Annotated in this window: 54 protein-coding genes and 1 tRNA gene (1 of these 55 running past the window's edge); 24 read left to right on the top strand and 31 right to left on the bottom strand. The window is 66.4% G+C overall.

The annotated features are described in order from the left end of the window. The first annotated feature begins 346 nt into the window (after nucleotides 1-346). Nucleotides 347-3,415: a type I DNA topoisomerase gene (topA, locus tag ABZW74_RS01565; RefSeq protein ID WP_355273231.1), complete on the top strand. Its 3,069-nt coding sequence runs from the start codon at nucleotides 347-349 to the stop codon at nucleotides 3,413-3,415. A 29-nt stretch (nucleotides 3,416-3,444) separates the two neighbouring features. On the opposite strand, the gene ABZW74_RS01560 is transcribed toward topA, so the two are convergent. Continuing rightward, a complete protein-coding gene (locus ABZW74_RS01560; RefSeq protein WP_355273247.1) occupies nucleotides 3,445-4,905 on the bottom strand; it encodes an adenylate/guanylate cyclase domain-containing protein in 1,461 nt (486 codons plus the stop codon). Between the two features lie 271 nt (nucleotides 4,906-5,176). Between ABZW74_RS01560 and ABZW74_RS01555 the strand changes: the two genes are divergently transcribed. After that, nucleotides 5,177-6,463 carry a DNA polymerase III subunit delta' gene (locus ABZW74_RS01555; RefSeq protein WP_355273228.1) on the top strand — a complete coding sequence of 429 codons (1,287 nt, stop codon included), beginning with the start codon at nucleotides 5,177-5,179 and terminating at the stop codon, nucleotides 6,461-6,463. Here the strand turns inward: ABZW74_RS01555 and ABZW74_RS01550 are convergent. Next, nucleotides 6,460-7,374 carry a LysR family transcriptional regulator gene (locus ABZW74_RS01550; protein WP_355273226.1) on the bottom strand — a complete coding sequence of 305 codons (915 nt, stop codon included), beginning with the start codon at nucleotides 7,372-7,374 and terminating at the stop codon, nucleotides 6,460-6,462. The genes ABZW74_RS01555 and ABZW74_RS01550 overlap by 4 nt on opposite strands. Before the next feature lie 107 nt (nucleotides 7,375-7,481). On the opposite strand from ABZW74_RS01550, the gene ABZW74_RS01545 reads away from it, so the two are divergent. The 3 genes from ABZW74_RS01545 (at nucleotide 7,482) to ABZW74_RS01535 (ending at nucleotide 9,855) form a co-directional block, all read left to right on the top strand. Continuing rightward, entirely contained in the window at nucleotides 7,482-7,793 is a 312-nt protein-coding gene (locus tag ABZW74_RS01545) for a hypothetical protein (RefSeq protein WP_355273249.1), read from the top strand. Nucleotides 7,794-7,890: 97 nt separating this feature from the next. Next, nucleotides 7,891-8,928, top strand: coding sequence for an alcohol dehydrogenase AdhP (gene adhP / locus ABZW74_RS01540; protein WP_355273224.1), 1,038 nt, complete (start codon nucleotides 7,891-7,893; stop codon nucleotides 8,926-8,928). 18 nt (nucleotides 8,929-8,946) lie between these two features. Beyond that, nucleotides 8,947-9,855, top strand: a complete 909-nt coding sequence (locus ABZW74_RS01535; protein WP_355273221.1) for a cation diffusion facilitator family transporter — start codon at nucleotides 8,947-8,949, stop codon at nucleotides 9,853-9,855. A 4-nt stretch (nucleotides 9,856-9,859) separates the two neighbouring features. On the opposite strand, the gene ABZW74_RS01530 is transcribed toward ABZW74_RS01535, so the two are convergent. The 4 genes from ABZW74_RS01530 to ABZW74_RS01515 all read right to left on the bottom strand — a co-directional run bounded on the left by ABZW74_RS01530 (nucleotide 9,860) and on the right by ABZW74_RS01515 (nucleotide 13,372). Continuing rightward, complete coding sequence (locus ABZW74_RS01530; protein WP_240856165.1) at nucleotides 9,860-10,360, bottom strand: hypothetical protein; 501 nt, start codon at nucleotides 10,358-10,360, stop codon at nucleotides 9,860-9,862. A gap of 38 nt (nucleotides 10,361-10,398) precedes the next feature. Continuing rightward, nucleotides 10,399-11,631, bottom strand: a complete 1,233-nt coding sequence (locus tag ABZW74_RS01525) for a multidrug effflux MFS transporter (protein WP_355273217.1) — start codon at nucleotides 11,629-11,631, stop codon at nucleotides 10,399-10,401. Nucleotides 11,632-11,861: 230 nt separating this feature from the next. Then, nucleotides 11,862-12,158 (bottom strand): hypothetical protein, encoded by a 297-nt coding sequence (locus ABZW74_RS01520; RefSeq protein WP_355273215.1) that lies wholly within the window; start codon nucleotides 12,156-12,158, stop codon nucleotides 11,862-11,864. Next, nucleotides 12,158-13,372 carry a site-specific integrase gene (locus ABZW74_RS01515; RefSeq protein ID WP_355273212.1) on the bottom strand — a complete coding sequence of 405 codons (1,215 nt, stop codon included), beginning with the start codon at nucleotides 13,370-13,372 and terminating at the stop codon, nucleotides 12,158-12,160. The genes ABZW74_RS01520 and ABZW74_RS01515 overlap by 1 nt, the downstream gene beginning before the upstream one ends. A gap of 211 nt (nucleotides 13,373-13,583) precedes the next feature. Here ABZW74_RS01515 and ABZW74_RS01510 point away from each other — a divergent pair, with 211 nt between their 5' ends. The 3 genes from ABZW74_RS01510 (at nucleotide 13,584) to ABZW74_RS01500 (ending at nucleotide 15,056) form a co-directional block, all read left to right on the top strand. Then, nucleotides 13,584-13,751, top strand: coding sequence for a helix-turn-helix domain-containing protein (locus ABZW74_RS01510; protein ID WP_355273244.1), 168 nt, complete (start codon nucleotides 13,584-13,586; stop codon nucleotides 13,749-13,751). 70 nt (nucleotides 13,752-13,821) lie between these two features. Continuing rightward, complete coding sequence (locus ABZW74_RS01505; protein ID WP_355273210.1) at nucleotides 13,822-14,256, top strand: DUF2742 domain-containing protein; 435 nt, start codon at nucleotides 13,822-13,824, stop codon at nucleotides 14,254-14,256. After that, entirely contained in the window at nucleotides 14,253-15,056 is an 804-nt protein-coding gene (locus ABZW74_RS01500; protein WP_355273208.1) for an AAA family ATPase, read from the top strand. The genes ABZW74_RS01505 and ABZW74_RS01500 overlap by 4 nt, the downstream gene beginning before the upstream one ends. Before the next feature lie 201 nt (nucleotides 15,057-15,257). Here the strand turns inward: ABZW74_RS01500 and ABZW74_RS01495 are convergent, their stop codons facing one another. From ABZW74_RS01495 to ABZW74_RS01480, 4 genes are all read right to left on the bottom strand, one after another. Continuing rightward, on the bottom strand, nucleotides 15,258-15,701 hold the full coding sequence (locus ABZW74_RS01495) for a hypothetical protein (protein ID WP_355273205.1): 444 nt from the start codon (nucleotides 15,699-15,701) through the stop codon (nucleotides 15,258-15,260). Continuing rightward, the gene (locus ABZW74_RS01490; protein ID WP_355273202.1) at nucleotides 15,698-16,102 is read right to left on the bottom strand and encodes an endonuclease domain-containing protein; all 405 of its coding nucleotides are present in this window, start codon (nucleotides 16,100-16,102) and stop codon (nucleotides 15,698-15,700) included. The genes ABZW74_RS01495 and ABZW74_RS01490 overlap by 4 nt, the downstream gene beginning before the upstream one ends. Beyond that, nucleotides 16,099-16,710, bottom strand: a complete 612-nt coding sequence (locus ABZW74_RS01485) for a hypothetical protein (RefSeq protein ID WP_355273199.1) — start codon at nucleotides 16,708-16,710, stop codon at nucleotides 16,099-16,101. The genes ABZW74_RS01490 and ABZW74_RS01485 overlap by 4 nt, the downstream gene beginning before the upstream one ends. A gap of 139 nt (nucleotides 16,711-16,849) precedes the next feature. Beyond that, nucleotides 16,850-17,299: a hypothetical protein gene (locus ABZW74_RS01480; RefSeq protein ID WP_355273197.1), complete on the bottom strand. Its 450-nt coding sequence runs from the start codon at nucleotides 17,297-17,299 to the stop codon at nucleotides 16,850-16,852. Between the two features lie 190 nt (nucleotides 17,300-17,489). Between ABZW74_RS01480 and ABZW74_RS01475 the strand changes: the two genes are divergently transcribed. Next, a complete protein-coding gene (locus ABZW74_RS01475) occupies nucleotides 17,490-18,299 on the top strand; it encodes a hypothetical protein (RefSeq protein ID WP_355273194.1) in 810 nt (269 codons plus the stop codon). Continuing rightward, entirely contained in the window at nucleotides 18,296-18,469 is a 174-nt protein-coding gene (locus tag ABZW74_RS01470; RefSeq protein ID WP_355273192.1) for a hypothetical protein, read from the top strand. Before ABZW74_RS01475 ends, ABZW74_RS01470 begins: the two co-directional genes overlap by 4 nt. A gap of 13 nt (nucleotides 18,470-18,482) precedes the next feature. Here the strand turns inward: ABZW74_RS01470 and ABZW74_RS01465 are convergent, their stop codons facing one another. The 9 genes from ABZW74_RS01465 to ABZW74_RS01425 form a co-directional block, all read right to left on the bottom strand. Continuing rightward, entirely contained in the window at nucleotides 18,483-19,061 is a 579-nt protein-coding gene (locus tag ABZW74_RS01465; protein WP_355273189.1) for a hypothetical protein, read from the bottom strand. Continuing rightward, nucleotides 19,055-19,453, bottom strand: a complete 399-nt coding sequence (locus tag ABZW74_RS01460; protein ID WP_355273186.1) for a hypothetical protein — start codon at nucleotides 19,451-19,453, stop codon at nucleotides 19,055-19,057. The genes ABZW74_RS01465 and ABZW74_RS01460 overlap by 7 nt, the downstream gene beginning before the upstream one ends. A gap of 28 nt (nucleotides 19,454-19,481) precedes the next feature. Further along, the gene (locus ABZW74_RS01455) at nucleotides 19,482-20,501 is read right to left on the bottom strand and encodes a hypothetical protein (protein WP_355273184.1); all 1,020 of its coding nucleotides are present in this window, start codon (nucleotides 20,499-20,501) and stop codon (nucleotides 19,482-19,484) included. Then, nucleotides 20,476-20,775 carry a hypothetical protein gene (locus tag ABZW74_RS01450; RefSeq protein ID WP_355273181.1) on the bottom strand — a complete coding sequence of 100 codons (300 nt, stop codon included), beginning with the start codon at nucleotides 20,773-20,775 and terminating at the stop codon, nucleotides 20,476-20,478. Before ABZW74_RS01450 ends, ABZW74_RS01455 begins: the two co-directional genes overlap by 26 nt. Nucleotides 20,776-20,805: 30 nt before the next feature. Further along, the gene (locus ABZW74_RS01445) at nucleotides 20,806-21,156 is read right to left on the bottom strand and encodes a hypothetical protein (protein WP_355273178.1); all 351 of its coding nucleotides are present in this window, start codon (nucleotides 21,154-21,156) and stop codon (nucleotides 20,806-20,808) included. Then, nucleotides 21,153-22,859: a tyrosine-type recombinase/integrase gene (locus ABZW74_RS01440; RefSeq protein ID WP_355273175.1), complete on the bottom strand. Its 1,707-nt coding sequence runs from the start codon at nucleotides 22,857-22,859 to the stop codon at nucleotides 21,153-21,155. The genes ABZW74_RS01445 and ABZW74_RS01440 overlap by 4 nt, the downstream gene beginning before the upstream one ends. Continuing rightward, nucleotides 22,856-23,233 (bottom strand): tyrosine-type recombinase/integrase, encoded by a 378-nt coding sequence (locus ABZW74_RS01435; protein ID WP_355273172.1) that lies wholly within the window; start codon nucleotides 23,231-23,233, stop codon nucleotides 22,856-22,858. Before ABZW74_RS01435 ends, ABZW74_RS01440 begins: the two co-directional genes overlap by 4 nt. Continuing rightward, nucleotides 23,230-23,487 carry a hypothetical protein gene (locus ABZW74_RS01430; RefSeq protein ID WP_355273169.1) on the bottom strand — a complete coding sequence of 86 codons (258 nt, stop codon included), beginning with the start codon at nucleotides 23,485-23,487 and terminating at the stop codon, nucleotides 23,230-23,232. The genes ABZW74_RS01435 and ABZW74_RS01430 overlap by 4 nt, the downstream gene beginning before the upstream one ends. Before the next feature lie 198 nt (nucleotides 23,488-23,685). After that, nucleotides 23,686-24,261, bottom strand: coding sequence for a hypothetical protein (locus ABZW74_RS01425; RefSeq protein ID WP_355273167.1), 576 nt, complete (start codon nucleotides 24,259-24,261; stop codon nucleotides 23,686-23,688). Between the two features lie 165 nt (nucleotides 24,262-24,426). On the opposite strand from ABZW74_RS01425, the gene ABZW74_RS01420 reads away from it, so the two are divergent. From ABZW74_RS01420 to ABZW74_RS01410, 3 genes are read left to right on the top strand one after another with little or no spacing between them, the layout of a single operon-like run. Further along, on the top strand, nucleotides 24,427-29,166 hold the full coding sequence (locus ABZW74_RS01420; protein WP_355273164.1) for a transglycosylase family protein: 4,740 nt from the start codon (nucleotides 24,427-24,429) through the stop codon (nucleotides 29,164-29,166). Then, the gene (locus ABZW74_RS01415; RefSeq protein ID WP_355273162.1) at nucleotides 29,163-29,669 is read left to right on the top strand and encodes a hypothetical protein; all 507 of its coding nucleotides are present in this window, start codon (nucleotides 29,163-29,165) and stop codon (nucleotides 29,667-29,669) included. The genes ABZW74_RS01420 and ABZW74_RS01415 overlap by 4 nt, the downstream gene beginning before the upstream one ends. Beyond that, on the top strand, nucleotides 29,666-30,139 hold the full coding sequence (locus tag ABZW74_RS01410) for a WhiB family transcriptional regulator (protein ID WP_355273159.1): 474 nt from the start codon (nucleotides 29,666-29,668) through the stop codon (nucleotides 30,137-30,139). The genes ABZW74_RS01415 and ABZW74_RS01410 overlap by 4 nt, the downstream gene beginning before the upstream one ends. Nucleotides 30,140-30,164: 25 nt before the next feature. On the opposite strand, the gene ABZW74_RS01405 is transcribed toward ABZW74_RS01410, so the two are convergent. Beyond that, complete coding sequence (locus ABZW74_RS01405; RefSeq protein ID WP_355273156.1) at nucleotides 30,165-30,920, bottom strand: hypothetical protein; 756 nt, start codon at nucleotides 30,918-30,920, stop codon at nucleotides 30,165-30,167. Between the two features lie 116 nt (nucleotides 30,921-31,036). On the opposite strand from ABZW74_RS01405, the gene ABZW74_RS01400 reads away from it, so the two are divergent. Beyond that, nucleotides 31,037-31,552 (top strand): hypothetical protein, encoded by a 516-nt coding sequence (locus ABZW74_RS01400; protein WP_355273153.1) that lies wholly within the window; start codon nucleotides 31,037-31,039, stop codon nucleotides 31,550-31,552. A 79-nt stretch (nucleotides 31,553-31,631) separates the two neighbouring features. Here ABZW74_RS01400 and ABZW74_RS01395 read toward each other — a convergent pair. The 5 genes from ABZW74_RS01395 to ABZW74_RS01375 all read right to left on the bottom strand — a co-directional run bounded on the left by ABZW74_RS01395 (nucleotide 31,632) and on the right by ABZW74_RS01375 (nucleotide 34,355). After that, nucleotides 31,632-31,707, bottom strand: a tRNA-Thr gene (locus ABZW74_RS01395). Between the two features lie 64 nt (nucleotides 31,708-31,771). Then, complete coding sequence (locus ABZW74_RS01390; RefSeq protein WP_355273242.1) at nucleotides 31,772-32,569, bottom strand: alpha/beta fold hydrolase; 798 nt, start codon at nucleotides 32,567-32,569, stop codon at nucleotides 31,772-31,774. 249 nt (nucleotides 32,570-32,818) lie between these two features. After that, nucleotides 32,819-33,250, bottom strand: a complete 432-nt coding sequence (locus ABZW74_RS01385) for a VOC family protein (protein ID WP_240856163.1) — start codon at nucleotides 33,248-33,250, stop codon at nucleotides 32,819-32,821. 60 nt (nucleotides 33,251-33,310) lie between these two features. Next, nucleotides 33,311-33,766: an AraC family transcriptional regulator gene (locus ABZW74_RS01380; protein WP_240856162.1), complete on the bottom strand. Its 456-nt coding sequence runs from the start codon at nucleotides 33,764-33,766 to the stop codon at nucleotides 33,311-33,313. A gap of 7 nt (nucleotides 33,767-33,773) precedes the next feature. Continuing rightward, nucleotides 33,774-34,355, bottom strand: coding sequence for a hypothetical protein (locus ABZW74_RS01375; RefSeq protein WP_355273149.1), 582 nt, complete (start codon nucleotides 34,353-34,355; stop codon nucleotides 33,774-33,776). A gap of 64 nt (nucleotides 34,356-34,419) precedes the next feature. Here ABZW74_RS01375 and ABZW74_RS01370 point away from each other — a divergent pair, with 64 nt between their 5' ends. Next, nucleotides 34,420-35,091, top strand: coding sequence for a VOC family protein (locus tag ABZW74_RS01370; protein WP_240856160.1), 672 nt, complete (start codon nucleotides 34,420-34,422; stop codon nucleotides 35,089-35,091). An 88-nt stretch (nucleotides 35,092-35,179) separates the two neighbouring features. On the opposite strand, the gene ABZW74_RS01365 is transcribed toward ABZW74_RS01370, so the two are convergent. Continuing rightward, a complete protein-coding gene (locus ABZW74_RS01365; RefSeq protein ID WP_240856159.1) occupies nucleotides 35,180-36,400 on the bottom strand; it encodes an NADP-dependent malic enzyme in 1,221 nt (406 codons plus the stop codon). 111 nt (nucleotides 36,401-36,511) lie between these two features. On the opposite strand from ABZW74_RS01365, the gene ABZW74_RS01360 reads away from it, so the two are divergent. Genes ABZW74_RS01360 through ABZW74_RS01350 form a run of 3 tightly spaced genes read left to right on the top strand, consistent with a single transcriptional unit; the run spans nucleotide 36,512 to nucleotide 40,542 of the window. Next, entirely contained in the window at nucleotides 36,512-37,162 is a 651-nt protein-coding gene (locus tag ABZW74_RS01360) for a GntR family transcriptional regulator (RefSeq protein WP_240856310.1), read from the top strand. Continuing rightward, nucleotides 37,159-38,421 carry an MFS transporter gene (locus tag ABZW74_RS01355; RefSeq protein WP_355273146.1) on the top strand — a complete coding sequence of 421 codons (1,263 nt, stop codon included), beginning with the start codon at nucleotides 37,159-37,161 and terminating at the stop codon, nucleotides 38,419-38,421. The genes ABZW74_RS01360 and ABZW74_RS01355 overlap by 4 nt, the downstream gene beginning before the upstream one ends. Nucleotides 38,422-38,463: 42 nt before the next feature. Continuing rightward, on the top strand, nucleotides 38,464-40,542 hold the full coding sequence (locus ABZW74_RS01350; RefSeq protein WP_355273239.1) for a DUF6541 family protein: 2,079 nt from the start codon (nucleotides 38,464-38,466) through the stop codon (nucleotides 40,540-40,542). A 382-nt stretch (nucleotides 40,543-40,924) separates the two neighbouring features. On the opposite strand, the gene galE is transcribed toward ABZW74_RS01350, so the two are convergent. Continuing rightward, on the bottom strand, nucleotides 40,925-41,944 hold the full coding sequence (gene galE / locus ABZW74_RS01345; RefSeq protein WP_355273143.1) for a UDP-glucose 4-epimerase GalE: 1,020 nt from the start codon (nucleotides 41,942-41,944) through the stop codon (nucleotides 40,925-40,927). Between the two features lie 188 nt (nucleotides 41,945-42,132). On the opposite strand from galE, the gene ABZW74_RS01340 reads away from it, so the two are divergent. Then, complete coding sequence (locus tag ABZW74_RS01340) at nucleotides 42,133-43,026, top strand: alpha/beta fold hydrolase (RefSeq protein ID WP_355273141.1); 894 nt, start codon at nucleotides 42,133-42,135, stop codon at nucleotides 43,024-43,026. Here ABZW74_RS01340 and rfbB read toward each other — a convergent pair. Then, nucleotides 43,016-44,020 carry a dTDP-glucose 4,6-dehydratase gene (rfbB, locus tag ABZW74_RS01335; protein WP_355273138.1) on the bottom strand — a complete coding sequence of 335 codons (1,005 nt, stop codon included), beginning with the start codon at nucleotides 44,018-44,020 and terminating at the stop codon, nucleotides 43,016-43,018. The genes ABZW74_RS01340 and rfbB overlap by 11 nt on opposite strands. A gap of 37 nt (nucleotides 44,021-44,057) precedes the next feature. Here rfbB and rfbA point away from each other — a divergent pair, with 37 nt between their 5' ends. The 4 genes from rfbA to ABZW74_RS01315 all read left to right on the top strand — a co-directional run bounded on the left by rfbA (nucleotide 44,058) and on the right by ABZW74_RS01315 (nucleotide 47,139). Next, complete coding sequence (rfbA, locus tag ABZW74_RS01330; RefSeq protein WP_240856154.1) at nucleotides 44,058-44,933, top strand: glucose-1-phosphate thymidylyltransferase RfbA; 876 nt, start codon at nucleotides 44,058-44,060, stop codon at nucleotides 44,931-44,933. Next, nucleotides 44,933-45,550, top strand: a complete 618-nt coding sequence (gene rfbC, locus ABZW74_RS01325) for a dTDP-4-dehydrorhamnose 3,5-epimerase (RefSeq protein ID WP_240856153.1) — start codon at nucleotides 44,933-44,935, stop codon at nucleotides 45,548-45,550. The genes rfbA and rfbC overlap by 1 nt, the downstream gene beginning before the upstream one ends. A 221-nt stretch (nucleotides 45,551-45,771) precedes the next feature. Continuing rightward, the gene (locus tag ABZW74_RS01320) at nucleotides 45,772-46,818 is read left to right on the top strand and encodes a M4 family metallopeptidase (protein WP_355273135.1); all 1,047 of its coding nucleotides are present in this window, start codon (nucleotides 45,772-45,774) and stop codon (nucleotides 46,816-46,818) included. A 15-nt stretch (nucleotides 46,819-46,833) separates the two neighbouring features. Further along, nucleotides 46,834-47,139 (top strand): protealysin inhibitor emfourin, encoded by a 306-nt coding sequence (locus tag ABZW74_RS01315; RefSeq protein ID WP_355273132.1) that lies wholly within the window; start codon nucleotides 46,834-46,836, stop codon nucleotides 47,137-47,139. Nucleotides 47,140-47,253: 114 nt separating this feature from the next. Here the strand turns inward: ABZW74_RS01315 and ABZW74_RS01310 are convergent, their stop codons facing one another. Then, on the bottom strand, nucleotides 47,254-47,607 hold the full coding sequence (locus tag ABZW74_RS01310; protein ID WP_355273129.1) for a DUF2304 domain-containing protein: 354 nt from the start codon (nucleotides 47,605-47,607) through the stop codon (nucleotides 47,254-47,256). Nucleotides 47,608-47,611: 4 nt separating this feature from the next. Then, entirely contained in the window at nucleotides 47,612-48,310 is a 699-nt protein-coding gene (locus ABZW74_RS01305) for a glycosyltransferase family 2 protein (protein WP_355273126.1), read from the bottom strand. A 44-nt stretch (nucleotides 48,311-48,354) separates the two neighbouring features. Between ABZW74_RS01305 and ABZW74_RS01300 the strand changes: the two genes are divergently transcribed. Beyond that, a complete protein-coding gene (locus tag ABZW74_RS01300) occupies nucleotides 48,355-49,197 on the top strand; it encodes a glycosyltransferase family 2 protein (RefSeq protein WP_355273123.1) in 843 nt (280 codons plus the stop codon). A gap of 3 nt (nucleotides 49,198-49,200) precedes the next feature. Here ABZW74_RS01300 and ABZW74_RS01295 read toward each other — a convergent pair whose 3' ends face one another. Next, nucleotides 49,201-49,624, bottom strand: partial view of a polysaccharide biosynthesis protein gene (locus ABZW74_RS01295; RefSeq protein ID WP_355273120.1) — the final stretch only. Its footprint extends 845 nt past the window's final position; the window shows 424 of its 1,269 coding nt (coding positions 846-1,269); its start codon lies off the right edge, out of view; its stop codon occupies nucleotides 49,201-49,203.

Below are 49,624 nucleotides of genomic sequence, written 5' to 3'. Positions count from 1 at the left end.
GGTCGAGTACGTCGGCGGTCCACCGTCGGCCGACGCAGTCACCGACTGGCCGTCGGCTGTGTGACCGGCCTACGTCGGACGCGGCCCGACAAGCGCTGCCGACTGCCCGTCAGCTGTGTGAGCACCAGTTGCGCAAACGTGTCGGCCGATCGTCGAACTGGTGGCTGACCAGCCCTTTCCGTGTCTCCGGGAAGCGTCGTTGGTCACATCGGAGGGTGGTCGGCGGAATTCGGATGTGCAAATAGCGCTATACATAAGGTACAAACCAGTCGAACAGGCGTGCTCGATATTTCGATCCGCGGCACGCAGAAGTTCGTAACCGAGCTCAGACAACGAAGGACCGCCGGTGGCCGATACCAGCACCGCAACCCCCACGAGTGGGCGGGCACTGCGACGACTCGTGATCGTCGAGTCCCCGACCAAGGCACGCAAGATCGCCGGCTACCTGGGGTCCAACTATGTGGTGGAGTCGTCCCGCGGGCACATCCGCGATCTGCCGCGAGGCGCGGCCGACGTGCCGGCCAAGTACAAGGGACAGTCCTGGGCCCGACTCGGCGTCAACGTCGACGACAACTTCGAGCCGCTCTACGTGGTGTCGCCCGACAAGAAATCCACCGTCACCGAGTTGAAGTCGCTGATGAAGGACGTCGACGAGCTCTACCTCGCCACCGACGGTGACCGCGAGGGCGAGGCGATCGCCTGGCATCTCCTCGAGACCCTCAAGCCCAAGATCCCGGTGAAGCGGATGGTCTTCCACGAGATCACCGAGCCCGCCATCCGCGCCGCCGCGGAGAATCCCCGCGACCTCGACATCGACCTCGTCGACGCACAGGAAACCCGACGCATCCTCGACCGCCTCTACGGCTACGAGGTGTCCCCGGTGCTGTGGAAGAAGGTCATGCCGAAGCTGTCGGCAGGCCGCGTGCAGTCGGTGGCCACCCGGATCATCGTCGAACGTGAACGCGAACGCATGGCCTTCGTGTCCGCCGAGTACTGGGATATCGCCGCCACCCTCGACGCCGGTGAGCAGGCGTCGCCGCGCACGTTCGGCGCCCGACTGGTCTCGGTCGACGACGCTCGCGTCGCGGCCGGCCGTGACTTCGAGTCGACCGGCAAGCTGAAGCGTTCCGACGGCGTCGTCGTGCTCGACGCCGACCGTGCCGAGGCGCTTGCCGCGGGACTGCGCGGTGCGGCGATGTCGGTGACGTCGGTGGAGGAGAAGCCCTACACCCGTCGTCCGTATGCGCCGTTCATGACGTCGACGCTGCAGCAGGAGGCCGGCCGCAAGCTGCGGTTCAGCTCCGACCGGACCATGCGCATCGCGCAGCGTCTGTACGAGAACGGCTTCATCACCTACATGCGTACCGACTCGACGACGCTGAGCGAGTCGGCCATCAACGCCGCCCGCGCGCAGGCTCGGGAACTGTACGGCGACAACTACGTTCACCCGACTCCGCGTCAGTACACCCGCAAGGTGAAGAACGCGCAGGAGGCGCACGAGGCGATCCGTCCGGCCGGCGAGAGCTTCCGGACACCGGGTCAGGTCGCGGGTCAGCTGGAGACCGACGAATTCCGGCTCTACGAGCTGATCTGGCAGCGCACGGTCGCATCGCAGATGGCCGACGCCAAGGGCACCACGCTGAGTCTGCGCATCTCCGGCACCGCGGCGAGCGGCGAGCGCTGCACCTTCGCCGCGTCGGGTCGCACCATCACCTTCCCCGGCTTCCTGTCTGCGTATGTGGAGACGGTCGACGATCAGGCGGGCGGTCAGGCCGACGACGCCGAGAACCGGCTACCGCAGCTGCGCGAAGGGCAGGCACTCACCGCCACCGAGCTCTCGGCCGACGGTCACTCCACCAACCCGCCCGCCCGGTTCACCGAGGCGTCGCTGGTCAAGGTGCTCGAGGAGCTCGGCATCGGCCGGCCGTCGACCTACGCGTCGATCATCGGCACCATCCAGGACCGCGGCTACGTCGTGAAAAAGGGCAATGCCCTGGTGCCGTCGTGGATCGCGTTCGCGGTGGTCGGGCTGCTGGAGGCGTACTTCCAGAGCCTCGTCGACTACGACTTCACCGCCTCCCTGGAAGACGACCTCGACGAGATCGCCAGCGGTCGGGAGAACCGCACCCGTTGGCTGACCGAGTTCTACTTCGGTGACGCGGCTCCCAACGCCGAGCACGACGCGGAAATAGCCGGTTCGGAGGTCGCCAAGCATGGTGGCCTGAAGAAGCTGGTCGGCGTGAACCTCGAGGAGATCGACGCCCGCGAGGTCAACTCGATCCGGCTCTTCGACGACGAGCAGGGACGCACGGTCTACGTCCGCGTCGGCCGATTCGGGCCGTACCTGGAGCGAAACGTTGCGGCGCCGGACGCCGAGCCAGACTTGCAGCGCGCCAATCTGCCCGCCGACATCACCCCCGACGAACTGACACTCGCGGTCGCCGAGAAACTGTTCTCGACGCCACAGGAGGGTCGTTCGCTGGGCGTCGACCCGGCGACCGGACACGAGATCGTCGCCAAGGAAGGCCGCTTCGGGCCCTACGTCACCGAGATCCTGCCCTCCGACGACGATGACGACGGCGGCTCACCGGCCACCGTTCCCGCAGGTCCGGCGCCCAACGGCGGTGGTTCGGGTTCCGACGCCGAGGTCGTTCCGCTCGACACCCCGAGCGGCGGCGGCACGGCCACCAAGACCGTGGCCAAGAAGACCGCTAAGAAGGCCGCCAAGAAGGCCGGCCCCAAACCGCGCACGGGGTCGTTGTTCAAGACGATGGACATCGCGTCGGTGACCCTCGAAGACGCGCTGCGGTTGCTGTCGTTGCCGCGTGTGGTCGGCGTCGACCCGGGATCCGGCGACGAGATCACCGCGCAGAACGGTCGCTACGGTCCCTACCTCAAGAAGGGCACCGACTCGCGGTCGCTGACCAGCGAGGAACAGCTCTTCGAGATCACCCTCGACGAGGCGCTGAAGATCTACTCCGAGCCCAAGCGGCGCGGACGCCAGGCCGCGGCCCCACCGCTGCGTGACCTCGAGAAGAACGACGAGGTCTCCGACAAGCCGATGGTCATCAAGGACGGCCGGTTCGGGCCGTACGTCACCGACGGCGAGACCAACGCCAGCCTGCGCAAGGGCGACGACGTCGCGTCGATCACGCCCGAACGCGCCATGGAACTGCTCGCCGACCGTCGAGCTCGCGGCCCGGCGAAGAAGGCGGCCAAGAAGACCACCAAGAAGGCGCCCGCGAAGAAGGCTGCTGCGAAGAAGACGGCAGCCAAGAAGGCCACCGCAAAGAAGACGGCTGCGAAGAAGACGGCAGCCAAGAAGGCCACCGCAAAGAAGACGGCTGCGGAGAAGACGGCTGCGGAGAAGACGGCAGCCAAGAAGGCACCGGCGAAGAAGACCGACGAGAGCTGACCCTCCACCGCGCTCTGACGCTCGACGAGTCAGTCCTGCCGGTATGGCGCCATGAGCGGTCGGGCGAGCAGTGTCTCGATCCCGCGTCCGCGTAGTTCGACGCCCTCACCGATGTCCCAGTGCTCGGCTTCCTCGCGGGAGGCGAGGAACACGGCGCGAGCCGATCCGAGGACGCGGGTCGGCTCGTCCTTGGCGAGTTCGGTGAGTCGGGCGGCCTCGTTGACCGGATCGCCGATGACGGTGTACTCGAGGCGCTGTTCGGCGCCGATGTGGCCGGCGATCGCCTTGCCTGCCGAGACGCCGATGCCGATGTCGGTGTCGCCCAGGGTCTCGTACAGTTCGGCGCGCAGCTCGCGGGCCGACGCCAGGGCACGCCCGGCGAAGTCGTCAAGATCTAGGGGGGCGCCGAAGATGGCCAGGGCCGCGTCGCCCTGGAACTTGTTGACGAACCCGCCGTGGCGTCCGACCACTGCGACCACCACACGGAAGAACTCGTTGAGCAGCTCGACGATCTCCCGCGGCGGCCGGTTGACGGCCAGCCGCGTCGACCCGACGATGTCGACGAACAAGACGCCGACGTAGCGTTCCTCACCGCCGAGTTCGGTGCCGGTCTCGATGGCCTTGCGGGCCACATCCTCGCCAACGTAGCGGCCGAACAGGTTGCGCAGCTGCTGGCGTTCGCGCAGGTCGGCGACCATGTCGTTGAACCCGGCTTGCAGCAGACCGAGGTCGCTGCCGTCGTAGATCTTCACGGCGACGTCGAGGTTGCCGGCACTGACCTCGCTCTGTGCGCGACGCAGCTGTTTTATGGGGTCGTTGATCGCCGACACCACGCGGAAAATCGCCAGCAGGCTGAATGCCAGCGCCGACAGCGCCATCCACAGGATCGGACGTTCCAGACCGGTCGAGTCGGAGTCGATGAACCCGAGCCGGTGCAACACGATGAGGCCGACGATCACCAGCATCGGGGCCACCGCGCTGATCACCCAGAAGACGGTGATGCGCGCGGTCACGCTCGGGGCGGTCGCGCTGTCGGGGTCGTTGGCCATCGCCGCGACGGTGATCGGGCGCAGGACCTTCTCGGCCTGCATGAAGCTCAGCGCGCAGGTGACCATCGCGCCGATGAAGCTGGCGATCGCGACGATGAAGGCGTTCTTGTTGGACACCGTGAGGTTGACCAGCGTGAACAGCACGCCGCCGACGAGCCAGAGGCCGGCGTTCACCGCGGACAACAACATCGGGAGTGCCAATGCACGACGACGGGCCGACTCGTTGTCGAGCCGCGTTCGTCGTCGATGCCACACGAGTACCGGCAGCGAGAGCTGAATACTCAGGAAACCGCCCACCAGCATCGCGATGATCAGGTAGACGGCGAAGATCACCTGGTTCAGCGCGGTGATCTCGTCGAGACTGATGGAATCCTGCAGCGGCATGCCGAACCGCAGGAACGCAAAGGTGAACAGCGCGCCGATGAGGTTGGCCCGCAGCATGTCGAGGGCAAGGATCGGCCAGGGCGTGTGCACCAGCCAACGGGCGAGATGCACGCCCTTTGACCATTGCGACCGCTGACGTACCACGCCAACTACGGTAGCTGGCTGCTTGCAATTGTTAAACAACAATGCACAGGGGTTCGTCGTCGTGGGCCCCCAAAACGCGTGGTGGTGGGCTTCTGCCCGTCTGACCTGTGACAAATGTCCTTGCCGGGCACTTGCGGGCGAAGCTGTCGGCCGTCCTGTCGGGGCAGCCAATTAGGCTGTGCCTGTGACCAATGTCTTCGATCGGTTGACCGGCCAGGACGCCGTCGCCGACGATCTGCGCGCCGCAGCGCGTGCCGCCCGCAGCCTGGCAAACCGGCTCGACGAGGGCGACGCGGGTGCGATGTCGATGTTCGGGGAGCCCGACGAACAGACCGGTGACGCTTTCGACTCTGCCGCCCGGGCATCGATGACCCATGCGTGGCTGTTCACCGGCCCACCGGGCAGTGGGCGGTCGGTGGCCGCGACCTGTTTCGCGGCCGCGCTGCAGTGTCAGCACGAGGACGCGTCGAACATCGGGTGTGGGGAATGCCGCGCGTGCACCACGGTGATGAGTCGCACCCACGCCGACGTCCGGCACGTGGTGCCCGAAGGGTTGAGCCTCGCGGTCAAGGAGATGCGGGAGATCGTGCAGGCGGCAGCTCGGCGCCCGGGTACCGGACGCTGGCAGATCGTCATCGTCGAAGACGCCGACCGGCTCACCGAGCAGGCGGCCAACGCATTGCTCAAGGTCGTCGAGGAACCGCCGTCGCGCACGGTGTTCCTGCTCTGCGCACCGTCCGTGGACCCCGAGGACATCGCGGTGACCCTCCGATCGCGTTGCCGCCATGTGGCACTTGCGACGCCGTCGGCGCACGACATCGAACGCGTATTGGTGGAACGTGACGGCATCGACCCAGACCAGGCGCGCTGGGCGGCGTCGGTCTGCGGTGGCCACATCGGACGTGCACGCCGACTGGCGAGTGATCCCGAGGCCCGCGAACAACGCGAGATGGCACTCGCGCTGGCTCGCGATGCCAACCGCGAGAAGACCGCCTACGCCGCGGCCGAGAATCTGGTGCGCACCGCCGATGCCGCCGCCAAGGCGATCGCCGCCGAGCTCAACGAGCCCGAGATCGAGGAGATGAAGACCGCTCTGGGTGCGGGCGGAACCGGCAAGGGCACCGCCCGTGCCCCTCGTGGGACGGCCGGGGCCATCAAGGAACTGGAGAAGCGGCAGAAATCCCGGGAGACCCGCGTCGGGCGTGACGTCCTCGACCGCGCGCTCGTCGACCTCGCCGCCCTGTTCCGTGACGCACTCGTGGTGGGGGTCGGAGCCAAGGTGACCGCGATGCATCCCGACAAGACCGACGACATCGTGATCCCGATGGCCGCCTACGCCCGGCCCGAACAACTGCTCAACTGTCTGGAGGCGGTCCTCGCCTGCCGCGAGGCGCTCGACATGAACGTCAAACCCAAGTTCGCGGTCGACGCGATGGTCGCGACCATCGGGTTGTCGATGCGCAAGCGCTAGCGTCGCGTTGGGTCTGCGCGCGTCGTCGCCACCTCGAGCAACTCTCGCGCCGGCCCACGCAGTGTGATGCGCGGCGACCACACCGCACGCAGTGGTCGGATCATGGTCAGCCCGTCGACCTCGACGTGCACCAGTCGCCCGGCGGTGATGTCCTCGGCGACCGACAGCCGGGACAGGACGGTCGCGGCCGGCGAGCTGAGTACGGACGCGCGGATCGCGGTGACCGAGCGCAACTCGATCAGAGGATCGGTTGCTTGTAAACCCTTCTGCGCCAATGCCTCTTCGAAGGTGAGCCGCGTACCCGATCCCGGTTCACGTTGAATCAGCGGGGTGGCGGCGAGTTCGTCGGCACCGATCCGGCCGGTTCGGGCCCAGGGGTGGCCGGGTGCGCACACAACCAGCAGCTCGTCCATCGACACCAGTGCGGACTCGAGATCCTTGGTGGGACCGGGGATCTCGATGAAGCCGAGATGTGCGTCGTCGGCGCGCACGGCGTCGAGCACCTCGGTCGAATTCATCGGCCGCACCGACAGTTTGGCGTCGGTGCGGCCGGCCAGTGTCACGATCCAGGACGGAACAAGGTATTCCGCAACGGTTTTCGACGCGGCGACGATCAGCGTTGCCTGCCGGGCCGCAACCAGCGAGTCGACGCCGGCAGTGAACTCGACAGCCCGCTCCACCAGTGCGTTGGCCCACTCCAGGACGACGACGCCGTTCGCGGTCGCCTCCACACCCGCCGGGGAACGCGCGAACAACTCGACGCCGAGCTCATGTTCCACCGATCGGACCCGCGCACTGACCGCCTGCTGGCTCATGCCGAGTTCGCGCGCCGCGGCACCCATGCTGCCGAGCCGGCCGACGGTGACGACCACCTCGAGCGCGGCGAGATCGGGAAGTCGGCGCGCCACCATGGCTGACACCGTATGCGGGCCGGTCCGGGGCCCACAACAACCGGGCCCGGTGCGCGTCGGGTGCGGATCTATAGTGGGGTCATCCACACAGGTACAGGGAGAGTGCGATGTCGGACTTCATCAAGAAGGTCAAGGAAGAGGCGCGGGCCGTCTCGGCGGCGATCGACAACGAGCTGACCGTGTTGGAGGGCGTCGACGGTTACGACCCGTTGGCCCATCGGGACGCAGAGGAATCGGGCGCAGAGGAATCGGGTGCCGAGGAATCGGGTGCTGCGGAGTCCGGCAAGGGCGGCACCGGAGTGGGCCATCCCGGCGACGATGCCGGCAGCGACGACGCGGGCGCCGACGATGACGGCGTGGCCAGGTCCGATGCGACACCGCCCGAGACGGGTTCGGAAGAACTGGGCGAGAGGGCCTGATCCGACCGGCCCGAACGGCCACCGCGTCGGCGGAATGCGCAGACAATGAGGGGTACCGCTCTTCAATGCGCAATTCTTCGACGACGAGGTGAGTGACATGACCGGTACCGATTCGACCTACACCGCGGCAGTGGTGACGGCATTCGGTGAACCCCTGACCATCGACCAACGCCCGCTGCCCCAACCCGGGTACGGTCAGGCGCTGGTGAAGCTGGAGACCTCGGGGGTGTGCCACACCGATCTTCATGCGGCGCACGGTGATTGGCCGGTCAAACCGTCGCCGCCCTTTGTTCCGGGCCACGAGGGATACGGCACCGTGGTGTCCGTCGGGCCCGGTGTCACCGAGATCGCCGTCGGCGACAAGGTCGGCAATGCCTGGCTGTGGTCGGCGTGCGGGCATTGCGAGTATTGCCGGACCGGGTGGGAGACGCTGTGTGAGCGACAGCAGAACGGCGGCTACTCACTCGACGGATCCTTCGGGACCTACATGCTGGTCGACGAACGTTTCGCGGCGCGGATTCCCGACGGCTGCGACCCGGTGGAGGTGGCGCCGATCCTGTGCGCCGGCGTCACCGTCTACAAGGGTCTGAAGGTGTCGGAGACCAAACCCGGACAATGGATCGTGATCTCCGGGATCGGCGGACTCGGGCATGTGGCCGTGCAATACGCGCGGGCGATGGGCATGCGCGTCGCCGCCGTCGACATCGGTGACGACAAACTAGACCTCGCCCGCGAGCTCGGTGCCGAGGTCACCGTCAACGCCGCGTCGACCCCCGACGTCGCAGCCGCGATCCAGGAACAGACCGGTGGCGCGCACGGTGTGCTGGTCACCGCCGTGCATCCGGAGGCGTTCGGACAGGCGATCGGCATGGCACGTCGCGGCGGGACGATCGTCTTCGTCGGACTCCCGCCCGGCGACTTCCCGGCACCCATCTTCGACGTCGTGCTCAAAGGTCTCACCATTCGTGGCTCGATTGTCGGGACCCGCCAGGACATGGTGGAGGCGCTGGATTTCTATGCGCGTGGCCTGGTCAAACCCACCGTCGCCACGACGCGTCTCGAGGACATCAACGACGTGTTCCGGCAGATGGAAGAGGGCAAGATCGAGGGTCGCATCGTCATCGACTACCGCTGAGAGCACTAAGCTCACAGCGTGACCGTTGGCTCCGACTCGGGTGAGCGCCGTGCGCTGGTGTTGAGCCTGATCGCCACGGCGGTCTTGGGCACAGGTGCGGTGCTGTGGGGCATCCTCAGCGGCGCGAGCGTCATCCTGTTCGACGGCATCTACATGCTCGCGGGCATCGTGCTGGTCGGCGTGTCACTGCTGGCCGCCAGAGCAGCAAGCACCGCGCCGACGCCCGAGTTCCCGTTCGGTCGTCACGGCGCGACCCCGCTGGCCGTCGGCCTGCAGGGGGCGGCGCTGCTGGCGACGCTCGTCTACGGCGCCGCCGACGCAGTATCGGTCATCCTTAACGGAGGCTCCGGTGCGGCGGCGGGCAGCGTCGTCGCCTATGGCGTCGTGTCGGCGGTGGCGTCCGGCCTGGTCATCGTCGTGCTGCACCGGCCGGCGCGGGTGTCGCAACTGGCGCGCGCCGAACTGGTGAGCTGGCGGGCCGGGGCGCTGCTGAGTCTGATGGTCGCGGTCGGCGGTCTGGTGGCCGTCGTGCTCGATCGCCGCGGGTCGGCGGCGGCCGCGTCGTATGTCGATCCGATCCTGGTCCTGATCGCGTCGGCGTCGATCGCGCCCATGGCGATTGCGTTGCTGAGACAGGGAATACGTGAGCTGATGGAGGCGGCGCCGGCGGGCGAACTGAACGAGGTCATCGCTGCGGCCGCCACCGATGCGGCCGTCGAGTACGGGCTGTCCAAGCCCATCGTGCGCGCGACGCGATTGGGACGACGCCTCTACGTCGAAGTCGACTTCCTTGTGCGACAGGGCGATTGGCGGGTCGAGGACGAAGATCGAGTGCGGCGCTTCATCGTCGACCGACTGGACTCGACCGACCACGAGGTGTGGGCGAACGTGGAACTGTCCACCGATCCGACGCTGATCGAGGACTGACGGGTCACGGCATGATCACGGTGACCGGCTTCGGCGGCGCGGTCAGCAACCGACCACCGATACCCAACCTGAAGCGCACGGGACCCGACCCGACGCGCAGGGTTGCGCCGATGCTGTTGTCGTAGCTGAACATCCCGCGGTCGGTGAGTCGGCGTACGAGTTTGCCGCTGCGATGGGTGGCGAAGTTGTACCAGGCGATGGTGACGACATTCGAGCACGGCCCGAGAACCTTTGGTGTCCAGGCGAACCAGCCTCCGCTGACCCACGCCGTACCGCGTCCCGGCGAGACGTTGATTCCCCCCATCGCCTTGCCGACGCAGTTGTCGCCGACGGCGAAGGCATTGCCGAGGTCGAAACTCTGATACGGGCGTGCGGGCGCGGCGTCGGCTCGGCTGCCGAATCCGATGGACAATGCCGCGGCGACGGCAATGGAGGCGAGCGTGAGGACAATCCGATGGTTGCGCATGGTCTTCTCCTGGTTGCACGACGACACGAGTTCACTCACAGAGCATGTCTGCGTCGGGCAAGGATTCGTTACCAAAGCTAAAATTGTCGGGCGAATGCGCTCTCCGACTCCGGGTGCCGGCCGACGTAGAAGCGGGCGACGAAGAAGCACAGCGTCGCCAGCACTGCCGATCCGCACATGACCACGCCCATGGGAACGGCGGTGTCGTCGCCCGCCAATCCGCCCAACGGCGAGACGATTCCGGCGACGAGGAACATCACGCCGCCGAGCACCGCGCTGCCCGCACCCGCCGCGTCGCGGCTGTGTTCCATGGCGAGTGCTGCGCTGTTGCCGGCGACGAAGCCGAAACAGAGCACCGTGAAAAACAGCGGGATCACCAGCAGCGCCGGATTCGACGACAGTGCGACGAGGAGTACGACAACCGCTCCGACGATCATCAACGGCAGGGCGATTCCCACGACATGTGCCGGGTGGACGTGTCGTCGGGACAGTCGCGCCGAGACCAGGCCGCCGATCGTGAGACCCAGTGCATTGACGGCGAACCCGAGCCCGTAGATGGTGCTCGAGGTGCCGATGACCTTCTGGTACACGAACGACGAACTCGAGATGTAGGCCATCAGCGTCCCGAGGGCGAAGGCCTGCGTCAGCACGTAGGCGAGGAAGATCGGGTGCCGGAAGCGGCCGAGGAGATCGCCCAGCCCGAGTGTGGCCTTCCGGTTCGCCTCGACCAGGCTCTCCGGGACCGTTGTCACGGCGCCGATGAACTGCAGGACGGTCGCGGCCAGGATCACGCCGAAGACCCATCGCCACGACACCTGCCCGGCGAGCAGCCCGCCGATGACCGGGGCGATCACCGGCGCAAGGCTTTGGATGGTCATCATGAGCGTCATCGACCGGGCGCCCGCGAAGCCGCGCAGCAGGTCGGCGATCACCGCCCGGGCGGTGACCATGCCCGCAGCCGCCGCGAAAGCCTGCACGAAGCGCGCCGCGATGAGCACCTCGATGGTGGGTGCGAACACCACCACGATCCCGGCGAGCACCGCGACACCTGACCCGATGATCAGGGGCCGACGTCTGCCGTAGCGGTCGGACAGCGGCCCCCACACCACCTGGCCGACGCCGACGCCCACCAGGAAGGCCGTCAAGGTGAGCTGCACCATAGTCGTCGAGGTGTGCAGGGACTCCTGCACTTCCGGGAACGATGGCAGGTACAGGTCGGTGGCGATCGGGGCGGTCGCCGAGAGCAGCGCCAGCACGAAGAGAAGCCGAGCGCCGAGGCCCTCGCGGTCGGTGGGCGGCGGTGTGGTCACCGGGCTGACGATATCGCGCGTCAGATCATGCGAATTGTGCGATTACATGGAGCCGCCCAGGGGAATCGAACCCCTGACCTATTCTTGCCGTGCCCATCGATCCGTCGCTATCGCATGCGACGCTCGTGTGGCTTTGTCCATGGGTTTCGGTCCTTGCACCAGCAGCGTTTCATAGCGACGGATCGCGAGGGATCGATGGCAAAGTGATGGATAAGTGTTGGGTCCGGTAACTACAGTTCGTCGGCCTCATAGGCGATCAGGCGGCCGTTCTCGATTCGTAATCGGCCTCCGCGACTGATGACAGCGGCCGACGTCGAAAGCTCCGGATCGGTGATAGTGCCCCCGTCAGTGGCCGAAGCCCAAGCGGCAGCCAGTTCGTCCTTGACCTCATCGATCGGGCGGCCACCGTAGGAGTCAGCCACTTCGTCGAGGCTGGTCTGCAACCGCTGCGCAGTACGTTCCGTCGATGACGCAACCTCTCGGCGGAGCCGTTCTTCCCAGTTGCCGTGCATCCTGAACGACGACATCACGCCCCTCCCGGTGCGAGCAGATCCAGAACTCGTGTGAGATCGGGCGCGACCTGCGCGCGCTGCACGTAGTGGCGCGTGGTCACGTCGGTTCCTGAGTGGCCCAGCTGAGCTGCGGCGTCCGCCAAAGATGCTTCCCGCTCCACCAGCGTGGCTACTGTCTTGCGGAACGTGTGGGGTTTCACCCAGGCAAACTGCTCGCCGCGTGCGTCCCGCAGTTGCCGCCGGACGTTGTGTGGGTCCCGGAGTGTTCCGCGCTCGCTCGGAAAGACAACATCGTGAGGGTTGGGACGAGCGACCACCTTCATTCGCATCAACGTGGCGACGGCGAACCCAGGCAACGACACTGTTCGCCAGCCGGCGTCCGTCTTCGGGTGCGGCTGCCGGACGAGGCCACCGCCGTCGGCGGCACTGCCAGGTAATCGGACGACTGTGCCGCTGATCGTCGCCGTAGGCGTGACGGCCTCGAGGTCGATATCGGACCATCGCAGAGCGAGAAGCTCACCGATTCGCGTGCCGGTCGCGAGCTGAATGTCAACGACGTCCAGCATGCCGCGGGCGCGACGACGGCCACCGCGGTGCGGACTGCGGTCCGCGTCGTGCTCCCACTCCCGAATTCGTTCGCGGTACGCACGGAGTTCGTCGAATGTCAGGGCTCGCACAGCGTCTCGCTTCGATTTGGCAACCGAAACCTCAGCTGCCGGATTAGAACCATCGTAAGCGTCCATCCTGATCGCCAGAGAAAACATGCCCCGCAATGCCATTCGCAACATCCGGGACTTACTGGCTTGCTCGGGCGCTTCGTTCGAAACGAACCAATCGAGGGTGCCAGGCGTGACCTCGCGTAGCTGAAGGTCCCCGAGCCCACCGCAAATGAGCAGAACGTACCGCCGGTACTCGGCGACAGTCTGCGGAGCGACGTCGCTCTTGTCCTCGATTCGAGAGATCCATGTTTCGGCGAGAACCCGCACCGTCGTTGTTGGCAGTAACTCCGACTGGGCTCCAGACGTGCCGCGTGCAGAGGAAACCGCCACCTCGGCCGCTCGCTTGATCACTGCTGTCTCGGCACGCGCACCGGACGTGGCGTCGGCCTGCACGAGTCGAAGCCGGCCATCTCGGCACCGCACACGGCATTTCGCGCGCCACCTGCCCGGCTCGATCTGCACACGGCTGATCTTGCCCATCTCGCCGATCTCGAAGCGTCGTCTCGCCATAAGCGGTACCTACTCTCTCGACACGCACTACGGATAATAGTGAACGACCGCGACAGGTTGCGTTAGGCTGTCTACGCAAGCCGCTGCTGGCCGAGGGCCGGGCGATCCAACCTCGAACTGAGGACGGTCACCCGTGTCCGCTGTATCTGAATCCGCCGCTGCTGCTCCCGCTTCTACCGCCGCATCCACCGACGAGCTGTGGACTCCGAAGATGTGCGCAGAGTTCCTCCATGTGCACATCGCCACTCTCGCGACCTGGCGAAGCCGCAACCGGGGGCCCCATTTCATCCGGCTCGGTCCGGGTTCGGTTCGCTACCGCCCTGAAGATGTCCGAAAGTGGTTGGCCAGCAGAGTGACTGACCCTTCAACTGTTCGCTAACCAGCTCGCAGCAACGTCCATCGGACGCCGCTGGCCGAGGGCCGGGCGCAGTACAGGAAGGGCCACCACAGTGGCTGAGAAAGAACACCGCCCCGGCGTGGGACCGGGGCGGTGCAGTGAGCTGTCGGATGGTGGTTCGCTCGTTGCTCAGTATACGACTGGCACTGACATTGTTGCGGTAACTCGCTTCGCCGCGGAACTTCAGCTCGGCCTCGACTACATCCCGACCGTCGGCTCCGCGCAGTGGTGCGCCCTGGCCGACGACGACCCAGCCAAGCTCGCGTCGATGGTGCGTGCCGGGGCGGCATGGGCTATCGAAACCGCCATGCTCCCAGCACTTCTCGCACAACAGCTCGCCGCCGAAGACGCCCTCGCATGCCAGCGGTTGCGTGAGATGTCACACGACCTGTCGGCGGGACACGACTGGGCGGCCGAAGCCCGCCGGATCCGCGACCGCCGTCAGTTCGCCGAGCAGCATCCGTGGGCGAAGCGAGTCGCCTCATGATGCCTGGCGAAGAGACGCCCGCCGAAACCCGCGCCAGGCTCGCAGCAGCCGTGTACGGCCACAACGGCGTCGACCCCTACGCCGACGTGCCGCCACCCGATGAGCCCGACACGCAGTCAGGCGATGGCAGCGGTGACAACAGGCCCTCGCGAGTCCCGCTGCGCAGTCAGCTCCTGACGGTCAGCGAGCTTGCACGACTCGAGCCACCGACCGCTCTGGTCACCGGATTGCTGTACCGCGGCACGCTTGCTCAACTCTCAGCGTCGGCTGGCTCCTACAAGAGCTTCGCCGCAGTCGCGGTAGCGGTTGCTGTGGCCCTCGGCATGGACCTCGACGACCACAAGGTGCCGACTGCCGCCAACGTCGTCTACTGCGCGGCTGAGGGCGCCTCAAGTCTGCTGCCCCGGATCCTCGCGGTGTGCGAGCTCAACGGCGCAGATCCGAAGACACTCGACGGCCGACTGTTCATCCTGCCGACGCCGATCCAACTCGGCAGCTTCCTCGACGTCAGCGAGGCGCAACAACTGGCACGGGAGGTCAACGCTGGGCTCGTCATTCTCGATACCCGCTCGAAGGTGACGATCGGTCTCGACGAGAACAGCAACACCGAACAGGCTCGAGCGGTCGCTGCCGCGGAACGGATCGTCGACGCAAACGGCTGCACGGTACTGGTGATCCATCACAACGGCCGCAACGGTACGAATCCGCGTGGCGCAACCGCGTGGGACGGCGGTGTCTGGTCAGACCTCCGCATGGACGGATCAGATCTGATGGCGCACATCCACTGCCAGCCGCGGTGATGCGTGCGACCTCGTGTGGGTCTCGGCTGTGGGTTGCTGCGTGGGCGATCGTGTTGAGTGTGCTGGTGTCGCCGTTGGCGAGTGTCATCGCGTAGGCGAGCTGTCCGGCGGCTGCGTAGATGGCTGTGGGGTTGACGATGCCGTCGGGTTGGCCGTCGGCGTCGTAGGTCAGCCACAGGTTGAAGTCGTCAGCGGGGATGCTCATGGTGTGACGATCCGCAGGACGGGTGTGACGATCCGCAGGACGGGGTCTTCGAGGACTTCGACGCGGATGGTGCCGGCGTGGTCGTCGACGAGTACCCGGTAGGTGCCGCGTGGCGGGGTGCCGGGATCGTGTGGCAGGGGCGAGTCGACGACGAGTCGTTCGCCAGCGTCGACCGGGGATAGGGCTGGGAAGATGTAGTCGAAGACGCGGCCGGCCTCGATGTCGACGGTTGCGTGGACCGGTCGCCCGTCGCTGTAGCGGTCGAACATGGCGATGTTGGTGACGAGGTCGTCGTGGGCCAGGTCGAGGCAGTCTTGCTCGGTCTCGTGATTGGTGAGCGCGCCGTCGCAGCCGAGTTGGAACAGGGTCCACTCAAGGGTGGATGTGGCTCTGGCGGAGGCGTGGACGAGCGCGTCGACGGCGGCGTTGGGTGACTTCATCGGGTGTTCTCCTTCTGGGTGGCCTGCTCGAGGATTTCTCGGGCGGGTGGGTTGGTGAGGTATGCGACGGCTCGGCGGAGTGTGGCGAGGGACCATAGGCCGAGGAGCTTTCGGTTGCATTTGTCGCAGAGGAGGCCGCGGACTTGACCGGTCTGGTGGTTGTGGTCGACGGCGAGGCGCCGGCCGCGGGGTTCGGTGAGGCAGATGGCGCAGCGGCCGCCCTGTGCGACCAGCAGACGGTCGTAGTCGCCGTCAGCGAGCTCGTACTGCCTCGTGACGTGTCGGCCGTGCTCGACGGCGCTCATGGCTTTGCGGCGGGCGCGGTGGCAGCGGTAGCACCGCGGGCCGGGGAAGCGGGCTTCGGGTGCGCCGCACTGCTTGCACACCTTGGCTACGGTCATCGGTCGGCCTCCTGCTCGATCCGGTGCCAGGAGCAGGCGTCGCCGCGGTGGGTGACGATGGCGCGGCAAGCTCCGCCGTCGCGTCGTCGGCGGCCGCAGCGCAACGGGGCGGCGCGTACGGCCTCACGAACTCCGGCAGGCAGCATGCCCCAGCCTTCGTGGTGTGGGCGCTGGTTGCCGTGGTCGGTGCCAGGCTTGCCGAGCTGCGCTCGATCCAGAATCCACAGCTGGCGAAAACCGTCGGAGTCGACGGTCTCAGCGAGCTCGAACCCTGTGAGTCCGACGTCGGCCAGTTCGACGCTGCACACGTCGTCGACGAGCTTCTCGTAGAACCGTCTGGCGTCGCGGTGGTCGGGTGGTGGTGCATTCGACGCATTGAGCACTCGTGGGACCGGGTCGCCGGTATCCGCGTCAACGACGATCGGGGTTCCCTCGGCGTCGCTCACGATGGTCGGGCGATAGAGAAGCGGCTGCCGGCGGCGCAGGTAGGCCCAGCACGTGTCGTTCGCTGCGCCGTCGCAGTGGACGAACCGGGCGAGACTGAGCACGTACACGGATTCCGCGCCGCACACTGGGCAGCCTGCCGGGGGATCAGATGGTGTGGTCATCGACTCAACCTCGAAACCGCGAGTTTCTTGAAGTCCGGTAGTCCAAGTCCAGAAGTCCAGCCCCCTAGGGGGCGGGGCTGGACTGGACTACTTCTGACTGGACTGGAATACGCCTGGACTCCGGTTGGACTGGTGGACTTCATTGCGGCTGCTCCATATCTGCCTGAGCAGCCGCAGACACGATGTATCTGGCTCGTTTCTCGGTCCCCGAGTTCTTGAGTTTTCCGCTCTTGACCAGCCTGTTTATCGCTCCGTAGACGGTCGACTTGGCTATGCCTTCATCCTTGGCGAGGTCGACGATTTGGGGGCCGGTCAGCCCGCCGTCGGGCGGCGCAGTAGTCCAGACCAAGTCCAGAATTCGCCGGTCAGAACCGCTCTCGGCGGCGTGGTTAGTCCAGCCCTGATTCTGGACAAGTACCAGCGTGTTTCTGACCGCCTCCGGAGTGCCGGGCATCAACTCTTCCGACACTGTGTGCGGGACGAGGCGGAAGTGATGATCGCATTGCGAAGGCGCGTCCTTGTGCTTGTGCTCCGGAGCCGAGTTGCCCGACACTCCGGCCCTGGACTCGATCATCAATGACTCGATCATCAATCGAGAGGACAACTCCGATGAGTGACAACGCTTCTCAGCCCATTGCGCGCCCTGGTCGGGCGGACACCGGGAGACGTCGGCAGGCGCCGACACCGGCCGATCTGGCCCGGCGCCGCGGTCTCACGCACACGATCGGCGAAGCCGCTCTCGCCCACCACGACAACATCCACCGAACGAAAGGGACCCAATGAAATTCCGCCGCCCGAAACCCGACAGCCACACCGAAGACGCACCGGCCGTCGACGCCACACCACCCGAACCAGCGAGCCCACCGGAATTCGACGCCGACGAGGTGGCCGCCCGCACGCTCGCCGAACACCTCACCTACCCGACCGGACGACACACCATCCTCCACAAGCCCGGCCCGCGATACATGCAGCCAGACATCCGCGGCCAGTGGCAGCCAGTGCCTGCGAGCAAGATTCGCGCGCTGGTCGCGATGTCAGGGCACGGTCTCGGGCATCGGATGACACCCGAACGCACGACCGAAGCGTGGTACGCCCTCGACGGCCTGCTACGCCTTGCGGGTGACGACCAACTCCCGACGGTCGACGCCGAACGGATCGCCACCCCCGAGCGGCCCACCATGCCGCCGGCCAGTTGGCCCACCGAGATGCCCGACGAATCCGAGACTCGCGACATCGCGGCGTTCTGGGTCGCACGCCACTGCTACGGCGCGCGGGGACGTGAAGTGATCGACCATGACGGCCAGACGTGGTTGTGGCGCAACGGCGAATGGGAGCCGGCCGAGGGAGGCGACGCGGTGTGGTTGGCCGACGACATCGAAACGTTGCTCGGCCGCCGCCCGGACGCACGCACCACGAAAGCTGCTCGCATCCTGCTCCGGTTCGTCGGTGACCGGCGCACTGCCACACCTGCAGACGTTGCGGAACACGACACCCGCCGCGAGATCGCGAAGATACGAGCCGCCACCGAATACGAGCACCGCACCCGACACACCGTGCCGGGCACCAACAACGCGGTCATTATGCAATGACCTCGACACCGGATCGGGTTGTGCCGCTATGGAAGCTGCACATCCCGACCCTCGGCGACGTCTACGGCGAACCCCTGACGTTGGCTGAACTCCGCGATGCCCTCACTGAACGTGGCCACTCGGCGTATGTGTACCGGCGAGATCGCAGCGGTGTGTGGGTGACCGTCTGATACGGCCGTGCGTCTACTGGGTGGGTGAAGGTGCCGCTGCCGAAGATGGCGGAGTGGTGGCCGAAATCGAGATCGCGATCGTCCCATCCGGATTGCAGGCATGCTCGGCGGAGTTGATCGGCTCGACATCGAAGCGCATCGCCAGCGTTCGGCCCGAGGTCTGCTCGACGTACGCGGTCGCCGTGTTCCCGTCCACCTGAGCTGTGACGCGCTCCGGTTGTGCGTCGTCGATCATCGGCACGACGCGGGCGAGGAAGTCCGCTCGGAACGCCGAGCGTCTGATCCGCGTCTTGCACACCGCTGTCATGTCGTCGTAGTACTGCGCCACGTCTTCGGAGCTTTCGTAACCCGGTGTCGGCGTGAAGTTCTGGCCGCGAGCATTGTTGACGGTGGTCACCACATTGCCAGCGGTTACCGGTAGATCGCGCAGCACCGACTCCGTGTCGATCGCGATGGTTTCGGGCAGGGTGATCGCGCTGCTGCTCGTGGCGGCGGTGTCGTCGTTGTCGGTGCTGCAGCCTGCCAAGCTCAGCAAGGCGGCGACAGCCGCGAACGCGCCGGCCGCTCGACCAGTTGACGGCCGCCTCAGCACTTCGCGACACCGCTGCTCGGGTTGGTGATCGCTGCGACGGTACGCCCCTTCACCTGGAGTTGGCAGTGGGCGTATGCGCCGTGCGCGTCGAGGCGTGACCCTGCCTTCTGGCTCTTCGACGCTCGGAACGTCACGGTGTAGTTGTACTTCGGCAACGCACCGAACGAGATCGGCGCCGGCAGGAACCGTACGTTCGTGCGCGTCACCAGCTTGCCGTCACGCCCGTAGTAGGTGATGTCGTTCAGGGCGGCGTCCGCGGTGAAGTCGTAGCGGACTGTGGCCCCAGCTGGTGCGGGATGAGACGGCAGCTTGGGTGCGGCGATCGCGCTACCTGGTGAGGCGAGGACGACGGCTCCGGCGATGGCCAGCAGGGCAAACACGACACGTTTCATGCTGGTGCACAGTAGCGGCACCGTACGACTAGCGTTCCGATATTCGGGAATGGTCGTCTCCCCGGACGACAACCGTTGGTCTCACTGCCTCGGTTGCTGGTCTGGCCTGGATGGGTGTCGCGGCGACGATCTGGTCCTCGAGCTGCCGGTAGGTGGCGATTCGTGTTGCACCGGTTCGCTTGTCGACACGCACCACCCGACGCCAGCCATACGGATATGACGCGCCTGCGGTCAACCACGGATCGGCCGTCGCGACGATGTACGCGGCGGGGGTTTCCCAGCCGGAAGCAAGGATGATGTGCGACCCGGGCCGGGTGCCGACCGCGTACTGTGCCCGCTGCCTGGCAGCAGCGAACGACGCCACAGCAGACTCTTCGACAGACTCTTCGACGGCCTGACCGCAACCGCATTCGCACACCCGGCCACGACGAGACCGGGTGCTGCGCAACGAATCATGGGCCTCCCCGGACGACACCACCGCCAGTGCCTCCGTGCGGGGGATCGGGAATCCGGGCACATTGCACGCCAACGCCGCGACGAGCTCGAACTGGCCGTTGTGGCGGATGTCGCGCCAGTCCCCGGACACCGAGGATCGGCGGAGTTCGTCGATACGGACGTCGGCGGTGCCGGGAACGATCTTCCCGGCCAGCCAGATGCCGTGCGCGTCCTCACCCGCGCGGACGACCGCGACCGTGGAGCCGGTGTTGTCGTAGTGCGCGGCGGCGGCCAGATGGTCGCCGTTCGGTCCTGCGTGTCCGGTGCCGATTGTCAGCTTCCCGACCGGTAGATCACCCGCAGCGGTGCGGACCACACCCTGATGGAAGAACTGATACCCCGACGCCGTTCGTGGTGGGGTGACGACATCGGCATATCCGATGTGCGGGGTATCCCAGCACGCCAGATGGCCACGCACGTTGCCGTCGTCGTCGACCTGCAGAGCAGTCGGCCCGTCGAGGTGCGGATCCGAGAAGTCCCCGAGCTCGTACACGACACCCGACGCGGTCAACGCGGCGGTCAGCGAATCACCCACCATCAGTACCAACTTCACGCATCGACGAGATGGCCTGCATGAACTGGAGGTATGCACCAGAGGTGACCGCTGCGTCACTCTTGGATACACAGATGATCAGGCCGTCTTCTTCCTCATCGCGCATGTTCTCGGGGTAGCTGGGGTTGTGCGTCGACAGAAGGAATGTGTTGTCGTCTTCCCATCCGTAGGCGAGGACGATCCGGTCCGGGCGCGCAGCCTGAGCCCGCCGAATGGCATCATTCAGCGTGGTCACGGCAGAAGTCACAGTCATCTCCATTTCGTCATACCACATGGCGCTGTCCCAGCAGCGCCGCATTCGTTGTCAGGGTTCTCCCTCGATCAGCCAAACCGCATGCCCGACTACATCTGCGGCGTGTTCGAGCTCGGCCGCATATTCGCGCAACACCGTTGGCGTCTTCGCCGACCAGGGCCGATTCTCCATGACCGCGGCATCGACAACCCGTGAACCGGTCTCGGTTTCGTCGACCCACACGACGACGATCTCCCCTACGAACAAACAGAATTCGCGTGTCCACGAGCCGTCAGCCTGCTGTGTGTAGTCGGCGGGATACTCGGACAACCACGACGGAATCGGGCCGAACAGTGCTGCCGCGGCCGCGGCCTCCGCTGCGATCAATACCCGCATCTCGGCCATCGCGTCACCGGCGGTCACCCTGCAACCTCTCCGTCCAGGTTCGGCCGTGACTCGACTGCAGCGAACGCCGGCACTTTGGGCACGCCGACACCGACGTTGCGGTCGAGCAATCCTGCGCGGTGCGCCCACTTGAGCAGCGCCACAACAGCATTGCGGTGCCCGCGTCGCGTTTCCAGCGTCCAGCCCTGTTCGGCCAGATAGTCGTTGACCATGTCGGACGTCAACTCTGATGGGACCGCGCCGATCACCCGGGCGAACCGCTCGACCTGGTGACGGCGGGTCGTGACCGTCGACTCCGGTGACCCGTCCTCGCGCAGGTAGCTGAGGAACCCGTCGATCAGCGGACACCAGACACTCGGGACGGGTTTGGCCAGTCCCGTGGGCACTGCTGCGCGGCGAATCGTCGCCGGAGCCTGAGGCACCCCAGGCACCCGTGGAGCATTCGAACCGAGTGGTGCCCGGACCCGACCTCGTGTTCCCCGCTGAACCGATTCGACGATCTCACGCATCACCGCACCATCCACGGCGACGTAACGCTGAGTTGTCTTCGGCGAGGAATGCCCGAGTAGCTGTTGCACAGTGAGCAGATCCCGTGACTGTGCGTACGCCGCCGTGGCGAACCGGTGGCGCAATTGGTGCATCGTGACACCCCCCGGTAGCAGCCGCCGTGTCCAGGACCCCACGTAGCGGGCGGACAGATGCCCGTTGTCGGCACCCGGAAACAAGTACCCACCGGCGTCGGCCAGGTAGGCACGAATTTCTGCGGCAAGACTGTTCGGCAGCGGCAGCATGCGTTCCTCGTTTCCCTTGCCGTGCACGAGAATCCACCACAGCTGGTCGTCGTCACGGATGATGTCGCGGGAGTGCACACAAGCGACTTCGGCGCGCCTCAAGCCGATCTCGGCGGACAGGCGCAACATCAGCCGGCTGCGGTCGTCCGCTCGGGCAAGTGCGTCCACGTACGCCGACTCGGACGCCGGGCGTGGTACGGCGTGGCCGTTTTTCACCTTCGGCAGCCGTTCAGCGGGCGATTGAGGGACCCGGCCGTCTGCGTATGCCCAGGCGAAGAACGCGCGCATCGAGCCGCGCACGTTGCGGCGGGTCTCCAACGCCCAGTCGGGACGATCGGCAAGGTAGTCGATCAGGTCGTCGAGCGTCACCTCGGCTGGCGTGACCGGGTCGAGTGAACGCGCCAACGTCCGCAGCTGCGACATCCGGGTGTGGATGGACTGTTCGGTGCGGCCACCTGCACGGCAGTACCGGCGGAAGTCTTCGATCCAGGCCGCCCACTCGGCCGGTACGGGAAGTGGTGGTGGGCCCGTGATCACCGGCTTGTCAGCGGCGGCGAGTGCGCGAGCCCGCATCTGGTCCGCGGCGCTTCCGGTGATCGCGACCGGGAGGAGGCGGGCTGGGTCGATATCGATGATGCCCTGGTCGTGCAGATACCGGTAGAACGCACGGATCGCCTTCGCGTTGTTGCGATATGTGGAGGGCTGCCAAGTGCGCGCGTCGACGTAGTCCCGCAGGACCATGCCGGTCACCGCTGTCGGATCGGGCGCCGTGTCTTGGAGCGCGCGGGCAAGGTTCTGCACGCACGTGAGCCGCGTGCGAACTGTGGACTCCGCTATGCCATCGGCTCGGGATGCGTTGGCCCACCTTTCGATTGGCCGCGTCCACCCGTCGACGACCTCTGCGCGCACTGGCTTTGCGGGGCGGCTCATCGTGCGATCCTCAGGTCAGGGCGTGGGCGTTGCGCCAGGCGTTCGATGGCTTCCCGTTTCCGATCGTCGGACACCGCGGTGTAGATCGCGGTCGTGGCCAACGATGAGTGCCGCATCAGTTCCTGGACGACTCGCAGGTCGGCGCCGCCTCGCACAAGCTCGGTGCCGTAGTGGTGGCGCAGACAATGCGGGGTGCCGGGGACGCGTTGGCGGATCATGTGCAGCCGAATCCGTTGCGTCACTTCGCGTCCACCCAGGTGCCTGGCGCGCTGCGAGGGAAACCAGTAGCCGGATACCGGCATGCGTGCCGCGACCGCGACAATCTTGCCTTCTGCCTGCAGGTGGACGACCCACTGGTCGAGATGGCCGCTCATCGCGCATCTCCGATGATCCCCACGATCAGGCGGGACTGGCGCCGACTCAGGGGCGGCGGTGTGGGTTCGGTGACGCGGCGTGCCCGGATCCGGTCGAGCAAGGCTGCGGCTTCCGGGCTCATGCCGTTGGGCTCGTCAGGTGTGGTGGTGCGTGTGCATGACGTTCGGATCGGGCCGGGCCGGCTGCGGCGCCACCCTGCCGGGCCGCAGGTGCTGTATGGGGTGCTCTGCTGGGAACTTCTGTGCTGGTTCATGCGGGCAACAATAGCTGCGCATCTGAAACCGTCAAGCGCGAATCATGTTGTGGTACTTAGTGATTAACGAAGGCTGCGGTTCAACTGCAACCTGTGTTCACGGTCAGCCCGTATCGATCTCGCTGCTGTGGCGGGCCATCACGTTGCCCCGAAACCTGTTCTCAAGAACGGCGTGTCGCGCATCCGGGCGTGTTGAGATCAATCGATCTGTGGACAGTCGTAGCCGACGAACGCGCGCACCCGCAGGGTCGAACCCACAGCGGCCCGGACCCGGCGAGCCACGGCAGGCCCCGCCGGCTCGCCGAGGCCTGCCACTTCGACCGCCAGCGGCCACTCGTCAGGGTTCCACACCTCGATTCGCGGCCATGCACCAAGCGGTACCAGTCCGTCACGCTCGCAGCCTGCGATTGCCCTCTCTGCCAGCTCGCGCACCACACCCACCGTCAGGTCTGGCCGGTCACGGAATACCCAGACGGTGACGTTCTCGCAGATCTCGTCTTCGGGGATCTCCGTTTCGAGTCGGACTCGCATGCCGTAGGCGTCTGCGATCGCGTACTTCACCAGCCGGCCCAGTTTGTAGGGTGCGCTCTCCAGCACGACGCACCACCCCGCCGACGGCACGACGTCGCGCTCGTCCTGGTCCGACACATACCAGCCACGCCAGGTGAGATCAGGGTGCGAATCGAGTGTGGCGGCGACGACCCGCTCGACGTCGGCCGTGGTCACCGTCACGAGCCTGTCGATCCATATCGTGTTTTCGCTGCAGGTGCTCATGGTCGGGTTCCTTCTGATCGCCGTGAGTCATCGTAGGAGCCGCCGGCCGTTGGGTGCCACCGCGTTTCTGGCAGTCCCGTGTCACCTGCCTCGGATACGCTGGACCACACATAGCAGTAGTTCGCGCTGCTGGCCGAGGGCCGGGCGCGTTGTCTTGGAGGCAACGTGACCAGTCCTGGCGGTGAGTGGGCTCGCGCTCGCGTCGGCGTCGAACTGGACTGGTCAGGCGTCGACGACGAGCTGCGTCGGCGGTTGCAGCGATCGACCCAGATAGCGACGCGCGCCGCGCAACGCAACTTCGATCAGCTCCAGGCGCATGCTTCACGCTCGTTCGAGCGGATGGCCGACGCCTACGAACGTCAACTCGACCGGATGCGCCGCGACACGCGCCGCGCGGTGACAGAGATGCGCCGCGACCTCCGCGGCATCAACACCGACCTGTCGGTGCGCGTTGACCTCCAGTCCGCTCGAGCAATGAGCCAACTGCGCGCGCTCCGCGAGGTTATGCAGGCTTACCTTGACCGCCACCCCCTTATTGTGCGGATACGCATCGACGAGAGTGGTCTCACTGACTTCCGGCGGCAGATCAGCCAGGTGCAGCGCGGTCTCGGATCACGACAGAGCCTCAAGGTCGACACGGACTCAAAGAGTCTGCTGCCGTTGATCGGCACCATCACGAAGATCGCGGCGGTCACCGGGTTGGCGACGGCCGCGTTGGGTGGTCTCGGTGGTGCGGTCGGTGTCGCCGGCGGCGCAGTCGGTGCGCTCGCGGGCGGGTTCGCCGCGCTGGGTGCGACCGCGATCCCCGCGATCGCAACGCTCACCGTCGGCATGGCCGGGCTGAAGGACGCAGCGAAGGCGTTCAACAAACAGTTCGAAGCCGAAAACGAGGCAGTCCTCACCCGGATCGGCCAGATGATGGGTCCACTTCTCACGAAGTGGAATTCGCTGTCGAACACCATCAAGTTGAACTTTGCGACCGCACTGCAGGGCGGGTTCGCGAACCTGACCACACTGTTGGGCCGGCTGACCCCGCAGATCGGCCAACTGGCCACCGTACTCGGGCAGGCCGGCACCACGATGTCGCAAACCCTGCTGACTGTGGCGCCGCAGTTGCAGACCGTCATCGGCGGGACAATCAGTCTGGTTCAGTCGCTGACTCCGCATATCGCTATGGCGACACAGCAATTCGTGCAGATGGCGGCGAACGCGGCTCCCGCGATGTCGACGATCGGCGCGGGCCTCGGCAACATCCTGACGTCAATCTCGACGGCGTTTGCCAGCTTGGACACGTCGTGGTTCGAATCGTTCGGGCAGATGCTCACCCAGATCGCGCCGGCGCTCGGCACGACGGTGACGGCGTTCACCACGCTCGCGCAAGGGCTGATGCCGACGATCGGGCCGCTGCTGCAATCGTTGGCCACCGGTATCGCGAACATGGTGCCAGGACTGACAACCCTCGGAACGTCCCTGTCCAACGCCCTACAACCAGTGCTACCCGTTCTCGGACAACTGATCTCGGATATGGCAACCGCGCTTGCACCAGCGCTCGGACCCATCTCCGATTTCCTCGTCACCCTCGGCCAGGCCCTGTCATCGGTGATGCCCTCACTCGGCCGGATGATCACCTCGTTCGTCGAGCTGGCCGGCCCGATCCTCGGCGAGTTGGTGAAGGCTTTGGCGCCCGTCGTGTCGGCACTCGCCGACGGACTCGCGCAGGCCTTCCGAGCTCTACAGCCAGCGATCGGCCCGATCTCGGACATGCTGCGTGCCGTGTCACCCATCCTCGCGTCACTGGCTGAGCAGCTTGGCAACATCCTGGCGAGCGCGTTGAAAGCGCTTGTCCCGCTGCTCAAGACGATGGGTGACGCGTGGACGTCGATCTGGCCGCAGGTTGAGCCGCTGATCCCGTTGCTCGGTGAATCGCTCGTCAGGATCATCGAGGCGCTCGCGCCGGTCATCGCGGACATGGCGAAGGCGTGGGGTGACCTGATAGTTCAACTGACGCCGCTGATCCCGCATCTGGTGAAGATGGCTGTCGAGCTGCTGCCGAAGATGGTCGACATCGTCATCCAGTTGTCGCCGCTGCTGTTGGATCTGGCCCAGGCGTTCACCGACATGATCCCGTACATCACTCCGTTGATTCCGGTGATTGGTCAGGTCATCGATTTCGTGACCCGAATGCAGTCCGGGTGGCTGAACTTCGTGTCGACCGTGGTGGGGAAGATCGTCGAGTTCGCCACCAGCGTCCCCGAGAACCTCGGAAAGGTCGTCGGATTCATACAAGGCCTGCCGCAACGGATTCGGACCGCAGCATCCGGTATGTGGGACGGACTGAAGGACGCGTTCAGAGGCGCGATCAACTGGATTGTCCGCAAGTGGAACGACCTCGAGTTCACCGTCCCGACGATCACGATCCCCAACCCCCTGCCAGGGGACAACGATTTCAAGATCGGCGGACAGAAACTGTCCACACCTGACATCCCGTATCTACGCCAGGGTGGTCTGCTCGCGGGTGGCCGATTCCCGCTGCAGCCCGGCGGGTTCGTGGTGAACGCCGCAGCGACCGCACGCCACCAGGCACTCTTGCGAGCACTGGCACCACACGGCCGCATCATTCGGGGTGCAGGCTCGGGCACATCGGATTCGATCGCCGGAATGTTCGGCGGCCGGAAGATCGCGGCCGTCTCAAACCGCGAGTTCTGGGTGCCACCGAAAGACACGTTCGGCATTCTGCCGATCCTGTCGGCAATCAACGGCGGCGGCCTCGGCGTCCAGCACCTGGCCGCCGGTGGGCCGCTACTGAAGCCCGACGAGGTGCAGCGCATGGGTGGCGGAACCGTGAACAAATCGTTGGCGGAGGAAGTTCGGCGGAAGTTCCCCGACGTCGCGATCACCTCCGCCAAGACGGATCACTTCGACGACGGCGGATACCACCCGAAGGGCATGGCGTTGGATCTCGACAACCGAGACGACGTCGCCGCGTGGCTGTTCCAGAACCGCAAGCAACTCGACCTCGGCCAGATCATCTACGGCGGCGGCAGCGGCCAGTGGTGCTACTACAACATCGGCGGCACCGAAGCCTCGGGGAAGGATGCGATCCCGATCTACGGGTCCGGTGTGGTGTTCGGCGACCACAGCAATCACATCCATGTGATGGCGAACAAGGAGGTCCCTGCCGGCGCGGTGACCGGCGGAGCGGCCCCATCCCCGAACGGGCTCGGAAACAACCTGGGGGCTCCGTCCGGTGGGGCCGGTACCCCGATCGGTTCGGGTGTCGGGAACGGGTCTGGTGGGTCGCCGTCGTGGGGCAACTCGGGTGGCGGCAGCAAGTTCAACAGCGCGGAGGAAGCCGACAAGGCCGGTGTGGTCCCGGTGTGGGTGGAGAACTGGCCCAGCAACCTCGGTGGCGGCGGATCACCTGTAACGCCGACACTCGGTGGGACCCCGGCACCGGTGGGCGGTCAGCCGTCGACGGTCGACACCATCCCGCTGAAGAAGAACCCAGACGGCACGGTTGGGTCAACAGATCCCGAGTGGGACAAGCTGATGAAGCGCGAGTCCGGCGGCCGAAACATCAAGCAGCAGATCAAGGACGCCAACTCCGGTGGCAACGAAGCCGAAGGCTACTTCCAGATCACACCGCAGACATGGGCAGCCCACGGCGGCACCAAGTACTCGCCGACACCGATGGGTGCCACCCCGGAGCAGCAGGCCGAGATCGCGGCGAAGATCTTCAACAAGTCGGGCGGGTCGCCGTGGGGGGCCGGTGCCGGCCAGAACTTCGGCCGCGAAAACGAAGACGCGTTGCGCCGCGGCATCCAGCGCAAGGGCACCGGGCAGCCGGCACCGTCAACGATCACACCCACCCTCGGCGATCCGAACGCCCGCCCAAGCAACCTCGGCGCCCGCCCAGACCAGGCGAAGATCGACGACGCACAACGCGACCTCAACCTCGCAAACACGCGCCTGAAGGAAGCCAGGGACGCACCGATCACCGGGAAGACAGAGAAGGCCCGCAACAACCAGCAGGCGGCGAAGAACCGCCGCATCCGCCGACTCGAGGACGACGTCAGGTCCGCGCAACGCAAGTTGGACACCGCCCGCGGTGCCCCCGGCACAACGACACTCGGCGCCGGCGCCTCGAACGAGGACCGCGCCAACGCCCGCGTCACCAACGCTCGCGCCGGCGCCCAACGCGCCCAGGACCGCCTGAGCGACGCGCAAGACGACCTCACCCGAATCAAAGCCGACCCGAAGTCGAAGCCATCGCAGATTCTGGCTGCCGAGAACCGGGTGCAGGATGCGCAGAACGCCCTCAACACAGCGAACGGAAGAATCACGGACGCCGAAAACAAGATCGGCGACGCCCGCATCAAGGATCAGAAGAAGCTCCAGCGGGAGCAGGCGAGACAACAGCGGGAGCAGGACAAGATCAACGGCCCCGCTTACACATTCGGTGGGGCACCCTTCTCGGGTCAACTCGGTGGGCTCGCGGGCGGCAGCATTCGATCGTCGATCGACAACTTCCTCGCCGGCAACAAAGGGGTGTTGGGGAGCTACGACAACACGAAGGGCACGTCGCTGGGTGAGCGAGTCGGAGGTGTCGCCGACAGTGTCATTTCGGGCCAGTTGGGTTCAGCGCTCGGTGTTTTCGGCCTCGACATGCAGCCCCCGATCATCGACGCGATCGGCCAGTACCAGAAGGACAACCCCGTCACCAGGCTGTCCGCCGACGGGAAACCACAGCAGAACCAGCAGAAGAACCTCACCGACATGGCAGTCGCGATCGCCAACGGACTCAACCCAATCCAAATCATCATCAACGGCAACCCAGACGCCGAGGATCTGGCCAACAGGATCGACCAGACGCGCCGTCGCCGGATGCGGAGGTATGTGAAATGACCAGCGGTGCAATCGAAGCTGACGCAGCGATCACTCGGCTTGAGCAGGAAGCTCGGGAGACCTCGACCGCGGCTGGTCCGTCGTCGGCGATCGCCCTGTCGTTCGTCGACGCGATCCGCGACCTGCTGGGGCACCTGAGCGCCGATCCGGCCACGGTGGTACGAATGTGGCCTTCTGACCTTCCCGAGTGGGTTCAGCTCGGTCTCGCCGCTGAGTTCGCGGCGTGGTGCGGTGGGAGCTCCGAGACCTGCGTCCACGAGCCGGACGTGAACCGCGGTGACCCGGCGGTGTCAGCAGCCCGCCGGCCGGGAGCGCTGGTGTGCCTCGGCTGCGCTGGCCACCGCGACGAGGGTGAGACCCGGTGCGACGGTTGTGGCCGGCCGGACGTCGACGCCGTTGTGACGATCGTGTTCGGGCCACTCGCGTTCGAGGTGTGCGTCTGCGACGACTGCAGCATCGGTGGGCTTCTGGATGGTGACATCGCGATCCTCTGCGCATCGTGACCACCCGACAGGCCTATAGCCGCGAGTACCAGCGCAGGCGTGCCCTCGCGCGCCACCGCGACCCGGATGTGGTCACGTTGCTCGAATCGATCCTCGCGGGCTCAGCGGACCTCCACGGCGCCGCGTGCACCGCGACCCCACGCCTGTTCGATCCCGACGTAACCCACAGCGCGCTCGGCTTTCCGACAGCGCACGCGCGTGCAGACGCAGTCGAGACGGTGTGCGTCGGCTGCCCGGTCCGAGATCGCTGCTGGGAGTGGGCTCACCACCAACCGAAACTGCGGGTGACCGGGCCGACCGCCGCGAGCAGACATGTCGCTCAGGCGCTCACCACCCGATCACACAGCAGAGCCCGTCGCACGACTGACACGCCAACCGTGCCGACGTGCGACGCTGTGCCGACACCCACGCCGAGCCGGCGAGGAGCCCGTCGCCGCATCCGAGGATCACGGCACCGTCGCCGACGTTGATGCCGGTCGGGCTGTCGCACGCGCGTTACGGCACTGGTGCCCATCGCTGCGGGCCGTACTCGTCGGCCGCAATGCAATGCATATCTGCCCCGGTAGCGTCCTCGCGGAGGGCACCCACGCTCGGACATGGCTGGCCAACCACTGCGACCTCGGAGCTTTCTGTGGTGGTCGGGGTGGTCGTGGGCGACTCCGACTCCGAAGTCGTCTGGTCGAAGATGCCTTCGCAGGTGAATCGCCACACCCCGGCACGGCGGATCCAGTGCATCGTCTCCGGCTCGTCTGTCCCGGTCTTCGTAACTACCGTCCCGCGGTCGCCGTCCTCGGTGACGGACACGATGGCTGTCGGGCCCTCGTACTTGTCGTCGCTGGACGAACCGAATGCGGCGTAGAGGCCGTCGAGCATCGAGGCGCAGGCGGGCTCGGCGTACGGTTTGATCGCCTCCCAGCCGGCGCGCTGGCCACGGGTGCGAGCCGCGGCGTCGGACTCGGCGACCGCGCGAGTCGCTGTCTGGCGCAACGAGAGCAGCTTCGTGCCTGGGGCCGCCGGTATCGGCAGCGCCTGCGTGGTGGCCGCCTCGGTGGTGTCGCCGTCGTGGCTGTTGCTGCCGACGAGGTATCCGACCACCCCGGCGAGAGCGACCAGAAGAACCACAACCACCGCGGCCAGCACCCACACCAGCCGCGACCGCGGTGCTCGCGCCTCCGCCTGGGCAGTGTCCGCGGCGGGTGCCGTATCGGGAGCCTCGTCGGATCTGGAGGCCGGCGGGTTCTCGTCAGTCATCGGTCGATCGTAGAGCCGACGAGTCGGACATGCTGCAGATCTGTCTGGGGCGGCCGTGGTTTGTCGGACCGAGTGGATACGGTGCTCGCGTCACCACAGCAAGAGGAGAGACCGCAATGGATATCGCCGTTCTAGTCGTGTCCGTCGTCGCCGCGCTCGCCGCAGTCGGCAGTGCTGTAGTCGCCTTCGTGCAGCGCCGCGACGCACAAAGAGCAGCAGGCGAAGCAGCCCGGTCAGTCGAAGCAGCAGAACAGTCAGCCACGGCCGCAGGCCGATCCGCGACAGCAGCGGAGTCGTCAGCGTCGTCGGCAGAAAAAGCGGCGTCAGCACAAGAGTCGCTGGCGGAACTAGCCCGGACGAAGGCCACCGCGCCGCCCTGGCGGCTCGCCTATCGAACCGGCGACACGTTCTCCGCCTGGAACGACGGCGACTTACCAGTGTTCGACGTGGAAGTTGGCGGTCCTGGCACACTGCGCAGTCCCGCACAGGCTGAACGAGTAGACGCACGATCGGCCATCACGTTCTGGGGCAACCCTGGCTGGATCGATGACCACACCGTGATCGTCCAATGGTCCAGCGAACCCGGTGGAGTAACCCAGACTTGGAGCCAGCCGCTCCCACCGAAGGGGTGAAAGTGGTGGATAAGTGATGGATCAGGGAGTCGAAATGGCTGGCTGGAGTTCCCGGTCACCCCTTTGACCTGCGATTACATGGAGCCGCCCAGGGGAATCGAACCCCTGACCTATTCATTACGAGTGAATTGCTCTACCGACTGAGCTAGGGCGGCGTGCTGCGCGAGGCAGCGCCCACGAGTGTAACGACTACCGGCTATCGAACAAAAACCAGTATCACTACGCCGGGAAGTCCTCACCGCACGGCACGGCGACGCGGCGCGTGGGATCGAGCGCGTTGCGCGTGAGCGCGGCGACGGTAGGGGAGTAGGCCATGCCGACGTGCCCGATCGTCGACTTCGGGCATACGTCCTGGACCAGCGTGTTCGTGATGTTCGGCCCAGGTGGCATGAGGGTGACCGGGTAGGGCGTGGAGATCTCGTCGTAGCGGGTGGCGAGGTTGACGTAGCGGATCGTCGGGTGCGTCGGACCCCAGTTGTTCTCGCCGGGGGCGCGGGCGGGGAGGCGGTCGGTGATCGAGCCGGTGCGCGAGTGGCCACGGTTGGGCGACGACAGGCCGACGATGGTGTCGACCTGGGCGGCACGACCGGGCAGCTGCGTGAACAGCTGCGCGATCGCACCGCCCTGGGAATGCCCGACGAAATCGACCTTGCGGGCCCCGGTCGCGCGCAACACACGGTCGACGAACGCTGCCACCTGCCGCGCCGACCGATCTTTGTTGCCGAGACCACCGATGTTGACGCTCCAACTCGTCTGCCCATAGGTCACGCTGAACACGCAGTACCCGGCGTTGGCCAGCGTCGGCGCCAGGTACGCCCAGTCGGCGTACTGGTTGAGCGCCGTCCCATGCAGCAGGATCACCGGGTCGCGGCCGAGTCGGTCCTTGCAGCCGAAGCGATTCGACCCCAGGGGTGAGGCGGTGGCCGGCTTCCCGTAACCGGTGGCGATCGCGCGTGCGGGGTCGCTGGTCACCGGATAGGGAGCCGCGTGGGCGGAGCCGGGGCTCGTCACCAACATGGCCACGATGCCGACGGCGATGGACAGCAGAATGACGACACGACGGTGAGTCATGTCGTCATTCTGCACTGGGTGGTGTCAGCGGGTGGGCTGGTTGCGGCGGTGATCTCGACACGGGTCCTCGGCTGGCGCCTCGGTCCCGGCTCGATCCGGCGGATCTCGACACGGGTCCTCGCCCAGGGGCTCGGTCCCGGCTCGATCAGCGTGGGGCGGCTCGATCAGCGTGGGGCGGCTCGATCAGCGGGAGGCTCACACCTGCGCGAAATTCTCCGCGAGTTGGGTGAGCCGGACGCTGTTGCCGGACGGGTCGCGGAACCCGGCGTCGATGCCGTACGGGCGCTGCTCGGGGGTCTCGGTGAACTCGACACCGCGGGCGGCCAGCTCCTCGTACGATGCCTGACAGTCGTCGGTGGTCAAAAAGACCGTTCCGGCAAAGCCTTTCGACATCAGACTGTCGATCTCGCCCTTGACCTTGGCGTCGATCATCGGCGGTCCGGGGATGTCCATGAGCACGATGCTGACGTCCTCTTGCCCGGGCGGACCGACGGTGAGCCAACGGAAGCCGCCCATCTCCGGCATGGTGACGTCCGACCGAACCTCCATGCCGATCTTGGTCGTCCAGAATTCGAGCGCCTCGTCCTGGTCGTGTACCCAGAGTTGCGCGCATGCGATGCGAATCATGTTGTCCACCTTTCGAAGTCGATCTCCGTCGAAAATCTCGGGGAGCTTGTGACAACGAAGCTACGCCGACGGCTCGATGGTGGTCTTCTCCCCGTGTGCTGTCTTGTCCACCCTGCTCGAAGGGCCCGGCCGCGAGTACACGCGCAGCACGCACGCGGGCACGTGGGCGTAGGTCGAGGCGGGCGGGAAGGACGCGCGGTAGGCGGTCGGGGTCTTGCCGAAAGATCGGGCGAAACTGGTGGTGAACGACCCGACACTCGAGAGCCCCACCGACATGCAGATGTCGGCGACCGATCTGTCGGTGGAGCGCAGCATCGCGGCCGCGCGTTCGAGTCGTCGGGTCTGCAGATAGGCGTGCGGCGACTCGCCGAACGCCGCCGTGAACGCCCGGGTGAAGTGGGCTCGGGACAGCTTGGCAGCCGCGGCCATGTCGTCGACGGTGAGTGGCTCGGCGAACCGCACGTCGACGAGATCCTTCGCCCGCAACAGGTGTCGGGTGGGATGCGTGCTGGTCATTAGGTGATTATCGCCGATCGGCGTCGAGAAAGGCGCGCCCTCGTGGCGACAGCTCATAACCCACGTCGAGGCTCCTGGTCAGGCCGAGTGCCTTCAGCTTTCGTACGTCGAGTTTGAAATCGGGCCTCTCCCTGCCGAGTTCGGCGGCCAATTCGGTCGAGACCACCGCCGGCCGACGTCCGATGAGAGCCAGCACCTGTCGCGTCCACGGCCCGTGACTCGACCGACTGTCCAACCGGTCGAGGCGCTTGGTGAGGTCGGCGATGTCCTCGTCCGACAGCTCGGCGTCGGCGCGCAATGCGATCCGCGTATCCTCACCGTGCCAACGCAACCCGATGCGGAAGGTTGGGTACTCGTCGGGTCCGCGCAGACGTGCGCGTGCCTTGTCGGCGTTCGGGAATCCGGCGCGCTTGGCGTCGCGGTCGGTGATCTTCTCGGGGTCGACGCTGCGCACCGAGGTGATCTCGATGACCCCGGCCGCAGTCACGAACGTGGAACCGACCTTGACCCGGGAGTCGGCCCAGCGTCGGAACGCAAGGTCGACGGAGCCGTCGGCGACTCCTTGAGCGATCGGCCTCGGTAACAGCACCCTTCGACGGTAGACCTGGCGATGCGGCTACAAAAGGGTTCGGATGCGACGTACGGTCGAAGGTATGACCGGGTCCAGTGGAACACCAGTCACCGCGGCCGCCGCCACCGAGGTCGTCTCCGATCCTTGGCGGGTCCTCGCCGACAAACTGGTCGCCGCCTACAAGACCGGGTCGATGGTCCGTGGGGGTGAGTTCGTCGCCAAGATCATCGACGCCGCAGAGGTGGCCGGGCATCACCCCGACATCGACCTCCGTTACGGCACAGTGCATCTGGTGCTCACCACGCACAGCGCGCACGCACTCACCGAGGCGGATGTCGCGCTGGCGAACACGATCGCAGCAATCGCTGTGGACCTGGGTATCGAACCCGCACCGACGCCGATGACCCAGTTCGATCTCGCGATCGACGCCCTCGACATCGCCGCGATACGACCGTTCTGGGCGGCCGTGTTCGGTTACAAAGATGCGGCCGAGCACCAGCCGATCGACCTCGTCGATCCCGATGGCCGTTTGCCGGGGGTGTGGTTTCAACAGATGGACGAAGCCCGACCGCAACGCAGCCGAATGCACGTCGACCTGTGGGTACCGCACGACGAACTGGAGCACCGCCTGCAATCCGCGCTGGAAGCGGGTGGTCGGCTGCTCACCGACGAGTATGCGCCGTCGTTCTGGGTCCTCGCCGATGCCGAGGGCAACGAGGTGTGCCTGTGTACCTGGCAGGAGCGCGCCGACTGAGGGTGCGAGAAACACTCTGTGCCTAATCGGAGAACCCGGGTGTTGCAGCACACAGGTTTCCCGACTCGACACAGAGTGTCACGAGTGACTAGTGCAGGCCCTCCGCCCGAGCTGCTTGTGCGACGGCCTCGGCCACCGCGGGGGCGACCCGGTCGTCGAGCGGACTCGGGACGATCTTGTCGGCGGCCAATTCGTCGGCGACGACCGAGAAGATGGCGTCGGCCGCGGCGAGCTTCATCCGCTCGGTGATCCGGTTGGCGCCGGCGTCGAGCGCACCCTTGAACACGCCGGGGAACGCGAGCACGTTGTTGATCTGGTTCGGGAAATCGCTGCGGCCGGTGGCGACCACGGTGGCGTACTTGGCGGCGACCTCGGGGTGGATCTCGGGGTCCGGGTTCGACATGGCGAAGATGATCGGGTCGGCCGCCATGGTGGCGACGAGATCCTCGGCGATCTTGCCCGCCGAGACGCCGACGAACACGTCGGCACCCGAGAACGCCTCGGCCGGACCACCGGAGATGGCACGGGGGTTGGTGAATTCGGCGAGCTCCTGCTTGACCTCGTTCAAGTCGTCGCGGTGGAAGCTGACGATGCCCTTGGAGTCGAGCACCACGATGTCCTCGATACCGGCGGCATGAAGGATCTTCGCGCACGCGACACCGGCCGCTCCGGCACCGGAGATGATGACACGCAGCTTGGTGATGTCGCGCTCCAGAACCTTGGTCGCGCCGCGAAGGGCTGCAAGGACGACGATCGCGGTGCCGTGCTGGTCGTCGTGCATCACCGGGCAGTCGAGGGCCTCGATGACGCGCTGTTCGATCTCGAAGCACCGCGGTGCGGAGATGTCCTCGAGGTTGACCGCACCGAAGCTCGGGCGCAGACGGATCAACGTCTCGACGATCTCGTCGGGATCCTTGGTGTCGAGGACGATCGGGATCGAGTTGAGTCCGGCGAACGTCCGGAACAGTGCGGACTTGCCCTCCATGACCGGCAGCGACGCACGCGGACCGATGTCGCCGAGACCCAGCACGGCCGTGCCGTCGCTGACCACCGCGACCAGCCGGTCGGTCCAGGTGTACTTGTTCACCAGGTCGGCGTCGGCGTCGATCGCCCGGGACACCTGTGCGACGCCCGGTGTGTAGGCGATCGACAGGTCGCGCTGGGTGTCGATGGGCGAACGCAACTCGACCGACAGTTTGCCGCCGACGTGCGAGAGGAAGATCTCCTCGTCGGTGATCGGCTGATCGGCGATGGTCGGTTCGGTGTACGGGGCGTCGCCGGTGCGTGCGCCCCCGTCCGTGCTCGTCACGGTTGTCCTCCTGGGCCCTGGTGCGTAGTTGCCCAAGTGTCCCACCGCACCGAACGAGCGATCAAGCAGGGTGGCCGGTGGGCGGACCGTGTTAGGGTACATCTTGTGTCTATGTCGCATGCGCACCCGGAATCTGCTGCTGAGCGTGTATATGGCGTGGTCAAGGAGCAGATTCTCACAAACGAGATCGCCGGCGGTGAGCTGATCAGCGAGGGTGAGGTCGCCACGCAGTGCGCGGTCAGCCGTACTCCGGTCCGCGAGGCCTTCCTTCGTCTGGAGGCCGAGGGATGGATGCGGCTGTACCCGAAACGCGGCGCTCTGGTGGTCCCGATCGGCGACCGGGAAGCGCGCGACGTGGTCGACGCCCGGATCCTGTTGGAGAGCCATGCGGTGGGATCGTTGACGGGCCGCGACCGGGCTCGCGACCAACTCGTCGAACAGCTGCGGGCAAACGTCGACGCCCACCGAGCGGTGCCGTCGGACGATGTCGCCGAGTTCGCCCGGATCGACGCCGAGTTTCATCAGCTGATCGTCGCCGCCGGCGACAACGCGATCCTGGCGGGATTCTTCGTCGGCCTCGGTGAACGGCATCGGCGGATGACGACGAGCAGTGTGCATCGCGACGCGTCCATCCCCGACCTGATCCTGGGTGACCATGCCGCGCTCGTGGAGGCCATCGCGTCAGGCGACGCGTCGGCCTACGCCGCACTGCTCGCCGACCATCTCGCCGCAGTGCACGACCTCCGGGGTGGAAGCCGATGACGCGCCGGATCTCGACGCTGGGTTGGCCCGCGGTCGCCCTCGCGGTGTTCGCCACCGCGTGGGGTGGCAACGAGTTCACCCCTCTGCTCGTCATGTACCGCCAGTCCGGGGACATGTCTGCGGTCACGGTCGACGCCTTGCTGTTCGCCTACGTGCTCGGCATCGTCCCCGCACTGCTCATCGGCGGACCGCTCTCCGACCGCCTGGGCCGACGGCCCCTGATGCTTCCGGCTCCCGTCTTCGCGGCGCTCGGTTCGGCGATCCTCGCCGCCGGTGCCGGTTCGGCGACGATGCTCGCGTCCGGCCGCGTCCTCAGCGGTGTCGCGCTGGGGCTCTCCATGGCTGTCGGTGGTAGCTGGATCAAGGAACTGTCCGACGCCGACGGTGCACCTGCCGGCACCGGCGCCAAGCGTGCGGCGATGAGCCTGACCGCAGGTTTCGGGATCGGCGCGGGTGTCGCGGCCGCCCTGGCGCAGTGGGGGCCGTGGCCGCATGTGCTGCCCTACCTGGTCAACATCTCGATCGCTGCGCTTGCTGCCGTGCTCCTCGTCGCCTCGCCGGAGACGCGTGCCCGCCAGATCCGGCCCGGCCGTCTGCTCGACGACCTGAAGATCCCGGCCGCCGGACATCGACGCTTCCTGCTCGTCGTGCTGCCGGTCGCGCCATGGGTGTTCGGTGCCGCGGCGTCGGCCTATGCGGTGATCCCGGCGCTGATGTCGACGCGCAGTTCCGGCATGCCGATCGCCTTCGCCGGACTGTGCTGTGTGCTGGGACTGGCCGCCGGTTTCGGACTGCAGTCGGTCGGCCGCCGGATCGACCGGCCCGGGAGTGTGCGCGGAGTGGTGGTGGCGCTGGTCATCGTGGCGGTCGGGATGGCGCTGGCCGCGCTCGCCGCCCATCTGCTGACGGTGTGGGCCGCGCTGCTCGCCGCAACGGTCCTGGGCTGCGGCTACGGCATGGCGATGATCGCCGGATTGCTCGAGGTCGGACGCATCGCCGGACCCGACGACCTCGCCGGCCTCACCGCCGTCTTCTACGGCGTCACCTACCTCGGCTTCGCCGTGCCCGCGATCCTCGCGTGGGTCTCCGAGACCTGGGTGAGCATCGGATACCCGACGATGTTCGGGTTCGGGGTCGTGGCCGCCGTCATCTGCCTCGCGGTCACCCTGATCGGCGATCGGACAGGTGCCGACCGCATCGAATTCGAGCGGATCGGCCCCGACCGGGAGTCCTACGAGCTGGATTCCGCCACCCGGTAACCTGCTGGTGTTTGGTCGGATGCCGGCAGAAGGGCGCGCGTGATGTTGCTGGGGGCGTGGGTGGTCGTGGTGACCGCCGTGGTCCTGATCGTGCCGGGCGCGCTCGTCGGCCGTCGGATGATGCTGCCGTGGCCGGTCGCCCTCGCGGCGGGACCGCCGATCACGTTCGGGCTCGTCAGCGTGTTGACCGTCCTGTACTCGGCGGTCGGGTTCCAGTGGAATGCGATCAGCGCGCTCGTCGGTCTGGTCCTCGCGATGTTCGCGGCCTGGGCCTACGCCGCACTCCTGCGCACCCGTTGGGGGCGTCGGGTGGCGCCCGTACCGGAAGGACCCGAGTCCGACGAACCCGGGTCCGACGATCCTCCTGCAGGTGTCACCGCCATGCTCCGGGTGGCCGCGGGTGTTGCCGTCGGCGGTGCCATCATCGCGATCACCTGTATCCGGCCCATCGCGACCACGGCCTTCGCCGGCTTGAACAACGTGTCGCAGGTGTGGGATTCCCTTTGGCACGCAAGCTCTTTGCGCTGGATTCACGAGACCGGCATCGGCTCGGGCCTGCGCATGGGCGAACTGATGAACTACGACACCCACGGGTTCAACTACTACCCGAACACGTGGCATGCGCTGGGGGCGTTGCTGTTCCCGATCACGGGCGCCAATCCGGTCGAGCTGTACAACACCTATTCGCCTGCGGTGCTGGCGATCACCGTGCCGCTCGGCGTCGCATCGATGTCCTACTGGTTCGCCCGCCACCGCTTCGATGTGAACTCCTCGGCCACCATCGCCGCCGCGGGCGCCGCGATCAGCGCACTGTTCCCGTCGCTGCCCTACGTCGAGGTGGAGCTGACGTCGGTGCCGAACGCGGTGGGCGTCAGCCTCGCGCCGGTGGCGGCGATCCTGACGATGGGTGTCATCCGCGATCGACGGCGAGTCGGTCCCGCGGCACTGGCCGTGACCGGTGTGACGGCGACCCATCCGTCGGGCCTGATCGTGGTCGGCGTCATCGTCGCCCTGTGGTGGCTGTGCGAGGCACTATGGCATCCAGTTTCCACGCGACTGCGTGACCTGCTCACCCTGGTATCGACCGGGGCTCTCACGCTGATCCTCGTGGCGCCGGTCATCTACGGGACGCTCAAGGTGTCCGACACCAACGAACTGCCGTTCTTCGACTTCCGCGTCGAGACGGTCGGCGTCACGCAGGGACTGTCGCAGGCCGCATTCAACGGCACCGTGCCGCTGGCCGACTACTACCCGCTGTGGGGTCTGATCGCCCTCACCGCGCTCGGGCTGATCGTGCTGGCCTGGATGCGCTGCTGGGCGGGCCTGCTCGCATGGCTGGCCTTCGTACTCGTGACGGCGAACGCGGTGGTCGAGCTCAGTGTGCTGTCGTATCCGCTCGGCTCGATCGGCGGCTACTTCTACAACTCGCCCCATCGTCTGACGTTTGTGGTTGCGTTGCTCTCCGCGTCGGCCGCGGGTCTGGCGGTCGGGTCGGCGACGGTGTGGTTGTCGCGGTGGGTGTCGGGCAAGCTTTCCGCGCGCTCATCGGAAACCGATGCACCGCAGAGGTTCTCGCCGGTGATGGTAACAACCGCCGCGTTGGCGCTGCTGCTGGTGCTCATCGCCGGTGCGGGCGTGGTGAAGTATCCGCAACACGCCCAGTTGGCGTCCAAGGAGCGCGGTGGGAAGTACATCGGGCCCGATGATCTCGACGCCTACCACTGGCTCGCCGACCGTCCCGACGCCTGGAACTCGGTGATCCTCAACAACCTCGACCAGGGGACCGGCTGGATCTATCCCGTGACCGGCCTGACGCCGCTCTTCCCGTTCTACCGGGCCAACGACTTCTCACAGCGGCAACGCGATCTCTATTGGGGGGTGTCGACGATCGGCGCCGACCCCAAGATCGACCAGATCGTCCGAGACATGCGGGTGCACTACGTGATCGACTCCCCGCCGAGCTACTGGCCGTTCCAGAACGGCGCACCGGGCCCGGGACACCAGGGTGACCCGTTCCTGGCCCTGCGCCGCAACGGCGCGCCCGGGCTGACCGAGGTGTTCCGGCAGGGGAACGTGACGATCTTCCGCGTCAACGATTCGGTGCTCGCACCACCTCCGTGACGCGTTGGCATGAACAGCGCCAACCGCACTCCGAAGCCCCCCCGCCTCCTTTCCGCAGCCCGACGTCGCCATCGCCGCCGCCGTCACAGAAACCTCACTCGTAGTCAGGGACCGTCGGCAGTTCCGAAGGTCTCTGACCAGAAATGAGGTCCCTGTCGCAGCGCAATTCTCGAACTCGGGAGCATCGTCGTCGAGCACCCAAAGCGCTCCATGCCGCCCAAGAAAGAAACTAGGGGAAGAAAACTCGTCCCCTACCCTTGGAGTCTTCCCCAGAAATTTGTAGGGGAGGACTGTGAACTCAGGGGAGAAGTTCTTCCCCCAGATTTTTCGGCACGGGCCGGACTTCCCGGGTCAGCCGGGGCCGGTCAGCGGTGGGTGCATCTCAGCTGTCCGGATAACCGGTGGGATTCCCGGACTGCCAGCGCCAGGTGTCGGCGCACATGTCGTCGATGGTCTTGGTTGCGTACCAACCCAATTCGCTGTTCGCGCGGGTCGGGTCGGCGTAGGAGGCGGCGATGTCGCCGGGGCGTCGGGGTGCGATCTCGTAAGGAATCTCCCGACCACTGGCCCGCTCGAACGCCTTGACCACCTCGAGAACCGAAACACCTTGTCCGGTACCGAGATTCCACGTCGACATGCCGGGTTCGCCACTGCTGACGCGATCGAGCGCGGCGACGTGTCCGGCGGCGAGGTCGTCGACGTGGATGTAGTCGCGCACGCCGGTGCCGTCGGGGGTGTCGTAGTCGTCGCCGAACACCGACAGCTTGTCGCGCCGTCCCACCGCGACCTGCGCGACGAAGGGCATCAGGTTGTTCGGGATGCCGCTCGGGTCCTCGCCGATCTGGCCGCTCGGATGCGCGCCGACCGGGTTGAAGTAGCGCAGCGCGGCTATCCGCAGGGTGGGGTCGGCGGCAGCCACGTCACCCAGGATCTGCTCGATCATCACCTTGGTCCAGCCGTACGGATTAGTCGCCGACGTCGGCAGATCCTCGGTCATCGGCAGCTTGGGCTCGGCGCCGTACACGGTGGCCGACGACGAGAAGACCAGGGTGTGCACGTCGTGCCGATGCATCGCCCGCAGCAGCGAGAACGTGGTGCCGAGGTTGTTTTGGTAGTAGTCCAGCGGCTTGGCCACCGACTCGCCGACCGCTTTGTAGCCCGCGAAGTGGATCACCGCGTCGATCGGTTCGTGGGCGAAGAAGTGTTCGGTCTTGTCGGTGTCGGCGAGGTCGAACGCATGCACGGGGATCGACGTGTCGGTCAGGGCCTCGAGGCGCCCGATGACGGTCGGCTTGGCGTTGCTGAAGTCGTCGACGATCACCACGTCGTGGCCGGCGTCGATCAGCCGGATCACCGTATGCGAGCCGATGTATCCGGCACCGCCACTCACAAGAACACGCATAGCGACCACCGTAGGCGGGAAACCTGGGAGCCGACCGTACAGAGCCTGTGTTGTGCGCTGCATTTTCCGTCCCTGCATTGCACATTCGATATCACGAATAGTGACTTCGCGATTCGATAGTGGCAGGGTGTACTGCGGTGCTCGTGGGGGCGGGCCGGATCGATAGAAGACGACCCGGGTGGGAGAGTATGTCGCGAACCGACGTGTGGTTTGTTTCGGGTGGGGTCCGCTGTGCGGCCTGGTTGTACATGCCGGACGAGTCGGCCGAGCCGCCACCCATTGTGGTGATGGCACACGGTCTCGGTGCGGTGCGCCAGATGCGCCTCGACGCCTTCGCGGATCGTTTCACCGCCGAGGGTTACGCGTGCCTGGTATTCGACTACCGGCATTTCGGCGACAGCGCCGGACGACCGCGACAGCTGCTCTCGATCCGACGCCAGCTCGACGACTGGGCCGCCGCCATTGCCTACGCGCGCTCGCTCGACAACGTCGACGGCTCGCGGGTGGTGCTCTGGGGCACGTCCTTCGGCGGCGGGCACGTGATGGTCGCAGGCCATCGCGATGGCGCCGTCGCCGCCGTGATCGCGCAGTGCCCGTTCACGAGCGGTGTGTCGTCGACCCTGGCCATGGAGCCGTTGACCTCGGTTCGGGTGACCGGTCGTGCCTTGGCCGACGTGGCGTCGATGCTGGTCCGGCGGGAGCCGGTGACGGTTGCGCTGGCCGGCGAGCCGGGTTCGGTCGCGCTGATGACCGCATCCGACGTGGTGCCCGGCTACCTGCCGCTGGTGCCCGACGGTCTGCCGTTCACCAACGCCGTCGCCGCCCGCGTCGGCCTGACCATCCCGCTGCACACGCCCGGGCGTGCGCTCCGCAAGCTTACGTGCCCGACGCTGGTGTGTGCGTGCGACCGGGACACGGTCGCACCAGTGAAGCCGACGGTGAAGTACGCGTCGCAGAACCCCAACGTACGGCTGCGGCGCTACGACGAGGGCCACTTCGACATCTACGTCGGCGACGGATTCGAGAAGGTGACCACCGACCAGATCGCGTTCCTGCGCGACGTGGTTCCGATCAGCCGGTGACGCGCTCGGTGACCGCGTAGTTGGCCTCCACCGACTCCTTGCCCGGCTGCCACCACCCGGTGTTGTCCCGGTACCAGTCGATGGTTGCCGACAACCCGCTCCGGAAGTCGAGATACCGTGGCTGCCAACCGAGTTCGGTGCGCAGGCGGGTGGAGTCGATGGCGTAACGACGATCGTGGCCGGGCCGGTCGGTGACGAAATCGAAGGCGTCGGCGGGCTGACCCAGCAACTCGAGGATGGTTTCGACGACGGTGCGGTTGTCGACCTCACCGTCGGCGCCGATCAGGTAGGTCTCGCCGATCTGGCCCTTGTCGATGATCGTCCACACCGCGTCGTTGTGGTCGTCGACGTGAATCCAGTCGCGCACGTTGCGGCCGTCACCGTAGAGCTTGGGCCGAATCCCGCTGAGCACGTTGGTGATCTGGCGCGGGATGAACTTCTCGATGTGCTGGTACGGGCCGTAGTTGTTGGAGCAGTTGGAGATGGTCGCGGCCGCCCCGAACGATCGCACCCAGGCGCGGACCAGCAGGTCGCTGCCCGCCTTGGTGGACGAATACGGGCTCGACGGGTTGTAGGCCGTCTGCTCGGTGAATCGCGCCGGGTCGTCGAGTTCGAGGTCGCCGTAGACCTCGTCGGTGCTGATGTGGTGATACCGGACACCGTGTCGGCGAACCGCTTCCAGCAGCGTGTAGGTGCCGACGAGGTTGGTCTGCACGAAAGCAGACGGATCGGCCAGCGAATTGTCGTTGTGCGACTCCGCCGCGAAATGAACCACCAGGTCGGACTCGGCGACCAGACGATCGACCAGTTCGGCATCGGCGACATCGCCCTGCACCAGTTCGACGCGGTCCGCCACCGGGGCCAGGGTCTCGGGATTGGCGGCGTAGGTGAGTTTGTCGAGCACGCGCAACGTCGCGTCCGGCCGGGTCGCGAGCGTACGGAGCACGAAGTTCGCTCCGATGAACCCGGCCCCACCCGTTACAAGAACACGCATGCTGCCACACTCTACCGGCGCGATTAGGGTGGTGAGCATGCGCGGAATCATTCTGGCCGGGGGCACCGGGAGCCGTCTGCACCCGATCACCCAGGGTGTGAGCAAGCAACTCGTACCCGTCTACGACAAGCCGATGATCTATTACCCGCTGTCGACGCTGATGCTGGCGGGAATCCGCGACGTCCTCATCATCACCACGCCGCACGACGCGTCCGCATTCCAGGGACTGCTGGGCGACGGCGGCCAGTTCGGTATCAATCTGTCGTATATGACGCAGGCGTCACCGGACGGGCTCGCGCAGGCCTTCGTGCTCGGTGCCGACCATATCGGCAACGACTCGGTAGCACTCGTGTTGGGCGACAACATCTTCTACGGTCCGGGCCTCGGTTCGCAGTTGCAGGGATTCGAAAACGTCGACGGCGGTGCGATTTTCGCGTACTGGGTGGCCAACCCGACCGCCTACGGTGTCGTCGACTTCGACGAGAACGGCGTCGCTCGCTCGCTGCAGGAGAAGCCGGAGCATCCGAAGTCCAATTTCGCGGTACCGGGACTCTACTTCTACGACAACGACGTCGTGGACATCGCGCGCAATCTGAAACCAAGCGCCCGTGGCGAATACGAGATCACCGACGTCAACGCCCACTACCTCGAACGTGGGAAGCTGTCGGTCAAGGTGTTGCCGCGCGGCACTGCGTGGCTCGACACCGGAACATTCGACTCCCTGCTCGACGCCGGCAACTTCGTGCGCACCGTCGAGCAGCGGCAGGGCCTCAAGATCGCCGTGCCCGAAGAGATTGCGTGGCGTCGCGGATTCATCGACGACGACGAGTTGCGGGTGCGGGCGGAGAAGCTGCGCAAGTCCGGGTACGGGGACTACCTGCTCGAATTGCTCGAACGCGGAAAGGGTTTCTAGTGAAGGTACGTCCGCTGGCTATCGACGGCGCCTGGGAACTGACCCCGGTCCAGCATGGCGACGCGCGTGGGTTGTTCGCCGAGGCGTTCAAGGCCGACCTGCTCGCCGAGGTCATCGGGCACCGCTTCGACCTCGCCCAGGTCAATCTGTCGGTGTCGGCGGCCGGGGTGCTGCGCGGCGTGCACTTCGCCGACGTCCCGCCCGGCCAGGCCAAGTACGTGACCTGCGCGTCGGGTGCGATCCTCGACGTCATCGTCGACATTCGGGTCGGCTCGCCGACGTTCGGCACCTACGACACCGTTCTTCTCGACGATGCCGACCGTCGTGCGGTCTACCTCGCGGAGGGCCTCGGTCACGCATTCTGCGCGCTGGCCGACCACTCGACCGTCACCTACCTGTGCTCGACCGGCTACAACCCGTCCGCCGAGCACGGCATCAACCCACTCGACCCCGCGCTCGGCATCGAGTGGCCGACGCTCGGGCGCGACGGGACACCCCTGACGTACGAGTTGTCCGGCAAGGACACCGCCGCGCCGAGCCTGGCGGAAGCACGTGACTCCGGGCTCCTGCCGTCCTACGACGACGTCACCGCATATCTCCGGTCGCTCGCCGAATAGGCGCCACTACTCAGGGACATCGCGACTACTCAGGGACATCGCGGGGTAGGTGATCCGACACCGCCGCAACGGGCGCGGTCGCGCCCAGGTCGGGTACTCGACTACTCGCGCTGGGTTGCGCACACGAGCCTAGCGTTGGTGTTCACCAGACCGATGGTGCGCGTCGACGGTAGGGCTCGACGGAGATCCTTCGGCTGACAGCCGAGAGGAAACCTGTTGTCATGAACCATAATTCGTTGCATTGCATCCTGTCTCCCGACATCTTGCGTGCCGTTGCGCGCGACGCGTCGCCGGAGGATTCGGCGCGCATTCTGCGCACGCTCGAGATCGACCAATCCTTCCGTTTGGCACGTGCCGAGATCGCCGGGCGGCAGGGTCCCGTCACCCAGATGGCCGCGGTGGCCGAGGTAGGTGGGGTGCCGCACCGCACAATCTACGACCAGGCGCATTCGCAGCAGACCACACCCGGCAAGCTCGTCCGCGCCGAGGGGGATCCGGCGTCCGCCGATCCGTCCGTGAACGCCGCCTACGACAACTTCGGCCTCACCTACAAGTTCTTCCAGGAAGTGTTCTCCCGGGATTCGATCGACGGTCAGGGCATGCCGATCCGAGCGCTGGTGCACTACGGCAACGACTACGACAACGCATTCTGGGACGGTCAGGGATCAATGTTCTTCGGTGATGGCGGCGCGATGCTGACCGATACCACACAGGGACTCGATGTGATCGGCCACGAGCTGACGCACGGCGTCACGCAGGTCGAGGCCAATCTGATCTACTCCGGACAATCCGGGGCGCTCAACGAGTCGATGTCCGACGTCTTCGGTTCGCTGGTCAAGCAGTATCACCTCGGCCAGAGCGCCGATCAGGCCGACTGGTTGATCGGCGCCGACATCGTCGGCCCGCTGCTCCAGCCGGCCCTGCGTTCGATGAAGGCTCCCGGAACCGCGCACGCGCACGACAATCAGCCCGCCGACATGGGCTCCTACGTACAGACCATGGCCGACAACGGTGGCGTGCACATCAATTCGGGAATCCCCAACAAGGCGTTCCATGTGGTCGCCACAAGCCTCGACGGGCCGGCGTGGAAAGCGGCCGGGCAGATCTGGTACGACGCGCTGACCAATCCGCGGCTCAAGCCCAACGCCACCTTCACGTCGTTCGCCGCGATCACTCTCAACCAGGCACGCATCCGCTACGGAACCACGAGTTCGGAGGCCGGCGCGGTGCAGGCCGGTTGGGACGCGGTCAAGGTGCCGCTCCACTGATCTACGGTGGAGAGCATGGCGACTCCCGTACACATCGAATACCGCAGATCGGGTGGACTTGCAGGAATTGACATGACAACTGCCGTAGACAGTCACGAGCTGTCCCCCGAGTACGCCGGTGTCGCAGCGGATCTCATTGCGAACGAATCCGCCCCGGCCGACACCTCGACCGGCGTACCCGACGGGTACAGCTACGAACTGACTCTCACCGAGGGGTCGGAGAGCCGCGTGTACCGCTGGCAGGATCCCCATGTCCCCGAAGCGGTCCGGCCGTTGCTCGACGCCCTGGCGGCTCGAGCCCGACCGGCACCGCCGCGCTGACACCGGCCACTCCGTGGGGAATCTGTACTCCTGCGCCCCACGAAATGCGCTGTGCACTCGGCTCGGCTGCCAGGTACAGATTTGCCGCAGGCCGCGATGGTCGCGGCTCGACGATCAGTCGCGCGATTCGACGTCGTGCGGCGGTTCGGCATTCTGCAGCGCGATGGCCCGGGCGAGTCGGGCGTAGCGGACCTCGAGGTCGCGGAAGCGGAGATACGTCGACACGGTGGTGAAGGCGAACGCGATGACCAGCAGGAACAGCACCAGGTCGAGGCCGCGCTGAATGCCCAGTTTGTTGGCCACCCACGTCACGTCGTCCTGGCGCAGCATCGCGTAGGCGCCGAAGACCACGAAGGCGACGAACAGGAGCTTCACCCCGGCCGACGCCCGGGCAGTGCCACGGTTGACGACGAAGAAGCCGACCAGGGCGACGATGCCGAGGATTGCGAGAATCTGGAACCAGATCACCGAGTCACTTCCTCATCCGCGTGTGAAACAGACCGTCGGCGACGATGTTCACCCCGTTGATCAACGACTGTCCCTTGCCGCGCGAGTACTCGGTGTAGAGGATCGTCACCGGTTGTTCGGCCACCCGCCAGTGGTGGTGGTCGATCAGCGCGACGAACTCCGACGCGTGACTCATGCCGCTCATCAGCAGGTCGAGTTGGTCGGCGACCGTCTTGTTGAAGGCGCGAAGTCCGTTGTGCGCGTCGGTGAGGCCCAGCCGACGGGTGCGTGGACTGAGAAAGACGATGGTGCGCAACGCCATTCGTCGTAGCGGCGGCACGGACTCGCTGCGGCCGTCGGCGAAGCGGGTGCCCACGATGATGTCGATCGGCTCGGTGCGCAGGCGGGCGATCATCGCCGCGACGTCGTCGACCTGATGTTGGCCGTCGGCGTCGAAGGTGACGAAGTAGCGCGCGCCGGGTTGTGCCCGGGCGTATTCGACGCCGGTCTGGATAGCGGCGCCCTGGCCGAGGTTGACCGGGTGCCGGACCAGGCTCACACCGGCGGCCCGGATCTCGGCGACTGAATCGTCGGAACTGCCGTCGTCGACGCACACGATGTTCGGGAAGGTCGCCTTGGCATGGGTCGCGACCTCGCGGATCACCTGCGCCTCGTTGTAGACGGGTATCACCAACCAGACGTCGTCGTTGGTGGTCGCAGCCATGGCCGTAACCCTATCCCGCGCCGAGGCACGTCTAGGCTAGTCGGGTGCCGATCGACGTGATGATGCCCTTCTACGGTGACGTCGCACAGTTTCGGCAGGCCGTCACGAGCGTGCTCGCGCAGCACAACCCCGATCTGGTCCTGACCGTCGTCGACGACTGCTATCCCGATGACGCCCCACGAGAGTGGCTGCTCGGCCTGGACGACCCGCGCGTGCGCTACCTCCGTAACGAGACGAACCTCGGCGTCAACGGCAACTTCCGGCGCTGCGTCGACCTCGTCGAGCACGAGTACTTCGTGGTCATGGGTTGCGACGACGTGATGCTGCCCGGGTATCTGGGCAGCGTTCGCGCGTTGGCGGCGGGCAATCCCGACGCGGCGGTGATCGCGCCGGGCGTGGAGGTGATCGACGATCACGACCGTCCGGTCCGACCCTTGGGCGATCGGATAAAAGGAATGCTCGCGCCGTCGCACACGACCGTTCTGCGGGGCGAGAGCCTGGCGACAAGCCTCTACCACGGCAACTGGACGTACTTTCCGTCGCTGCTGTGGCGAACAGATGCGGTGCGCGTGGTCGGGTTCCGACCGGGACTCGAGGTGGTGCTCGACCTCGCACTTCTCGTCGACCTCGCCGCCACCGGTGCGTCGCTGGCCTACGACCCGACCGTCGTGTTCCGCTACCGCCGCCACGAGGCGTCGGTCAGTTCGGTGCAGGCGGTCGACGGTCGACGCTTTGCCGAGGAGAACCGCTTCTTCGCCGACGAGGCCCGACGCTGCGTCGAACTCGGCTGGAATCGTGCGGCGCCCGCCGCACCGGTGCACCCCACGTTCAGATTGCATCACACCCAGGCGCGAGTCGGCGCGACCGTCGCCCGGCTCCGCCGCTGACCGTCAACGGCGAGTTGCGAGACCCGCGAGGTGCACGCCGACACCGACGAGTGGCCCGACGACGAGCGCCGCGCCGACCCGGACCGAGATGTCGAACGGCAGGGTGAGCACGACGATCGACACCAGCGTCGCCACCCACCAACCCGCGGCGTACCAGCGGTGGGCGCCGGCAGCGATCGTCGACGCACCGGTCACGGTCAGCATGGCGAGGAGGGTCGCACCCGTGGTGAGCGCGGCGACCACGCCGCCGCCCAGTCGGAACTCGGCACCGAAGACCGAACTCAGCAGCCACGGCCCGATGACCCAGGCCAACGCCGACCCGATGACACCCACAGCAACGACGACGCCCAGCGGCGCCGCCAACGAAGCCATCAGCCGGTTCCGTGCCTCGACGAAACGGGTGATGAGCACGCCCTGGAAGCTGTTC

The organism is Gordonia sp. NPDC003585 (assembly GCF_040610755.1).
GTDB lineage: Bacteria > Actinomycetota > Actinomycetes > Mycobacteriales > Mycobacteriaceae > Gordonia.
The sequence above is the reverse complement of the archived record's forward strand: the minus strand, read 5'-3'. Positions and strand labels throughout refer to the sequence as shown.

Coding starts and splice junctions, on each gene's coding strand:
- ABZW74_RS01440 (WP_355273175.1), bottom strand. CDS start 22,859: ATGAGCCGCCCCGCAAAGCCAGTGCGCGCAGAGGTCGTCGACGGGTGG.
- ABZW74_RS01425 (WP_355273167.1), bottom strand. CDS start 24,261: ATGAGCACCTGCAGCGAAAACACGATATGGATCGACAGGCTCGTGACG.
- ABZW74_RS01360 (WP_240856310.1), top strand. CDS start 36,512: ATGTCGCATGCGCACCCGGAATCTGCTGCTGAGCGTGTATATGGCGTG.
- ABZW74_RS01405 (WP_355273156.1), bottom strand. CDS start 30,920: ATGACTGACGAGAACCCGCCGGCCTCCAGATCCGACGAGGCTCCCGAT.
- adhP (WP_355273224.1), top strand. CDS start 7,891: ATGACCGGTACCGATTCGACCTACACCGCGGCAGTGGTGACGGCATTC.
- ABZW74_RS01305 (WP_355273126.1), bottom strand. CDS start 48,310: ATGGCTGCGACCACCAACGACGACGTCTGGTTGGTGATACCCGTCTAC.
- ABZW74_RS01515 (WP_355273212.1), bottom strand. CDS start 13,372: ATGGCGAGACGACGCTTCGAGATCGGCGAGATGGGCAAGATCAGCCGT.
- ABZW74_RS01435 (WP_355273172.1), bottom strand. CDS start 23,233: ATGAGCGGCCATCTCGACCAGTGGGTCGTCCACCTGCAGGCAGAAGGC.
- ABZW74_RS01315 (WP_355273132.1), top strand. CDS start 46,834: ATGGCGACTCCCGTACACATCGAATACCGCAGATCGGGTGGACTTGCA.
- ABZW74_RS01320 (WP_355273135.1), top strand. CDS start 45,772: ATGAACCATAATTCGTTGCATTGCATCCTGTCTCCCGACATCTTGCGT.
- ABZW74_RS01520 (WP_355273215.1), bottom strand. CDS start 12,158: ATGTCGTCGTTCAGGATGCACGGCAACTGGGAAGAACGGCTCCGCCGA.
- ABZW74_RS01355 (WP_355273146.1), top strand. CDS start 37,159: ATGACGCGCCGGATCTCGACGCTGGGTTGGCCCGCGGTCGCCCTCGCG.
- ABZW74_RS01380 (WP_240856162.1), bottom strand. CDS start 33,766: ATGACCAGCACGCATCCCACCCGACACCTGTTGCGGGCGAAGGATCTC.
- ABZW74_RS01495 (WP_355273205.1), bottom strand. CDS start 15,701: ATGAAGTCACCCAACGCCGCCGTCGACGCGCTCGTCCACGCCTCCGCC.
- ABZW74_RS01510 (WP_355273244.1), top strand. CDS start 13,584: ATGTGCGCAGAGTTCCTCCATGTGCACATCGCCACTCTCGCGACCTGG.
- ABZW74_RS01560 (WP_355273247.1), bottom strand. CDS start 4,905: ATGCTGCGGGCCAACCTCATCGGCGCGCTGTTCACCTTTGCGTTCCTG.
- ABZW74_RS01350 (WP_355273239.1), top strand. CDS start 38,464: ATGTTGCTGGGGGCGTGGGTGGTCGTGGTGACCGCCGTGGTCCTGATC.
- ABZW74_RS01370 (WP_240856160.1), top strand. CDS start 34,420: ATGACCGGGTCCAGTGGAACACCAGTCACCGCGGCCGCCGCCACCGAG.
- ABZW74_RS01450 (WP_355273181.1), bottom strand. CDS start 20,775: ATGTGGTATGACGAAATGGAGATGACTGTGACTTCTGCCGTGACCACG.
- ABZW74_RS01475 (WP_355273194.1), top strand. CDS start 17,490: ATGAAATTCCGCCGCCCGAAACCCGACAGCCACACCGAAGACGCACCG.
- ABZW74_RS01550 (WP_355273226.1), bottom strand. CDS start 7,374: ATGGTGGCGCGCCGACTTCCCGATCTCGCCGCGCTCGAGGTGGTCGTC.
- ABZW74_RS01470 (WP_355273192.1), top strand. CDS start 18,296: ATGACCTCGACACCGGATCGGGTTGTGCCGCTATGGAAGCTGCACATC.
- ABZW74_RS01460 (WP_355273186.1), bottom strand. CDS start 19,453: ATGAAACGTGTCGTGTTTGCCCTGCTGGCCATCGCCGGAGCCGTCGTC.
- ABZW74_RS01385 (WP_240856163.1), bottom strand. CDS start 33,250: ATGATTCGCATCGCATGCGCGCAACTCTGGGTACACGACCAGGACGAG.
- ABZW74_RS01500 (WP_355273208.1), top strand. CDS start 14,253: ATGATGCCTGGCGAAGAGACGCCCGCCGAAACCCGCGCCAGGCTCGCA.
- galE (WP_355273143.1), bottom strand. CDS start 41,944: ATGCGTGTTCTTGTGAGTGGCGGTGCCGGATACATCGGCTCGCATACG.
- ABZW74_RS01390 (WP_355273242.1), bottom strand. CDS start 32,569: ATGTTGGTGACGAGCCCCGGCTCCGCCCACGCGGCTCCCTATCCGGTG.
- ABZW74_RS01485 (WP_355273199.1), bottom strand. CDS start 16,710: ATGACCACACCATCTGATCCCCCGGCAGGCTGCCCAGTGTGCGGCGCG.
- ABZW74_RS01545 (WP_355273249.1), top strand. CDS start 7,482: ATGTCGGACTTCATCAAGAAGGTCAAGGAAGAGGCGCGGGCCGTCTCG.
- ABZW74_RS01340 (WP_355273141.1), top strand. CDS start 42,133: ATGTCGCGAACCGACGTGTGGTTTGTTTCGGGTGGGGTCCGCTGTGCG.
- ABZW74_RS01490 (WP_355273202.1), bottom strand. CDS start 16,102: ATGACCGTAGCCAAGGTGTGCAAGCAGTGCGGCGCACCCGAAGCCCGC.
- ABZW74_RS01480 (WP_355273197.1), bottom strand. CDS start 17,299: ATGATCGAGTCATTGATGATCGAGTCCAGGGCCGGAGTGTCGGGCAAC.
- rfbA (WP_240856154.1), top strand. CDS start 44,058: ATGCGCGGAATCATTCTGGCCGGGGGCACCGGGAGCCGTCTGCACCCG.
- ABZW74_RS01400 (WP_355273153.1), top strand. CDS start 31,037: ATGGATATCGCCGTTCTAGTCGTGTCCGTCGTCGCCGCGCTCGCCGCA.
- rfbB (WP_355273138.1), bottom strand. CDS start 44,020: ATGCGTGTTCTTGTAACGGGTGGGGCCGGGTTCATCGGAGCGAACTTC.
- ABZW74_RS01430 (WP_355273169.1), bottom strand. CDS start 23,487: ATGAACCAGCACAGAAGTTCCCAGCAGAGCACCCCATACAGCACCTGC.
- ABZW74_RS01415 (WP_355273162.1), top strand. CDS start 29,163: ATGACCAGCGGTGCAATCGAAGCTGACGCAGCGATCACTCGGCTTGAG.